This is a genomic window from Amycolatopsis sp. NPDC047767 (assembly GCF_040704195.1).
Lineage (GTDB): Bacteria > Actinomycetota > Actinomycetes > Mycobacteriales > Pseudonocardiaceae > Amycolatopsis.
This window is the reverse complement of record NZ_JBEYSJ010000005.1, coordinates 218879-276244: the sequence shown is the minus strand read 5'-3', so window position 1 is coordinate 276244 and position 57366 is coordinate 218879. Positions and strand designations below refer to the sequence as shown.

49 protein-coding genes (2 of these 49 only partly in view) are annotated in these 57366 nt (G+C 70.8%); 20 read left to right on the top strand and 29 right to left on the bottom strand.

Translation table 11 applies throughout. The features are described from left to right. Both AB0878_RS12310 and AB0878_RS12305 read left to right on the top strand, forming a co-directional pair. Nucleotides 1-256: the 3' portion of a DUF485 domain-containing protein gene (locus AB0878_RS12310; RefSeq protein ID WP_366579166.1), read on the top strand. It extends 104 nt beyond the left edge of the window; the window shows 256 of its 360 coding nt (coding positions 105-360); the start codon falls outside the window, past its left edge; the stop codon is at nucleotides 254-256. Next, nucleotides 253-1884: a cation acetate symporter gene (locus tag AB0878_RS12305; protein ID WP_366579164.1), complete on the top strand. Its 1632-nt coding sequence runs from the start codon at nucleotides 253-255 to the stop codon at nucleotides 1882-1884. The genes AB0878_RS12310 and AB0878_RS12305 overlap by 4 nt, the downstream gene beginning before the upstream one ends. 334 nt (nucleotides 1885-2218) lie before the next feature. Here AB0878_RS12305 and AB0878_RS12300 read toward each other — a convergent pair whose 3' ends face one another. Both AB0878_RS12300 and AB0878_RS12295 read right to left on the bottom strand, forming a co-directional pair. After that, nucleotides 2219-2956 carry an isocitrate lyase/phosphoenolpyruvate mutase family protein gene (locus tag AB0878_RS12300; protein WP_366579162.1) on the bottom strand — a complete coding sequence of 246 codons (738 nt, stop codon included), beginning with the start codon at nucleotides 2954-2956 and terminating at the stop codon, nucleotides 2219-2221. 349 nt (nucleotides 2957-3305) lie between these two features. Next, nucleotides 3306-4022: a peptidylprolyl isomerase gene (locus AB0878_RS12295; RefSeq protein ID WP_366579160.1), complete on the bottom strand. Its 717-nt coding sequence runs from the start codon at nucleotides 4020-4022 to the stop codon at nucleotides 3306-3308. A gap of 127 nt (nucleotides 4023-4149) precedes the next feature. On the opposite strand from AB0878_RS12295, the gene AB0878_RS12290 reads away from it, so the two are divergent. Continuing rightward, nucleotides 4150-5154: a hypothetical protein gene (locus AB0878_RS12290; protein WP_366579158.1), complete on the top strand. Its 1005-nt coding sequence runs from the start codon at nucleotides 4150-4152 to the stop codon at nucleotides 5152-5154. 19 nt (nucleotides 5155-5173) lie between these two features. Here AB0878_RS12290 and AB0878_RS12285 read toward each other — a convergent pair whose 3' ends face one another. Then, nucleotides 5174-7117, bottom strand: coding sequence for a UvrD-helicase domain-containing protein (locus AB0878_RS12285; RefSeq protein ID WP_366579156.1), 1944 nt, complete (start codon nucleotides 7115-7117; stop codon nucleotides 5174-5176). Nucleotides 7118-7309: 192 nt separating this feature from the next. Continuing rightward, nucleotides 7310-8500, bottom strand: a complete 1191-nt coding sequence (locus AB0878_RS12280; RefSeq protein ID WP_366579154.1) for an acetyl-CoA C-acetyltransferase — start codon at nucleotides 8498-8500, stop codon at nucleotides 7310-7312. Nucleotides 8501-8654: 154 nt separating this feature from the next. Here AB0878_RS12280 and mce point away from each other — a divergent pair, with 154 nt between their 5' ends. Next, nucleotides 8655-9113 (top strand): methylmalonyl-CoA epimerase, encoded by a 459-nt coding sequence (gene mce / locus AB0878_RS12275; protein WP_366579152.1) that lies wholly within the window; start codon nucleotides 8655-8657, stop codon nucleotides 9111-9113. A 186-nt stretch (nucleotides 9114-9299) separates the two neighbouring features. Here the strand turns inward: mce and AB0878_RS12270 are convergent, their stop codons facing one another. Together AB0878_RS12270 and AB0878_RS12265 are read right to left on the bottom strand one after the other, a co-directional pair. Beyond that, nucleotides 9300-9872, bottom strand: coding sequence for a TetR/AcrR family transcriptional regulator (locus AB0878_RS12270; RefSeq protein ID WP_366579150.1), 573 nt, complete (start codon nucleotides 9870-9872; stop codon nucleotides 9300-9302). 10 nt (nucleotides 9873-9882) lie between these two features. Next, nucleotides 9883-10251 (bottom strand): SPW repeat protein, encoded by a 369-nt coding sequence (locus AB0878_RS12265; protein ID WP_366579148.1) that lies wholly within the window; start codon nucleotides 10249-10251, stop codon nucleotides 9883-9885. A gap of 251 nt (nucleotides 10252-10502) precedes the next feature. On the opposite strand from AB0878_RS12265, the gene AB0878_RS12260 reads away from it, so the two are divergent. The 3 genes from AB0878_RS12260 (at nucleotide 10503) to AB0878_RS12250 (ending at nucleotide 14357) form a co-directional block, all read left to right on the top strand. Next, nucleotides 10503-11711 carry a chromosome segregation protein gene (locus AB0878_RS12260; RefSeq protein WP_366579361.1) on the top strand — a complete coding sequence of 403 codons (1209 nt, stop codon included), beginning with the start codon at nucleotides 10503-10505 and terminating at the stop codon, nucleotides 11709-11711. Between the two features lie 1089 nt (nucleotides 11712-12800). After that, on the top strand, nucleotides 12801-13250 hold the full coding sequence (locus AB0878_RS12255; protein ID WP_364055653.1) for a universal stress protein: 450 nt from the start codon (nucleotides 12801-12803) through the stop codon (nucleotides 13248-13250). Nucleotides 13251-13253: 3 nt separating this feature from the next. After that, the gene (locus AB0878_RS12250) at nucleotides 13254-14357 is read left to right on the top strand and encodes an adenylate/guanylate cyclase domain-containing protein (RefSeq protein WP_366579146.1); all 1104 of its coding nucleotides are present in this window, start codon (nucleotides 13254-13256) and stop codon (nucleotides 14355-14357) included. On the opposite strand, the gene paaE is transcribed toward AB0878_RS12250, so the two are convergent. The 6 genes from paaE to paaZ are packed head-to-tail and all read right to left on the bottom strand — an operon-like array spanning nucleotide 14358 to nucleotide 20140. Then, the gene (gene paaE / locus AB0878_RS12245; protein ID WP_366579144.1) at nucleotides 14358-15434 is read right to left on the bottom strand and encodes a 1,2-phenylacetyl-CoA epoxidase subunit PaaE; all 1077 of its coding nucleotides are present in this window, start codon (nucleotides 15432-15434) and stop codon (nucleotides 14358-14360) included. Nucleotide 15435: 1 nt separating this feature from the next. Continuing rightward, nucleotides 15436-15927 carry a 1,2-phenylacetyl-CoA epoxidase subunit PaaD gene (gene paaD, locus AB0878_RS12240; RefSeq protein WP_366579142.1) on the bottom strand — a complete coding sequence of 164 codons (492 nt, stop codon included), beginning with the start codon at nucleotides 15925-15927 and terminating at the stop codon, nucleotides 15436-15438. Continuing rightward, entirely contained in the window at nucleotides 15921-16817 is an 897-nt protein-coding gene (gene paaC, locus AB0878_RS12235) for a 1,2-phenylacetyl-CoA epoxidase subunit PaaC (RefSeq protein ID WP_366579140.1), read from the bottom strand. Before paaC ends, paaD begins: the two co-directional genes overlap by 7 nt. A 7-nt stretch (nucleotides 16818-16824) precedes the next feature. Next, entirely contained in the window at nucleotides 16825-17109 is a 285-nt protein-coding gene (paaB, locus tag AB0878_RS12230) for a 1,2-phenylacetyl-CoA epoxidase subunit PaaB (protein ID WP_366579138.1), read from the bottom strand. After that, nucleotides 17106-18116, bottom strand: coding sequence for a 1,2-phenylacetyl-CoA epoxidase subunit PaaA (gene paaA, locus AB0878_RS12225; protein ID WP_366579137.1), 1011 nt, complete (start codon nucleotides 18114-18116; stop codon nucleotides 17106-17108). The genes paaB and paaA overlap by 4 nt, the downstream gene beginning before the upstream one ends. Further along, on the bottom strand, nucleotides 18113-20140 hold the full coding sequence (gene paaZ / locus AB0878_RS12220) for a phenylacetic acid degradation bifunctional protein PaaZ (protein ID WP_366579135.1): 2028 nt from the start codon (nucleotides 20138-20140) through the stop codon (nucleotides 18113-18115). The genes paaA and paaZ overlap by 4 nt, the downstream gene beginning before the upstream one ends. Before the next feature lie 228 nt (nucleotides 20141-20368). On the opposite strand from paaZ, the gene paaI reads away from it, so the two are divergent. The 3 genes from paaI to AB0878_RS12205 are packed head-to-tail and all read left to right on the top strand — an operon-like array spanning nucleotide 20369 to nucleotide 22634. Further along, nucleotides 20369-20764, top strand: a complete 396-nt coding sequence (paaI, locus tag AB0878_RS12215) for a hydroxyphenylacetyl-CoA thioesterase PaaI (RefSeq protein WP_366579359.1) — start codon at nucleotides 20369-20371, stop codon at nucleotides 20762-20764. Further along, the gene (gene paaK, locus AB0878_RS12210) at nucleotides 20761-22044 is read left to right on the top strand and encodes a phenylacetate--CoA ligase PaaK (protein ID WP_366579133.1); all 1284 of its coding nucleotides are present in this window, start codon (nucleotides 20761-20763) and stop codon (nucleotides 22042-22044) included. The genes paaI and paaK overlap by 4 nt, the downstream gene beginning before the upstream one ends. Next, nucleotides 22041-22634: a TetR/AcrR family transcriptional regulator gene (locus tag AB0878_RS12205; RefSeq protein WP_366579131.1), complete on the top strand. Its 594-nt coding sequence runs from the start codon at nucleotides 22041-22043 to the stop codon at nucleotides 22632-22634. The genes paaK and AB0878_RS12205 overlap by 4 nt, the downstream gene beginning before the upstream one ends. Nucleotides 22635-22690: 56 nt before the next feature. Here AB0878_RS12205 and AB0878_RS12200 read toward each other — a convergent pair whose 3' ends face one another. After that, nucleotides 22691-22996 (bottom strand): hypothetical protein, encoded by a 306-nt coding sequence (locus AB0878_RS12200; protein WP_366579130.1) that lies wholly within the window; start codon nucleotides 22994-22996, stop codon nucleotides 22691-22693. Between the two features lie 197 nt (nucleotides 22997-23193). Between AB0878_RS12200 and AB0878_RS12195 the strand changes: the two genes are divergently transcribed. After that, complete coding sequence (locus AB0878_RS12195; RefSeq protein WP_366579128.1) at nucleotides 23194-23859, top strand: helix-turn-helix domain-containing protein; 666 nt, start codon at nucleotides 23194-23196, stop codon at nucleotides 23857-23859. Here AB0878_RS12195 and AB0878_RS12190 read toward each other — a convergent pair. Beyond that, entirely contained in the window at nucleotides 23786-24835 is a 1050-nt protein-coding gene (locus AB0878_RS12190) for an AraC family transcriptional regulator (RefSeq protein WP_366579126.1), read from the bottom strand. The genes AB0878_RS12195 and AB0878_RS12190 overlap by 74 nt on opposite strands. Nucleotides 24836-24916: 81 nt before the next feature. Between AB0878_RS12190 and AB0878_RS12185 the strand changes: the two genes are divergently transcribed. The 3 genes from AB0878_RS12185 to AB0878_RS12175 all read left to right on the top strand — a co-directional run bounded on the left by AB0878_RS12185 (nucleotide 24917) and on the right by AB0878_RS12175 (nucleotide 29258). After that, complete coding sequence (locus AB0878_RS12185; protein WP_366579124.1) at nucleotides 24917-26005, top strand: winged helix DNA-binding domain-containing protein; 1089 nt, start codon at nucleotides 24917-24919, stop codon at nucleotides 26003-26005. An 80-nt stretch (nucleotides 26006-26085) separates the two neighbouring features. Then, nucleotides 26086-27549, top strand: a complete 1464-nt coding sequence (locus AB0878_RS12180) for an NAD(P)/FAD-dependent oxidoreductase (protein WP_366579123.1) — start codon at nucleotides 26086-26088, stop codon at nucleotides 27547-27549. Next, entirely contained in the window at nucleotides 27546-29258 is a 1713-nt protein-coding gene (locus tag AB0878_RS12175) for a GMC family oxidoreductase (protein WP_366579121.1), read from the top strand. The genes AB0878_RS12180 and AB0878_RS12175 overlap by 4 nt, the downstream gene beginning before the upstream one ends. 229 nt (nucleotides 29259-29487) lie before the next feature. On the opposite strand, the gene AB0878_RS12170 is transcribed toward AB0878_RS12175, so the two are convergent. Further along, nucleotides 29488-30921: a glycosyl hydrolase family 18 protein gene (locus AB0878_RS12170; protein WP_366579120.1), complete on the bottom strand. Its 1434-nt coding sequence runs from the start codon at nucleotides 30919-30921 to the stop codon at nucleotides 29488-29490. Nucleotides 30922-31165: 244 nt separating this feature from the next. Between AB0878_RS12170 and AB0878_RS12165 the strand changes: the two genes are divergently transcribed. Beyond that, nucleotides 31166-33565, top strand: a complete 2400-nt coding sequence (locus AB0878_RS12165; RefSeq protein WP_366579118.1) for a Tex family protein — start codon at nucleotides 31166-31168, stop codon at nucleotides 33563-33565. Nucleotides 33566-33567: 2 nt separating this feature from the next. Here AB0878_RS12165 and AB0878_RS12160 read toward each other — a convergent pair whose 3' ends face one another. Both AB0878_RS12160 and AB0878_RS12155 read right to left on the bottom strand, forming a co-directional pair. Next, nucleotides 33568-34074, bottom strand: coding sequence for a GNAT family N-acetyltransferase (locus AB0878_RS12160; RefSeq protein WP_366579116.1), 507 nt, complete (start codon nucleotides 34072-34074; stop codon nucleotides 33568-33570). Nucleotides 34075-34164: 90 nt separating this feature from the next. Then, nucleotides 34165-35370, bottom strand: coding sequence for a helix-turn-helix domain-containing protein (locus AB0878_RS12155; RefSeq protein ID WP_366579114.1), 1206 nt, complete (start codon nucleotides 35368-35370; stop codon nucleotides 34165-34167). A 107-nt stretch (nucleotides 35371-35477) separates the two neighbouring features. Here AB0878_RS12155 and AB0878_RS12150 point away from each other — a divergent pair, with 107 nt between their 5' ends. Further along, complete coding sequence (locus AB0878_RS12150) at nucleotides 35478-35891, top strand: hypothetical protein (RefSeq protein WP_366579113.1); 414 nt, start codon at nucleotides 35478-35480, stop codon at nucleotides 35889-35891. 44 nt (nucleotides 35892-35935) lie between these two features. Here the strand turns inward: AB0878_RS12150 and AB0878_RS12145 are convergent, their stop codons facing one another. Beyond that, complete coding sequence (locus AB0878_RS12145; protein WP_366579111.1) at nucleotides 35936-36652, bottom strand: alpha/beta hydrolase; 717 nt, start codon at nucleotides 36650-36652, stop codon at nucleotides 35936-35938. 127 nt (nucleotides 36653-36779) lie between these two features. Then, nucleotides 36780-38492, bottom strand: coding sequence for an acyl-CoA dehydrogenase (locus tag AB0878_RS12140; protein ID WP_366579110.1), 1713 nt, complete (start codon nucleotides 38490-38492; stop codon nucleotides 36780-36782). A 244-nt stretch (nucleotides 38493-38736) separates the two neighbouring features. On the opposite strand from AB0878_RS12140, the gene AB0878_RS12135 reads away from it, so the two are divergent. Then, complete coding sequence (locus AB0878_RS12135; protein WP_366579108.1) at nucleotides 38737-40563, top strand: DEAD/DEAH box helicase; 1827 nt, start codon at nucleotides 38737-38739, stop codon at nucleotides 40561-40563. 324 nt (nucleotides 40564-40887) lie between these two features. Here AB0878_RS12135 and AB0878_RS12130 read toward each other — a convergent pair whose 3' ends face one another. The 7 genes from AB0878_RS12130 to AB0878_RS12100 all read right to left on the bottom strand — a co-directional run bounded on the left by AB0878_RS12130 (nucleotide 40888) and on the right by AB0878_RS12100 (nucleotide 47954). Further along, nucleotides 40888-41886 carry a YdcF family protein gene (locus AB0878_RS12130; protein ID WP_366579107.1) on the bottom strand — a complete coding sequence of 333 codons (999 nt, stop codon included), beginning with the start codon at nucleotides 41884-41886 and terminating at the stop codon, nucleotides 40888-40890. A gap of 48 nt (nucleotides 41887-41934) precedes the next feature. Beyond that, entirely contained in the window at nucleotides 41935-42816 is an 882-nt protein-coding gene (locus AB0878_RS12125) for an ABC transporter permease (protein ID WP_366579105.1), read from the bottom strand. Continuing rightward, nucleotides 42803-43594, bottom strand: coding sequence for an ABC transporter ATP-binding protein (locus AB0878_RS12120; protein WP_366579103.1), 792 nt, complete (start codon nucleotides 43592-43594; stop codon nucleotides 42803-42805). The genes AB0878_RS12125 and AB0878_RS12120 overlap by 14 nt, the downstream gene beginning before the upstream one ends. Before the next feature lie 48 nt (nucleotides 43595-43642). Beyond that, nucleotides 43643-44701: an ABC transporter substrate-binding protein gene (locus AB0878_RS12115; protein WP_366579357.1), complete on the bottom strand. Its 1059-nt coding sequence runs from the start codon at nucleotides 44699-44701 to the stop codon at nucleotides 43643-43645. Between the two features lie 115 nt (nucleotides 44702-44816). Next, a complete protein-coding gene (locus AB0878_RS12110) occupies nucleotides 44817-45830 on the bottom strand; it encodes an S-adenosylmethionine:tRNA ribosyltransferase-isomerase (RefSeq protein WP_366579101.1) in 1014 nt (337 codons plus the stop codon). Continuing rightward, nucleotides 45827-46507: an SDR family NAD(P)-dependent oxidoreductase gene (locus AB0878_RS12105; protein ID WP_366579099.1), complete on the bottom strand. Its 681-nt coding sequence runs from the start codon at nucleotides 46505-46507 to the stop codon at nucleotides 45827-45829. The genes AB0878_RS12110 and AB0878_RS12105 overlap by 4 nt, the downstream gene beginning before the upstream one ends. A 43-nt stretch (nucleotides 46508-46550) precedes the next feature. Then, on the bottom strand, nucleotides 46551-47954 hold the full coding sequence (locus AB0878_RS12100) for a cytosine permease (protein ID WP_366579098.1): 1404 nt from the start codon (nucleotides 47952-47954) through the stop codon (nucleotides 46551-46553). A 315-nt stretch (nucleotides 47955-48269) separates the two neighbouring features. Between AB0878_RS12100 and AB0878_RS12095 the strand changes: the two genes are divergently transcribed. Further along, the gene (locus tag AB0878_RS12095) at nucleotides 48270-49484 is read left to right on the top strand and encodes an MFS transporter (RefSeq protein ID WP_366579096.1); all 1215 of its coding nucleotides are present in this window, start codon (nucleotides 48270-48272) and stop codon (nucleotides 49482-49484) included. A gap of 84 nt (nucleotides 49485-49568) precedes the next feature. Here AB0878_RS12095 and AB0878_RS12090 read toward each other — a convergent pair whose 3' ends face one another. The 3 genes from AB0878_RS12090 to AB0878_RS12080 all read right to left on the bottom strand — a co-directional run bounded on the left by AB0878_RS12090 (nucleotide 49569) and on the right by AB0878_RS12080 (nucleotide 54065). Beyond that, nucleotides 49569-51548 (bottom strand): S53 family peptidase, encoded by a 1980-nt coding sequence (locus tag AB0878_RS12090; RefSeq protein ID WP_366579094.1) that lies wholly within the window; start codon nucleotides 51546-51548, stop codon nucleotides 49569-49571. A gap of 278 nt (nucleotides 51549-51826) precedes the next feature. Further along, nucleotides 51827-53380, bottom strand: coding sequence for an alkaline phosphatase D family protein (locus AB0878_RS12085; protein WP_366579092.1), 1554 nt, complete (start codon nucleotides 53378-53380; stop codon nucleotides 51827-51829). Between the two features lie 31 nt (nucleotides 53381-53411). After that, complete coding sequence (locus AB0878_RS12080) at nucleotides 53412-54065, bottom strand: hypothetical protein (protein WP_366579091.1); 654 nt, start codon at nucleotides 54063-54065, stop codon at nucleotides 53412-53414. Between the two features lie 102 nt (nucleotides 54066-54167). Between AB0878_RS12080 and AB0878_RS12075 the strand changes: the two genes are divergently transcribed. Together AB0878_RS12075 and AB0878_RS12070 are read left to right on the top strand one after the other, a co-directional pair. Further along, nucleotides 54168-57179 carry a BTAD domain-containing putative transcriptional regulator gene (locus AB0878_RS12075; RefSeq protein WP_366579090.1) on the top strand — a complete coding sequence of 1004 codons (3012 nt, stop codon included), beginning with the start codon at nucleotides 54168-54170 and terminating at the stop codon, nucleotides 57177-57179. A 118-nt stretch (nucleotides 57180-57297) separates the two neighbouring features. After that, nucleotides 57298-57366, top strand: partial view of a hypothetical protein gene (locus AB0878_RS12070; protein WP_366579089.1) — the beginning only. It continues 1101 nt past the right edge of the window; only the first 69 of its 1170 coding nucleotides appear in the window; the start codon lies at nucleotides 57298-57300; its stop codon lies beyond the right edge, outside the window.

Genomic DNA, 57366 nt, shown 5'->3' with positions numbered 1-57366 from the left:
CTTCGTCTTCCCGATGACCGCGCTGTTCCTCGTCTGGTACCTGCTCTACGTGCTGCTGGCCGACTACGCCCACGGCTTCATGAGCACGAAGATCGCCGGCAACTTCACCGTGGGCCTGCTGTTCGGCCTGCTGCAGTTCGTGTCGACGTTCCTCATCACGTGGCTGTACGTGCGCTACGCCAACCGCAAGCTCGACCCGTTGTCCGAGCGGATCCGCGACGACATCGAGAGCCCGGCCGCGAAGGAGTCCGAATGAAAACCCTCGCGGCAGGCGTCGAGGGCAGCAACCCGACGCTGAACATCATCATCTTCGGTGTGTTCGTGCTGATCACGCTCGTGATCGTGTTCCGCGCGAGCCGCAACACGAAGACGGCCTCCGACTACTACGCAGCCGGGCGCGCGTTCACCGGCCCGCAGAACGGCATCGCGATCAGCGGTGACTACCTGTCGGCCGCGTCGTTCCTCGGCATCGCGGGCGCCATCGCGGTGTACGGCTACGACGGCTTCCTGTACTCGATCGGTTTCCTCGTGGCCTGGCTGGTCGCGCTGCTGCTCGTGGCCGAGCTGCTGCGCAACACCGGCAAGTTCACGATGGGCGACGTGCTGGCGTTCCGCATGCGGCAGCGTCCGGTGCGGGCCGCGGCGGCGATCTCGACGCTGATCGTGTCGTTCTTCTACCTGCTGGCCCAGATGACCGGCGCCGGCGGCCTGGTGGCGCTGCTGCTGGGCATCGAAGGCAAGGCCGCGCAGTCGGTGGTCATCGCCGTGGTGGGCGTGATCATGATCGCCTACGTGCTCATCGGTGGCATGAAGGGCACCACGTGGGTGCAGATCATCAAGGCCGTACTGCTCATCGTCGGCGCGCTCGCGATGACGCTGTGGGTGCTCGGCAAGTACGGCTTCAACTTCTCGGCGCTGCTGCAGGGCGCCGTCGACAAGGCGGGCAAGGCCGGTGAGACGCTGCTCGGGCCGGGCAAGCAGTACGGCGCCACGGGAACGTCCAAACTGGACTTCTTCTCGCTCGGCATCGCGCTGGTCCTCGGCACCGCGGGCCTGCCCCACGTGCTGATGCGCTTCTACACTGTGCCGACCGCCCGCGACGCCCGCCGCTCGGTGGTCTGGGCGATCGTACTGATCGGCGTGTTCTACCTGTTCACGCTGGTCCTCGGCTACGGCGCCGGCGCACTGGTCGGCCCCGACGAGATCAAGGCCGCCCCGGGCGGCGTGAACTCGGCGGCGCCGCTGCTCGCGCTCAACCTCGGCGGGCCCGTGCTGCTGGGCCTGATCTCGGCGATCGCGTTCGCCACGATCCTCGCCGTGGTGGCCGGCCTGACGATCACCGCGTCGGCCTCGTTCGCGCACGACGTGTACGCGAACGTGATCAAGCGAGGCAAGACGAAGCCGGGTTCGGAGGTGCGCGTCGCCCGGATCACCGCCGTGGTCATCGGCGCGGTCGCGATCATCGGCGGCATCCTGGCCAACGGGCAGAACGTCGCCTTCCTCGTGGCGCTCGCCTTCGCGGTCGCGGCGTCGGCCAACCTGCCGACGATCCTGTACTCGCTGTTCTGGAAGCGGTTCAACACCCAGGGCGCGCTGTGGAGCATCTACGGCGGGCTCATCGTTTCGCTGGTGCTGATTGTCTTCTCACCTGCGGTCTCGGGCAAGCCGATCGACGCGAAGACGGGCAAGAGCGCGTCGATGCTGCAGGGCGTGGACTTCCACTGGTTCCCGCTCGACAACCCGGGCCTGGTGTCCATCCCGGTCGCCTTCTTCCTCGGCTGGCTCGGCACGATGCTGTCGAAGGAGCGCAACGCGAAGAAGTACGCGGAGATGGAGGTGCGCGCCCTGACGGGTGCGCATGCGGAGAAAGCTGTGCAGCACTGAGGTTTGTCTGCTTCGAGCGGGCCGGGACTCTCGAGTCCCGGCCCGCTTTTTTTGTTCAGTACGGCACTTTCCCCGCAGCCAGGTCGTCCAGAACGCCTCCGAGCAGGCCGGCCCGCTGCAGCTTCAGTACCGCAGTTTCCCGTCGGCCAAGTCCGCCGAGGATGCGTCGGGCACGCCGCGTTGTGCCGCCGAAGGGCGGCACTCCGAGGCACCGAGGCGAGGCCGGAGCACAGCCGATGGGGCCAGACCCGGCGCACGCGCCGAAGATGGCGCAGCAGTGGTCACTGCGCGGCCGGTCGGAACCGGATTTCGAGTCCCGGCCCGCTTTGTTGGTTCAGTACGGCACTTTCCCCGCAGCCAGGTCGTCCAGAACGCCTCCGAGCAGGCCGCGCATGTGACGCCACAGGCCCGCGCCCAGGGAGATACGGGCGACGCCGAGGGAGGCGAGGGCGGGGAGGCCCGGGCCGCCGTGGGGCAGGGACGCGTTGACGGCGCCGGTTTCGCGGACGAACTCGGCGAGGAGGTCCGGGTCGGTCAGTGTGATCGGGTAGACGCAGTCGGCGCCGGCCGCGAGGTAGGCCTGGCCACGGGTGACGGCGTCGGCGAAGACGGCGTGGGGGTCGGGGGCGCCGATGAACGCGTCGATGCGGGCGCTGATCACCAGGTCCTGGCCGGCGGCTTGGCGCAGGGCGGCCAGGCGATCGGCTTGGTCGGTGACGGGCCGCAGCTCGCTTCGTGAGTGGTCGGTGTCCTCGAGGTTGAAGCCGGCCGCGCCAAGGTCCAGCAGGCGGTCGACCAGCTCGGCCGGGATGAGGCCGTAACCGCTTTCCGCGTCGACGGTCACGGGCACCGACACCGCCCGGACGATGCGCGCGGCCGCGAGCAGCATTTCGCCGGCGGGGGCGGCTTCGCCGTCGGCGTGGCCGAGCGCGGCGGCGACGGCCGCGGAACTCGTGGCCACGACCGGGAACCCGGCCGCTTCCACCAGCCGGGCCGAATCGGCGTCCCACGCGTTGGGCAGGACCAGCGGCCGGCCGGGCACGTGCAGCGCCCGGAGTTCGGCGGCGCTCACGCTTCGCGGTCCGGGAGCTGGGCCATGGCCGGGTAGGTCTCGGGCACACCGCGCCCGAGGCAGATGCGGTTCGACATGCCGTTCACGCTAGCGGCAACCGGGCCCACCCGTGTGGTCCAGTCCCGGGCCGGAAGTGTGGACGAGTTCAGGCCTCGACGTGCACCTCGGCTGGTGGCCCTCCCGCGGACGAGCGGGCCTGGCCGGCTCGATCCGGGCGGCCGCCGGCGACGGTGGGGCCCCGCCGTGCCCTCGACGGTCCGTCCACAAGGGAACCCGGCGGGGCCGCACCTGCTGGATTCTGAAGCCGGGGCACGCGTTGACCGGTGCAGGCGCTGCGGGAGATATCGAGCTACAACCCGAGCGGCAGCACCAGCTCCAGGTCGGTCTTGCGCGCCGGGGCACCGTCGGTGGGTTCGCCGCCCGGTTCGGGCACGATGCCGCCCGCGGCGACGCGGTCGAGGGTGTTCAGGCCGAGCGGCCCGACGGTGCCGAACACGGTGTAGTCGGGGCGCAGGGTGGAGTCGCCGTAGACGAGGAAGAACTGGCTGCCGTTGGTGTCGGGGCCGGCGTTGGCCATGGCGACCAGGCCGCGGGAGTAGATGCGGGCCGCCGGGTTGGAGGCCGGCGGCAGGTCGGTGGGCAGTTCGTCGCGGAAGCTATATCCCGGGCCGCCTTCGCCGGTGGCCGTCGGGTCGCCGCACTGCAGGACCTTCAGGGTCGGGTAGTCGGTGAGCCGGTGGCAGGTCGTCTGGTTGAAGAAGCCGTGGCGGGCGAGGTGCAGGAAGCTCTGCACCGTGCACGGCGCTTCGGCGCGGTCGAGCGTCAGCGGAAGCAGCCCCTGGTTGGTGATCACGGGGACGGCGACCTTGCCGCGGTCGGGGGTGCGCTGCGGGTCGGGCGGCAGGGGCACGGGACGGGCGGCGGGCTCGTCGGGCGTTTCCGTGTACTGGCAGGCGCCGTGGGTGGTGGTGGGCTCGCTGTTCGCCACTGTCGCGGCGCCCGCTGCCGGCGCGAACGCGGCGAGCAGGGAACCGACGGCCAACGTGGTGACGAGGAGCTTTTTCATGCGTTTCCTCCCAGTGAACGAATCACGGAAGCATAAGCAGGGTTCGAACCAATCGGCATCCGGCGAAAGTGGGAGGCTCACGAAACGCTGACGGGCTCCTGACAACCGTTCCCTAACGTCGCGGGTCATGATCACTCGCCTCTTCCTCAGCGCGGTGGCGGCCGCCGCGGTGGCCTGCGCGCTGCCCGCCGTCGCGTCCGCCGCGACCGGACCGGTCGTGCAGCCCCTGGCCGTGTCCGCGGCCGAACAGCAGGCCGTGCTCGACTACTGGACTCCCGAACGGATGAATGCGCTCACGCAGCCGTCGTCGGACAACCCGCCGACGGGCGGCCCCGACGGGGCGCCCTGGACCACCGCCAACGCCGTGGCCAAAACCGTCGGCCGGCTCTTCTTCACCGACCACGGCGAGGACGCCAGCTGCACGGCCACCGTGTTGGACAGCGCGAACCGCAGCACCGTCGTCACGGCCGGGCACTGCGTGAACAACACCGACCTACTCGGCGAGGACAACCAGTGGAACGCCCACTCGATGTTCATCCCGGGCTACCACGACGGGCAGGCGCCGTACGGGAAGTTCGTCGGCCGCTTCGGCGTCGCGGACAGCACGTGGCTCGCGAACGACCAGATCGACGCGCAGAAGTTCGACACCTTCGACCAGGCGTTCGTGGTCCTCAACCGCGGCGCGCACGGCGTTTCCGTGCAGGACAAGGTGGGCGCCGCGCAGAAGATCGGCTTCGACCGGCCGGGCAGCGCCGACGTGGTCCAGTTCGGCTACCCCCGCGCCTCGGCCGACCCCGCGCGCGAAGGCCTGCCCGAGTACACAGGCGCGCGCCTGGCGTTCTGCACGGGCCCGACGCGCGAATGGCCGGGCACCCCGGACTTCCCCGACTCGCCGAACCAGTGGGGCACGGCGTGCGTCATGGGCGGTGGCTCCAGCGGCGGCCCGCGCCTGCGCGACTTCAACCCGAAGACCGGCCTCGGCACGGTCGTCGGCGACAACACGGAGGCCGGCTTCTTCGACGCCGCGGGCCAGCCGTGCGACCGCGACGCCGGGTGCACGCGCTACCTGGTGGGCCCGCAGTTCAGCACGGCGGTGACGAAGCCGTTGTTCGAAGCGGCGCAGCACGCCTGACGGGCGGTGGAGGACCGGTTCACGCCGCGTCCTCCACCACACCCCACCACAGGAAATCCCGCGCCCGGGTCGCCGCGACGAGCCGCTGCCGGTCTCGCAGCTCGTCGGCTTCGCGGCGAGCGGCAGCGCTGTTCGCGGAGTCCCGAAGCGGGAACTGGACGGCCAGCACCGCCTGGAAGTCCAGTCCCTTCGCGCGGTGGACGGTGCCGACCTTCACGCGGTCATCCGGCTCCCCGGTGTGCTGTTCGAGGCTCTGCGTCGCCACTCCGGCGCTCTCCAACAGCCGGCGGCACTCGTCGGCGTCGTGTTTGGTGAACGTGATCAGCGCGGTGTGCGCCGGCTCCACGTTCCGCAGCACCGCAGTGAGCGCGCGGGGAAGGTCCGCCTTGCTGCCCGTCCACGTCTGCGTGCGTCCGCCGTCGTTGACCACCTCGGCGTCGCGCAGCACGACGCCCGCGGCACCGTCGAGGTCGTCGACGCTGTTGCCCGCGTCGATGCGGCGCGCGAAGTCGAGGATGCCCGACCGGTTGCGGTAGTTGACTTTCAGCACCTCGCCCCGGCCCTGCACGGGGATGCCGGCGTCGGACAGGCGCCACCCACCGGGATAAACCTGCTGCTGGCCGTCGCCGACGAGCAGCAGCCGGTTCGGCCCGTCGCCCGCGACCTCGCGGAGCAATCGCAGGCCGACGAGCGTGATGTCCTGGACCTCGTCGACGACGACCAGCGCATACGGGTTGTCGAGCGGCCGTTCGACCAGCGAAGCGTGCGCCGCGGTGAGCACGTCGTTGTAGTCGTGCACCCCGCGCTCGACGAGATTGTCGCGATACGCCTCGTACAGCGCCCAGACCCGTTCACGGTGCGCGTCACCGAGCGCCAGCCGGCGGCCTCGGCGCGGGACCTTCTTGTACTCCTCGAGAGTCCGCAACCCTCGGCCCTTGATCACGCGGTCGACCTCGGTGCGCCAGTACTCGAAATCCGGTTCGATCTCCTCCAGTGCGGCGTGATGGCGCGCCCGTGCCCGGTTGAACGCGGTGTCGATGCCGCCGCGCTGCACGTTCAGCTCCACCCCGCGACCCGCGAGCAGCCCGCGAACCCACGCGTGCAGGTTCACGAACTCCGCGCGCCCCTCCAGCTCGGGTGCCAGCCGGCGGAACGCCGCCGCGTGCACCGTCGGCAGAGTCCGGACGAACGTGGTGAACAGCAGCGGGCCCACGCTCCGCCGGCCCACGTGACGCATGCGGTGCAACGCGACCACCGTCTTGCCCGTGCCGGCCGGCCCGCTGATCCGGGCGGGGCCGCCGTACTCGCGCGCGACGATGGCGTGCTGCTGCGGGTGCAGGAACGTCATCCAGCTCTCGAACGGCCTCTTCAACGCCGCCGTCAGCTGGCCTTCGGCGACGTCCTGCGCGGCCAGCAGCCCGGCTGCTTCAGGCTCGCGCTCGGGTGGCTTGACCGACAGGGCCGAGTACTCGGGCAACCGCTGGACCACGGCCGACGCCAATTCGGCCACCTGGCGACGGGTCAGTCCGGCACCGCCCCGGCGGAACACCTTGTCCAGGTCCACCACCGGAAGGGCCCAGTACGGCCCGGCTCCGCGCGGCGACCGGGTGGCACCGCCGATCACCACGAGCGTGATGGCGGTCGGCGCAAGCAGGCGGCCTTGCGAACCGCGGATCGACGCGAACCGCTCTTCGGCGTGCCTCAGCACGGCCTGACCCGACTCGGGCGGCCGGTCCGCGACGACCACGGCGAACACCCCGGCCGGCCCCAGCAGGAACGCGTCGGCGGTTTCCGCCGGCGCGGGCAGATCCGACCGGAGCAGAACGTGCCAGCCTTCCGCCGTGTGCGCCACCAACTCGCCGAACACGTTGCGCCGCAACGAGTCCAAATCCGGAAAGCGCTTCGCCAGCAGCTCCGCCGCCTGACGTTGGACCTGCCTCTTCGCGTGCGCGCTCAGCACCATTCGCTCCCCCTCCTGGTCACTGTCCGCGTTCGGATTGTTGCCAGGAGGAACGAGGGGCGGGTGATCTTCGACGGCAATCACCCGGATGCAGCAGTCGCCGCGGAAGATCGAAATCAGCACGTCTGACGCGTCCGCCGACGACAAAGGCCGGGCAGCCGCAACGGGCTGCCCGGCCTTCAGCCGAACCGAAAACTACTTGGCCGCGGGAACCCGCAGCAGCAGCGCGTCACCCTGGCCGCCACCGCCGCAGAGCGCAGCGGCGCCCAGGCCGCCGCCGCGGCGGCGCAGTTCGTGGATCAGGTGCACCGCAAGGCGGGCGCCCGAGGCGCCGATCGGGTGGCCCAGGGCGATGGCGCCGCCGTTGACGTTGACCTTCGACGGGTCCAGGCCGAGCTTCTCGCTGGCGACCACACCGACCGCGGCGAACGCCTCGTTGATCTCCACCAGGTCGAGGTCGCCGACGTCGAGCTTGGCCTTCGCCAGAGCCTTGCGGATGGCGTTGGACGGCTGCTCGTGCAGCGACGCGTCGGGGCCGGCGACGACGCCGTGGGCGCCGATCTCGGCCAGCGGGGTGAGGCCCAGCTGGGCGGCCTTTTCGGGGCTGGCGACGATCACGGCCGCGGCACCGTCGGAGATCTGCGACGACGAGCCGGCGGTGATGGTGCCGTCGGAGGCGAAGGCGGGGCGCAGCTTGGCGAGGCCGTCGACGGTGGTGTCGGCGCGGACGCCCTCGTCGGTGGAGAAGACGATCGGGTCGCCCTTGCGCTGCGGGATGGTGACCGGCGCGATCTCCTCGCGGAAGAAGCCGGCCTCGATGGCGGCGGCGGCGCGCTGGTGGGAGCGCGCGGAGAACTCGTCCTGCTGCTCGCGCGTGATGCCGTAACGCGCGTTGTGCTTCTCCGTCGAGGCGCCCATGGCGACCTGGTCGAACGCGCAGAAGAGGCCGTCGTAGGCCATGTGGTCGAGCATGGTCACGTCGCCGTACTTGAAGCCGCCGCGGGACTTCGGCAGCAGGTGCGGCGCCTGCGTCATCGACTCTTGGCCGCCCGCCACGACGAGGTCGAACTCGCCGGCGCGGATGAGCTGGTCGGCGAGCGCGATGGCGTCGAGGCCCGAGAGGCACACCTTGTTGATCGTGAGCGCCGGGACGTCCATCGAGATGCCCGCGGCGACGGCGGCCTGGCGCGCCGGGATCTGGCCCGCGCCCGCGGTGAGGACCTGGCCCATGATCGTGTACTCGACCTCGGACGGCGAAACCCCGGCCTGCTCCAGCGCGGCCTTGATGGCGATGCCACCGAGCTGCGCACCGGTGAAGTCCTTCAGCGAGCCGAGCAGCCGCCCGATGGGGGTACGGGCCGCACCCAGGATCACGGAACCGGACACGTCGTCCTCCCAAGAATTAGGAACACCTACAGTCTCACGACTGTACCCGGGCCTACGGCTTCTTGATGGAGCCAGTGTGAGGGGGCGCACGTCTTGGATGGACTCTGTGGATTTCAGGGGGCTTCACCAGGGTGGTGGCCTTTATCCTGCCCCCATGAACACTGAGTCCATCCAAGCCGTGCTCACCCCGTTCGTGACCGCGATCGACCACGTCGGGATCGCGGTTCCCGACCTCGACGAAGCGATCGCGTTCCACAAGGAGCACTTCGGCCTGGAGGTCGCGCACGAGGAGGTGAACGAGGAGCAGGGCGTCCGCGAAGCGATGCTGCGCGCCCCCGGCACCGCGGGCACCGAGACGATGATCCAGCTCCTCGCGCCCCTGCGCGACGACTCGACCATCGCGAAGTTCCTCGGGCGCAACGGTCCCGGCCTGCAGCAGCTCGCCTTCCGGGTGTCCGATGTGGACGCCGCCGCGGCTGCGTTGAGGGAGCAAGGGCTGAGGCTGCTGTACGACGAGGCCAAGCGTGGGACGTCGAACAGCCGGGTGAACTTCGTGCACCCGAAGGACGCTGGTGGGGTGCTGGTGGAGTTGGTGGAGCCGGCGGCGCACTAGGACTCGCGGTTTTCACCGCGCGACTGATCTCGCGCGGTGAAGTCGAGGAAGCCGGGTTCGAACGCCGGCTCGCCTCCGGCGATCCCGGATCGCCGGAGGTCACCGATTCCGAAACCGGCGTCCCCGCGGGATCGGATGCCGGCGACTCGACGGATACGTCCAGGCACGGCCTCGTCCGCGATGACGCTAGGACTCTTTCGCCTTCGCCGACAACGCGTTGGCCAGGAAGACGAGCTCGCCGTCGAACTCGGCCGGGAGGTCGTCGCCGGAGTGGCGGGCCGTGGCGTGGCGGTGGCTGACGGCGCGGGCGAGCAGGCCGGAGGCGCTGTCGAGGTCGGCGACGGCGAGGCGCCCGCCCGTGGCGGCCACGATCACCGAGCGGACCAGGCGCACGAGGTGCTGGAAGCGTTCTCCGAGGGCGTCGCGCACGACGTAGTGGGTGTCGGCCTCGCGCCAGAGGACGTGGGAGAGGCCGAGTGAGCCGGTGAAGCGGCGGTCGAGCTCCGAGACGAGCCGGCGCAGCGACCCGGCGAGGTCACCGGGCACCACGACGGCGGCGGGCTCGATGTTCTCGTCGGGCAGCCGCGCGACCAGGGCCGCCAGCAGGTCGGACTTGCGGCGGAAGTAGTAGTGGACCAGACCCTTCGGCACCCCGGCGCGCTCCGCGATGCGGGACGTCGGGGTGGCGTCGAAGCCGGACTCGGCGAAGAGCGCTTCAGCCGCGCAGAGGATCCGCTCCTTCGCCGAGTCATCCGTCATGTCAGCTCCTTCAGTGCGGCATCGCCGTCCGGTGGGCGGCGGTGGCCATCGGCATCGCGGCGGCGCCGGCGATGATCGTGAGCGCACCGGCGACCCAGGACGTCCAGGACGCCCCGTTGAGTTCGGTGTACCCCATCACCCACGGCGCGATGAACAGCAACACCCCGAGGACGACCTGGATGCCCTCGCCGTAGACGACACCTGGCGCCGCGAGCGATACCAGGCCGTCGATGGCGATCAGCGCACCGAGGATCACCATCGTCCACATCGTCATCGTGTCCGTGCTCAGCCAAAGGGGTGAAAGAGCGGCGACAATACCGATGACGACCTCGGCCCAGTCGTGGGGCCGGGTCCAGGCGCGCGTCGAGACTTCACTCATTCGTGCTCACCTCCGCAGAGAACCTGCTGTTCAGGAAGTTTCCCTACTTCGATCATGCGCCTTGGTTGGCCGGCCGGTCAAGATCTGTGGGTCACAGTTGCGCACAACCGGTTCCGGCGTGGTTTTCGGCCATCGGGCTACTGTGTTCGGCCGCTCGGCGCAGGCTGGTCCGGACACCGTGGGTGCTCACCCGTCCGTGACCCCGTAGCGGCTACGGTAGGGCCATGAGCCTTGGCGAGGAACGGGAGCTTGTGCCGCTGGGAGCCGGCTTCGACGTGGCGAAGCGCGGGTACAGCCGAGCGCAGGTCGACGAACATCTGGAACGGCTCGATGCCGACCTGAAGATGCTCACCGGCGACCGCGACGCCGCCATCGCCCAGGCGGGTGATCTGGCCCGGCAGCTGGAGATCGCGCGCGGTGAGATCGCCGACCTGCGCGGGCAGGTCGACCGGCTGGCGCAGCCGCCGACGAGCGTCGAGGGGTTGTCCGAGCGCCTGCAGCGGATGCTGCGCCTGGCGCAGGACGAGTCCGCCGACACGCGGGCGCGCGCCGAGGCCGAGGCCGGCCACATCCGCGCCAAGGCGGAGACCGACGCCAGCGCCATGCGCGCGCGGTACGAGCAGCTGCTCACCGAGCTCGACCTGCGCCGCAAGGAGATGGAAGCCGAGCACCGCAAGGTCCTCGAGGACGCCCGCGCCGAGGCGAAGTCGATCACCGACAAGGCCGAGGCCGAGCGCAACAAGCTCGACGCGGAGTCCGAGGCCCGCCGCACGCAGGTCGAAGAGGACTTCGAGATCGCCATGGCCGCCCGCCGCACCGAGGCGATGCGCGTGCTGGCCGAGCAGGAGGCCGCGTCGAAGGCCGAAGCCGAGCGCCGCGTGCGCGAAGCCGCCGAGGACGCCGCCGCCATCCGCGCCAAGGTGCTGGAAGAGGAAACAGCCGCCCGCGCCGACATCGAGCGCCGCCAGCGCGAGTCCGTCGCCGACGCGAACAAGCGCAAGCAGGACTCGATCACCGAGGCCAACGCCCGCCTCGCCGAAGCCGCCGACGAGGCCCGCCGCCGCGTCCGCACAGCCACCGACGAGTCCAACCGCCGCATCACGCAGGCCAACGAACGCGTCGAGGCGCTGCGCAACGTCCGCACCAGCCTCGCCGAACAGGTCCGCCAGGCGCGCACCGTGCTCGCCGAGGCCCACCACGTCCTCGGCGAGACGGACACACTGGTGCCGGCGGACATCAAGGCCTCCATCGAGCCGAAGACCCCGGTCGCGGCCGCTGCCCCCGCTGCTTCGACCGGCTCGGGTTTGGGTTCGAGCGCGGGTTCGAGCTCCAGCTCGGCTTCGGCTTCGGCGGAAGGCGACGTCGAGAAAACGGTCCGCCTCCGCACCAGCGACGTCCCCAAGCCCAAGCCCCAGCCCCAACCCGCCTCCGGCCACCCCGGCAAACCCACCGGCGACTGACCTCCGGGCCAAGGCAAGCACCCTCCAGACCCGGCCGAGCCGGGGCCGCGGCGAGCACCGCGACCCCGGCTCGATCGCTCTCGCGGTTGGGCGCTCACACTGACCGCTGCCGACGGCGAAGTCACGAAGTTCTCCCCTTGAACAGCTCAAACACGCTGCGGGCCAACCCCACACTTGACCGCCGATAACGCGCGGTCTCGACCACCAGCCGCCGGCCCACTCAGCCTGGAGCAAGGCCACCGCCGGCAACCCACCCGCGCGGTACCAGCCGCCGACACCCCCAACCCACCTCGGCCGCCACCATTGCCTCTTCGGCTTCACCGGGTGCAGCCACCCCCGCCCTCGGCTGACGCGCCCGCGGCCACCGGGCGCTGAAGGCGGCCAATAACGCAAGATCGCACCCACCTCGCCTCGGACCCTCCGGCCACCTCCCCGACGCAGCGACACATCCAGCCTCAACAGACAAAGCCCCGAACGACCAGGCCTTCAGGCGACCACCCCGCGAGATCGCCCCCAACTCGCCTCGGACCCTTCGGCCGCCGTCTCGGGGTGCGAACTCAGCCGCCCTCAGCTGACGAAGCCCGCGAACGACCAGGCCCTGAAAACGATCACAACACGAGACCGCACCCAACCCGCCTCAGACCCTCCGGCCACCTCCCCGAGGCAGCGGCATATCCGGACTCAGCAGACAAAGCCCCCGAATCACCACGCCCTCCAGTCGACCACCACGCGAGATCGCCCCCCACTCACCTCAGACATTTCGGCCGCCGTCTCGGGGTGCGGACTCAACCACCCTCAGCAGACGAAGCCCCCGAACGACCAGGCCCGGAAGGCGACCACAACGCGAGATCGCGCCGGTGTTGGGATCGGGCGGTGCGATCGGCCGCCAGGCCGATCAGACCGCTCGATCCCGGCACCGGCTCAAAGGCGATCTCGCCGCCCCGGCGGAGCCGGGGCAAAAAACACCAGCGAGCCCGCCGTTCGCCCCGGCGGAGCCGAGGCGAACGGCGGGCGAGCCAACTGGCGAGTAACCTTCCCCCGACAAGAGGGGCGGAGCTGCCCCGATTCGGGATCGCCGGGAGGTTTCGGATGGCTGTCTATCGGACCGTGGTGGTGGGGACGGACGGGTCGGACTCGTCGTTCGCCGCGGTGGATCGGGCGGCGGGGGTGGCCGCGGATGCCGAGGCGAAGCTGGTCGTGGTGTGTGCGTACTACCCCGCCAGCAAGCACGACGTGGAGCAGGCGCAGGACGAGCTGGGCGACGAGGCCTACCAGGTCGTCGGGTCGGCGCCGGCGGAGGACACGTTGCAGAGTGCGCGCGATCGGGCCGCGAAGGCGGGGGCGAAGGACATCCAGACCATCGCCGTGAACGGGGAGCCGGTGCACGCGTTGCGGAAGGTCGTGCACGAGACGTCGGCCGATCTGCTCGTGGTGGGCAACCGCGGTCTCAACACGCTCGCCGGGCGGATCCTCGGCTCGGTGCCGGCGGAGGTGGCGCGCAAGTCGGGTGTCGACGTGCTGATCGTGCACACGACCTGAGCCGTGGCCGAAACCCCTGAGGTGCAGCACCAGCTGGAGAAGCTCCTCCTCGGCGGGCCGCGCAAGTACACCCGGCTCGAAGTGGCCCGAAAGGCCGGGGTGCCCGAGGAACGTTCGCGCCGGCTGTGGCGCGCGCTCGGGTTCGCGGCGGCCGAGGACGACGAGGTGGTGTTCACCGACGCCGACGTCGAGGCCATGCGCACCGCCGACCAGCTCATCGCGTCCGGGCTCGTGGCGCGCAACCTCGAGGTCGCCGTGACGCGCGCGCTCGGCCAGCACCTGTCGCGCCTGGCCGAGTGGCAGGTGCACATGCTGTGGTCGCTCATCGCCGGAAACCCGGGCCTCGACGACAGCCAGGTCACCAAGCTCGTCGCGCGGCTGCTGCCCGAGCTGGAGCAGGTGCAGAACTTCGTGTGGCGCCGTCACCTCGTGGCGTACGCCGGGCGCGCCTTCGCGACCGACGAGGACCTGGAGGCGCGGCCGCAGGTCGTCGGCTTCGTCGACATGGTGGGCTACACCAAGATGACCCGCGAGGTCGACGAGGACGAGCTCAGCCACGTGCTCGACGCGTTCGAGTCACTGGCCGCGGGTGTGGTCGCCGACCACCGCGGCCGGATCGTGAAGATGATCGGCGACGAGGTCTTCTTCGTCACCGACTCCCCCGGCTCGGGCGCCGAGATCGCCCTCACGCTCACCGAACGCGCGTCGGCGTCGGACGACCTGCCCGCGGTCCGCGCGGGGCTGGCTTCGGGGCGGGTGCTGTCCCGCTTCGGCGACGTCTACGGCTCCGTCGTGAACCTCGCAGCGCGGCTCACGTCCGTCGCGCGCCCCGGCACGGTGCTGGTCGACCGCGAGCTGGCGGCCGAGCTGGAGCACCTGCCGGAGTACGACCTGCGGTCCCGCCGGCCCGTCGCCGTGCGCGGGTACAACCGGCTGCGGACGTCGGTGCTGCGGCGGGCCCAGGACGGGCCGTCCGGGAAGTTCGCGGAGGCCCAGGAACGCGCGGCCGAGGCCATGGGCCTGCCCGACACCACCCGCCCCGCCACCGAACCGGACAGTCCCGAAGACCTCACGCTGGGGTCCCGGCGCCGGCGCCGCAGGCGCTGATCAAGCGTCGTAGTCCACCGTCACGCGCTCGCTCGCCGGGTGCGACTGGCACGTCAGCACGAACCCCGCGTCCACCTCGGCCTTCTCCAGCGCGAAGTTCCGCCGCATGTCCACCGCACCGTCGGTGACGCGCGCCCGGCACGTTCCGCACACGCCGCCCTTGCAGGCGAACGGCAGGTCCGGCCGGAACTTCTGCGCACCGTCCAGAATGGACGATTCCTGCGGCAGGCTCATCGTCGTCGAACGGCCGTCGAGGATGAGCGTGACCTCCGACGCGGCGCCGGCCACGGCCGGGTCGATGTGCTTGACCGGCTCCGGCGGCACGTCGTCCACGTAGAACAGCTCCTGGTGGACACTCGACTCCGGCACGCCCAGGGCCGTCAGCACCTCCTGCGCGCCGGTGACCATCCCGAACGGCCCGCACAGCCAGAAGTGGGCCACCGACTCCACCGGCACCAGCGAGCCGAACAACACGCGCAGCTTGTCGGCGTCGAGGCGGCCGGTGAACAGCTCGGCCTCGCGCGGTTCCCGCGACAGCACGTGGATGAGCTCCAGCCGCGCCGGGTAGCGGTCCTTCAGGTCGGCCAGCTCGTCGGCGAACATCACCGTGTCCGTGCGGCGGTTGCCGTACAGCACGGTGACGGTGGCGTCCGGCGTCGCGAGCAGCGACGCGACGATCGACAGCACCGGCGTGATGCCCGAGCCGGCCGCGATCAGCACGTGGTGACCGCCCGTGGTCAGATCCGGCGTGAAGGTCCCCGTCGGTGCGGAGACCTCGACGACGTCACCAGGGCGCACGTCCTGCACGAGCCACGACGAGAACACGCCCTCGGGAACCAGGCGCACGCCCACGCGTGGCCGCCGGCCGGCCGGAGCGCAGATCGAGTACGACCGGCGCTCGTCCCGGCCGTCGACGGTGCGGCGCAAGGTCAGCGACTGGCCGGGCGCGAAGGCGAACGTCTCGGCCAGCTCCTCCGGCACGTCGAAGGTCACGGCGACCGCGTCGTCGCACAGCCGCTCGACGTCGGCCACCCGCAGGGAGTGGAAGCCGGTGCGCCGGGAAATCGTGCTGGTCAACTCAGATCTCCTTGACGTGTTCGAACGGTTCCAGGCACGCGCGGCAGCGGCGCAGCGCCCGGCACGCGGTGGCGCTGAACCGCGACTGCTCCACCGTGTCGAGCGACCCGCAGTGCGGGCACGCGATGCGCGACACGGGCGGTGACAACGTGAGCGGCACCGGTCCACTCGCCCGCCGCGGGGCGGCACCCGGCGGCGCGATGCCGGCCTCGGCGAGCTTGCGCCGCCCGTCGGCCGAGATCCAGTCGGAGGTCCACGCCGGTTCGAGCACCGTGCGGATCTCGACGTCGGCGTAGCCGGCGCCCAGCAGCGCGTGCTCCAGGTCGTCGCGCATGGTGTCCATGGCCGGGCAGCCGGTGTAGGTGGGGGTGATGGCCACCGTCACGCGACCGTCCTCTTCGGACACCGACCGCAGCACGCCGAGGTCGGCGAGCGTGAGCATCGGCAGCTCCGGGTCGGTCACCGTGGCGGCCACGGCCAGCGCGGTCACCATGTCGCGTCCGGCATCGCCCGCGCCACGCTCTGCAGCTGCGCCAGCAGGAACCCCATCTGCTCCGTGTGGACGCCGTCGCGCCCGGTCCGGCCGGACACGCCGGCCACGGCACCGGAAGTCGGCCGCTCCAGCGTCGCCGCGGCCAGCACCTGGTCGAGCACGACGTCGAACTCCGGGCGCAAAGTAGCCGCGTCCACCAGCTCCAGCGGGTGCGTCTTGAACAGCTCGTCGACGTACGGCCACACCGCGTCGAGGCCCTCCTGCATCCGCTCGTGCGACAGTTCGGTGCCGTCGCCGAGGCGGACGACCCACTGCGCCGCGTAGTCGCGGTGGTAGGCCAGCTCCTTCACGCCCTTGGCCGCGATCGCCGAGAGCACTGGGTCCACACTGGACTCCGCCGACGTACTCCCTCCTGCGGAGGCGGCATCGGACTCGAGCTGCTGCAGCAACGCCAGCCGCCAGGTCGAGAACACGAGCAGCCGCGCCATCAGGTGGCCGAAGTGGCCCCCACCGAGCTCGGCGAGCCGGACATTGCGGAACTCGTGCTCGGCCCGCAGGAACGCGAGCGTGTCCTCCGAGCGGTCGGTGCCGTCGGCCTTGCCGGCGCGCGCCAACAGCAGGCGGGCCTGGCCGAGCAGGTCGAGGCCGATGTTGGCGATCGCCACCTCGTCTTCGAGCTCCGGCGCGTTCGTGACCCACTCCTGGAGGCGGTGGGAGAACACCAGCGCGTCGTCACCCAGCATCAGGCAGTACGCGGCCAACGCCGAAGCATCCAGCGAAGGCGGAACGGAAGTGTCCACACCGGACAGCGGGTCGGCGAAGCCGGTGCCGAAGGCCCACCGGGCGTCGTTGTCCTCGGTGATGGCCTCGTAGACGTTGTCGAAGGACATCAAGGCCTCACATGTGCGGAACGTTGTCGGGAATGTCGTAGAACGTCGGGTGCCGGTACACCTTGTCGCCGCTGGGCGCGAAGAACGGGTCCTTCTCGTCCGGCGAGGACGCGGTGATGTCCGAAGCGCGCACGACCCAGATCGACACGCCCTCGTTGCGCCGCGTGTAGAGGTCACGGGCGTTGTGCAGCGCCATCTGGTCGTCCGCGGCGTGCAGCGAGCCCACGTGCACGTGGTTCAGGCCGCGCTTGCCCCGCACGAACACCTCGTACAACGGCCAATCGTGCTTCATCGCGAACCTTCCTCTGTTTCCTGGGGCCGAGCCCCAGACCCCGGCCGGGGGGCGAGCCCCCCTGGACCCCCCAACTGCGATTTGGCAGCGTGTGCCACAGCGGCCTCACGCACCCAGGCACCGTCGTCGTGGGCCTGCTTCCGATGCGCAACGCGCTGCTTGTTGCACGGGCCGTTGCCCTGCAACACGTTCTTGAACTCGTCCCAGTCGACGGCACCGAAGTCGTAGTGCTCGCGATCGGCGTTCCAGCGCAGGTCGGGGTCCGGGAATGTGACGCCCAGCGCCTCCGCCTGCGGCACCGACATGTCGACAAAACGCTGCCGCAGCTCGTCGTTGGTGTGCCGCTTGACCTTCCACGCCATGGACTGCGCGGTGTTCGGCGACTCCGCGTCGGGCGGCCCGAACATCATCAGCGACGGCCACCACCAGCGGTTCACGGCCTCCTGCACCATATCGCGCTGCTGCTGCGTGCCGCGCATCATCGTCATCAGCAGCTCGTACCCCTGCCGCTGGTGGAACGACTCTTCCTTGCAGATCCGGATCATCGCCCGCGCGTACGGCCCGTACGACGACCGGCACAGCGGCACCTGGTTGCAGATCGCCGCGCCGTCGACCAGCCAGCCGATCACGCCGACGTCGGCGAAGGTCAGCGTCGGGTAGTTGAAGATCGACGAGTACTTCTGCCGGCCGCTGATCAGCTTGTCGGTGAGGTCCGCGCGGTCCGCGCCCAGCGTGGCCGCCGCCGAGTACAGATAGAGCCCGTGGCCGGCCTCGTCCTGCACCTTCGCGAGCAGGATCGCCTTGCGCCGCAAGGAAGGCGCGCGCGTGATCCAGTTGCCCTCGGGTTGCATGCCGATGATCTCCGAGTGCGCGTGCTGCGCGATCTGGCGGATCATCGTCTTGCGGTAGCCCTCGGGCACCCAGTCGCGCGGCTCGATGCGCTGGTCGCGCTCGATGGTGTGCTCGAAATGGCCGAGCAGGTCTTCTTCGGAAGCGACAGCGGTCACGGCTGCTCCTTCGAAACGAGCGTCAGCACGTCGTACTTCGCCACGGAATCGCCGGTCTGGTTCACGACGTCGGCGTCCCAGCGGACCTCGCCGTACTCCTGGTCGATGCGCGGGGTGATCTGCTTGGCGGTCAGCGTCACGGTGAGCGCGTCGCCTTCCTTGACCGGCGTGAGGAACCGCAGGTTCTCCAGGCCGTAGTTGGCGAGCACCGGGCCCGGCTCCGGCGAGACGAACAGGCCGGCGGCGAACGACACGACCAGGTAGCCGTGGGCGACGATGCCGCCGAACAGCGGGTTCGCCGCCGCGGCGGCCTCGTCGGTGTGGGCGTAGAACGTGTCGCCGGTGAACTCGGCGAAGTGGTCGATGTCGGCGCGGGACACCGTGCGCGGGCCCGCCACCACGGAGTCGCCGACGCGCAGCTCGGCCAGCGACTTGCGGAACGGGTGGTCACCTTCCACGCGCGGCGCGCCCTCGATCCAGCGGCCGGTGACGGTGCTGAGCACCTTCGGGCTGGCCTGCACGGCCGTGCGCTGCATGTGGTGCAGCACGCCGCGGATGCCGCCCATCTCCTCGCCACCGCCGGCGCGACCGGGACCCCCGTGCACGAGCTGCGGCATCGGCGAGCCGTGGCCCGTCGACTCCTTCGCGTCGTCGGCGTCGAGCACCAGCAGCCGGCCGTGGTACGGCGCGACGCCCAGCACGATCGTCCGCGCGAACTCCGGGTCGCCGGTGACGATCGACCCGGCGAGGCTGCCGCCGCCGCGCGCGGCGAACTCGATGACCTGCTCGATCGAGGTGTAGGGCATCAGCGTGGACACCGGCCCGAACGCCTCGACCTCGTGCGGCTCCGAACGCTGCGGGTCGGCCTTCAGCAGCACCGGCGACACGAACGCGCCGGTCGACTCGTCGGCGCCGACCACGTCGACGTGCTCCAGGTCGCCGTAGACGACGCTGCCGGCGTCGAGCAGGGCCTTGAGCGAGCGGCGGACCTCTTCGCGCTGCTCCAGGCTGGCCAGCGCACCCATGCGCACGCCCTCGGCGGTCGGGTTGCCGACCACGACCTTCGCCAGGCGCGCGCTCGCGGCCTCGGCGACGTCGTCGAGCATCTCTTCCGGCACGAACGCGCGGCGGATCGCGGTGCACTTCTGGCCGGCCTTCACGGTCATCTCCGTGACCAGCTGCTTCACGAACAGATCGAACTCCGGCGTGCTCGGCCGCGCGTCGGGCGCGAGGATCGAGCAGTTCAGCGAGTCGGCCTCCGCGTTGAAGCGCACGGAGTTGCGCACGACCGCCGGGTGCGCGCGCAGCTTCTGCGCGGTGGACGCGGAACCGGTGAACGACACCAGGTCCTGCGCGGTCACGTGGTCGAGCAGGTCGCCGACGCTGCCGGCGATGAACTGCAGCGAGCCCTCGGGCAGGATGCCGGAGTCGATGATCAGCTCGACGAGCTTCGCGGTGAGGTACGCCGTCTGGCTCGCGGGCTTGATCAGGCTCGGCACCCCGGCGAGGAACGCGGGCGCGAACTTCTCCAGCGGCCCCCACACCGGGAAGTTGAACGCGTTGATCTGGATCGCGACGCCGTGCAGCGGCACGGCGACGTGCTGCGCGACGAAGGTGCCGCCCTTGCTCAGCGGCTCCACCGCACCGTCGATGTACACGGTGTCGTTGGGCAGCTCACGCTTGCCCTTCGAGGCGTAGCTGAACAGCACACCGATGCCGCCGTCGACGTCGAACTTCGAGTCGCCCAGCGTGGCGCCGGTGCGCGCCGACACCGCGTAGAGCTCCTCGCGGTGCTCGCGCAGGTGCGACGCGAGGGCCTTGAGCAGGGCCGCACGCTGGTGGAACGTGAGCTCACGCAGGGCGGGACCGCCCACGCGGCGGCCGTAGTCGAGCGCGCCGGCGAAATCGACGCCGGTCGACGAGACGCGCGCGACCTCCTCGCCGGTCGCCGCGTCGTGCAGCGGCGTCCCCTCGTCCGTCGCCGTGTGCCAGCCGCCGGAGACGTAGCTGCGGAGCAAAACCATGGGGCCCGACCCTCTCGCCGTGTCGCGCGGTGTGGCACCCGCGCGGAATTACCAACCGGACGTTCAGTAATTCCATCGTAGCCGCTCCTGGCTCTGATCGGAAGTCCTGCTGCTTGACAGCGAACCTGCCGCACATCTTTACTAACCGCAGGTCTTCATTACCGGCCATTCGGTCAGTTACTCACGGGGAGGTCGCCCGACGTGACGGCGCGCAACGCGGCCCACGCCATGTTCGACACCGACGAGGCGTCGAAGGGCCTGGGCATCGAGCTCGTGGAGGCCGCCGACGGGCGCGCGACCGCCACGATGAAGGTGACGGAGTCGATGGTCAACGGCCACGACATCGCCCACGGCGGCTACCTGTTCCTGCTCGCCGACACCGCGTTCGCCCTCGCGTGCAACACCCACGGACCGGTCACCGTCGCCGCCGGCGCGGAGATCTCCTTCGTCGCGGCCGGCCGCCTCGGCGACCACCTCACCGCCACGGCCACCGAGCGCACCCGCTACGGCCGCAACGGCATCTACGACGTCACCGTGCACCGGGACACCCCCGAAGGGCCCGAAGTCGTCGCCGAGTTCCGCGGCCGCAGCCGCGTCATCGAGAAGAGCCGGGAAACCCGATGAAAGACACCGCCGAAAAGCTCTCCGCGGACGAGCTCGCCGCCCTCCAGCTCGAGCGTCTCCAGTGGACACTGCGGCACGCCTACGCCAACGTGCCCTTCTACACCAAGAAGTTCGACGAGACGGGCGTGCACCCGGACGACTGCAAGGAACTCGCCGACCTCGCGAAGTTCCCGTTCACCACCAAGGCGGACCTGCGCGACAACTACCCGTTCGGCATGTTCGCCGTGCCGCAGCACGAGATCCGGCGCATCCACGCGTCCAGCGGCACCACCGGCAAGCCCACGGTGGTCGGTTACACCGAGCAGGACATCGACACCTGGGCGACCGTGATGGCGCGCTCGATCCGCGCGGCCGGCGGGCGCCCGGGGCACAAGGTGCACGTGGCCTACGGCTACGGCCTGTTCACCGGCGGGCTCGGCGCGCACTACGGCGCGGAAAAGCTCGGCTGCACGGTGATCCCGGCGTCGGGTGGCATGACCGCGCGCCAGGTGCAGCTGATCACCGACTTCCAGCCCGAGATCATCATGGTGACGCCGTCGTACATGCTCACGCTGCTCGACGAGTTCGAGCGCCAGGGCGTGGACCCGCGGGCCAGCTCGCTCAAGGTCGGAATCTTCGGCGCCGAGCCGTGGACCGAGCAGATGCGCGCGGAGATCGAGGAACGCTTCGCGCTCGACGCCGTGGACATCTACGGCCTGTCCGAGGTGATGGGGCCGGGTGTCGCGCAGGAGTGCGTGGAGACCAAGGACGGCCTGCACATCTGGGAGGACCACTTCTTCCCCGAGGTGATCGACCCGTTCAGCGAAGAGGTGCTGCCGTCGGGCGCGCAGGGCGAGCTGCTGTTCACGTCGCTGACGAAGCAGGCACTGCCGATCATCCGCTACCGCACGCGCGACCTCACGCGGCTGATGCCCGGCACGGCGCGGCCCGCGTTCCGGCGCATGGAGAAGGTGACCGGGCGCAGCGACGACCTCATCATCCTGCGCGGCGTCAACGTGTTCCCGACGCAGATCGAGGAGATCGTGCTGCGGACCGACGCCTTGAGCCCGCACTTCCAGCTGGTGCGCTCGACGCGCGGCCGGCTGGACCACCTGACCGTGCGGGTGGAGGCGCGGCACGACGCGTCGGCGGACGCGCGGACGGCCGCGGTGGCGGCGTTGATCGCGGGTGTGAAGGACGGCGTCGGTGTGACAGTGGCCGTCGACATCGTGGAGCCGGACACCCTGGAGCGTTCGGTTGGCAAGATGCGTCGCGTGATCGACGAACGAGACAAGACGTGACCACCTCTCCGGCCCGGCGGGGGCGGCCCGGATACGACCTGGAGTCCTTGCTGCAGGTCGCGGTGAAGCTGTTCAACGAACGCGGCTACGACGGCACCAGCATGGAAGACCTGTCGCGCAAGCTGGGCATCACGAAGTCCGCCATCTACCACCACGTGCGCAGCAAAGAAGAGCTGCTGCGACTGTCGGTGGACCGGGCGCTCGACGGGCTGTTCGAGGTCGCGGCGTCCACGGAGCAGCTCAACGGGCGCGCGATCGACCGGCTGGAGCACCTCGTGCGCGGCAGTGTGCTGGTGCTCGCCGACCGGCTGCCGTTCGTGACGCTGCTGCTTCGCGTGCGCGGCAACACGAAGGTGGAGCGTTCGGCGCTGGCTCGCCGGCGCGAGTTCGACCGGCTGGTGACGGATCTGGTCAAGCAGGCCGAAGCCGAGGGCGACGTGCGGCCCGATATCGACCCCGCCGTGGCCGCGCGGCTGCTGTTCGGCACGGTGAACTCGCTGATCGAGTGGTACCGGCCGCGCCGGGGTTCCTCGGGCGCGGAGCTGGCGGACGCGGTGTGCAAGATGGCGTTCGACGGTCTGCGCGCCTGAGCCGCGGCGCCGGCCGAGGTGACACCTGTCGCCGGAAAGTCCCACCCGGCGGCGATTCACTCCCCCGTCGTGGTCCTCGGCGGCCGGCGCGCCTGCCAGAGCATGGCGGCACGCAGCTGCTCGATCAGGACCTCGTCGTCCTCTTCGCTCGGTTCGGCGCCCAACGGGATCCAGCGTTCGCTGACGAGGGCACCCTGGTCGTAATTGCTGATGACGATGCCGTCGTAGGACAGGTCCGCCGAGCACTCGCCCGGGCACTCGCCGGCGCAGCAGGATTCGTCCACGCGCACCTGGCGGTGCTGCAAGCGCACGCTGACCCAGCGCCCCGAGGGCTGAGCCGTGCCACCCTCCGCATCGCTCATCTGCTCCTACCCCACCGCGCCCGGCCCCCGTTCGATCCGTCGTCCCAGCGGGCGGCGAAGTTACCGGCCGGTTGTTCCGGTTCAATAACGGCCCAGGTGGACCGTACAAATACCGTCACGCGCAATAGCGGGACACCGTCTTTACGTGCAGTAAACAACTTGTTGACAGCAAGACGGACGACGACAAGGCTGGCACGATGAGCACCGGAACCCGGCCCACGCGGCGCCGGCTGGAACCGGCCGAGCGCAGGGCCGAGATCCTCGCGGTGGCGCGGCGCCTGTTCGGGGCCGGCAGCTACGCGTCAGTGTCCACTTCGGACATCGCGGCGGCCGCGGGGGTGGCGAGGCCCCTGATCAACCACTACTTCGGCGGCAAGCGCGAGCTGTACCTCGAGGTCGTGCGGCAGATGATGATCGTGCCCGCGCCCGTGGTCGAGTCGCTGCCCGAAGGCCCCGTGCGACGCCGGCTGGAGGTCGGCATCGAGCGCTGGATCGACGTGGTCGACCGCAACCGCGACGCGTGGCTCACCGCGATCGGCCCGGAGTCCGCGGGCCGTGACCCCGAGATCGAGCGGATCATGCTGGAGGCGGACGACGTCGCGGCCGACCGCGTGCTGGCCGGCGCCCTGATGACCGACGTCACCGAGGGCCGTGAAGAGCTGCGCGCGATGATCCGGTCGTACGGCGGGATGTTGCGCGCGGCGTCTCGCGAATGGCTGATCCGCGGCACGCTCAACCGCGCCGAGCTGCGGACGTTCCTCGTGGAATCGATCATGGGCCTGCTCGAGGTCACCTACCCGGCCGTGCTCGCGGAGCGGAACGGCGCGCGTAAGCCGCCGGAGTCGTCCCCGTCCACCGCTTGAACGCGTAGATGAAGCTCGACGCCTCGGCGTAACCCAGGCGCAGCGCGACATCCTCGACGGACAACGCACCGGTGTCGAGCATTTCCTCGGCGAGCGTCTGGCGGACCTCGTCCACGAGCTGGCGGTAGCCCGTGCCGGCGTCGGTGAGGCGGCGGCGCAGCGTGCGTGGGCTGACGGCGAGCTGGCGCGCGATCTCGTCCATGCCGGCGTCGACTCCGCCGAGGCGCACCAGGCGTTCGCGCACGAGCTGGGAGATGCCGGACCGTTCGCGGCGGCGGGCCACGAGCGCGTCGCACTGCGCGGCGCACAAGGCCACGGTCTGCTCGTTGGCTTGGGGCAACGGCATCGTGAGGAACGCGGGGTCGAAGCTCGCGCGGTGGCGTTCGGCGCCGAACTCCGGCTCGACGCCGAAGGTGTCCACATAGGACTTCGTGGACGGCGGCGCCGGATGACGGAACTCCAGGCTCCGTGGGGAAATCCCCGGCAGCAGGTCGCGCATCACGGTGTGGATCGCGGCGAGGTCCCTGAGCACGAGGAAACGCGAGACGTCGGCGGGTACGCGTGAATCGTCGAGCACGAGGCTGATCCCGTCCGCGTCGAGCTCCACGTGGGGGATGCAGAAGGTGAAGCTCAAGTCCAGGTAGCGCAACGCGAACAGCATCGCGTCGCGCATCGTCGGGCTGCTGATGCAGGCGAAGCCGAAGATGCCGAACGTCGTCACGCGGTAGCGGCGGCCGAGCTCGAGCGCGAGGTCGTCACCACCGCCGGCGTGCGTGGCGACGGCGCGCACCACGGCCAGCTCCTGCCGCGCGTCGACCTGGCGGTCCGGGCCGGTCAGCGCTTCCCGCGGGGTGCCGGGCAGCAGGTTCGCGGCGGGCACGCCGTGGTCCTCGGCGAAGGCGAGCATGAGCAGCACGCTGGCGGTGCCGCGGGGGAAATCCCAGTCGCGGACCGCGGGGGCTGCCAGCTCTGCCATGGCCGGAATTATGGATCAGGCTCCTCCGGCCGTGCTCGTTGAGGACGCGTTCTGTCCGCAATGCCCATTACGCTCAGGCCCATGAAGCTGAGCCTGCGAGCCCTCAACCGCGCGACGCTGGAGCGGCAGCTGCTGCTGCGCCGGGCGTCGATGCCGGCGCTGGCGGCCGTCGAGCACCTCGCGGGATTGCAGGCGCAGGCGCCGTTCCCGCCGTACTACGCGCTGTGGGCGCGGCTGCACGGCTTCAAGCCGCACGACCTGGCGAAGCTGCTCCTGAACCGCAGCGTGGCGCGGATCGTGCTCATGCGCGGCACCGTGCACCTCGTGACAGCGGCCGACGCGCTGGCGTGGCGCCCGCTCGTGCAGCCGATCATGGACCGCGACCTCCGCACGAACACGCTGCACGCGGCGCGCGTGGCCGGCCTCGACCACGGCGACGTGGCGGCCGTGACGCGCGAACTGCTCGCCGACCGTCCGCACACGAGTGCGCAGCTGGGCGCCGCCCTCGCTGAGAAGTGGCCGGCCCGCGACAGCGACGCGTTGATGCACCTGGCGCGATGCCTGCTGCCGCTGGTGCAGATCCCGCCGCGCGGCGTGTGGGGCCAGGCCGGGCAGCCGACGTACCAGCTCGCGGACCGCTGGCTGGCCGGCACCGAAGCCGTGTCCTCGGCCGAACAGCTCGTGCGGCGCTACCTCGCGGCGTTCGGCCCGGCGACGGTGGCCGACGTGCAGGCGTGGTCGGGCCTGACGAAGCTCGGTGAGGTGGTCGGCGGGATGGACCTGCGCACCTACGTCGACTACGCCGGCCGCAAGCTCTACGACCTGCCCGACGCCACGCTGCCCGGCGAGGACGTGCCCGCGCCGCCGCGGTTGCTGGCGCCGTTCGACCAGCCGCTGCTCGCCTACGCCGATCGCACCCGGGTGATCCGCGACGAGCACCGCAAGCGCGTGATCAGCCAGAACGGTCTGGTCAAGGGCACGCTGCTCGTCGGCGGGTTCGTGAAGGGCGCCTGGGACCTCAAGACCACCCGCGACACGGCCACGCTGGTGCTCACGCCGTACGAACGGCTGCCGAAGCGCGACGCGGCCGCGTTGGAGAGCTCCGGCAAGCGGCTGCTGACCTGGGCCGAACCCGGGCTGCGCCACGACGTGCGGCTCCTGTCGGCGTAATTCCGCACTGGCCGGAATTCTCGATTTTCTGACCGTTCGTGTCCTTCCACCTCGGCGGACGCGTCGGTAACTTGCTCAGGATGGGTGACACGGCAAGGACGCCGTCGGTGCTGATCGTGGGCACCGGGTTCGGCGGGGTCGGCACGGCGATCGAGCTGAAGCGCGCCGGCTTCCACGACTTCACGATCCTCGAGCGCGCGAGCGAGCCCGGCGGGGTGTGGCGCGAGAACACCTACCCCGGCGCGGCGTGCGACATCCCGTCGCCGCTGTACTCGTTCTCGTACGCCCCCAACCCCCACTGGCCCAAGCGGTTCTCGATGCAGCCCGACATCCACGCCTACCTCAAGCGCGTGGTGGCCGACTACGACCTCGGCCCGCACATCCGTTACGGCCAGGAGGTCACGGCCGCGACGTTCGACGAGGGCCGCTGGCGCGTCGAGACGGCGGGCGGCGAGACGTTCGAGGCCGACGTGTTCGTGCCGGCCGTCGGGCAGCTGTCGCGGCCGGTGCTGCCCGATATCGCGGGGCGCGACAGCTTCGAGGGTGTCGCGTTCCACTCCGCACAGTGGAACCACGAGGCGGACCTGGACGGCAAGCGCGTCGCCGTGATCGGCACCGGGGCGAGCGCGATCCAGTTCGTGCCCGAGCTGCAGAAACGCGCCGGCAAGCTCACGATCTTCCAGCGCACGGCGCCCTACATCATGGCCAAGAACGACACGCGGTACGCGCGCTGGCAGAAGCGCCTGTTCGAACGTCTCCCGGCGACGCAGCTGCTCGGCCGCCTGCGGATCTTCCTGCTCGCCGAGTACGCGACGTACGCGATGACGCGCCACCCCGTGCTGGCGAAGGCGTTCGAGCTGCGGACGGCACAGCTGCGGCACAAGTACATCAAGGATCGCGCGCTGCGCCGGAAGCTGACGCCGAAGTACCCGTTGGGCTGCAAGCGGATCCTGTTCACCAACGACTACCTGCCCGCGCTCGCGCAGCCGAACGTGGAGGTCGAGACCGGCCGGATCCGCGAGATCACGCCGCGGGGCGTGCGCACCGAAGACGGCGTGGAGCACGAAGCCGACGTGATCGTGTACGGCACCGGCTTCAACGCCACCGACTTCCTCGGCTCGATGAAGGTGCTGGGCCTCGACGGGCGCAGCCTCGACGACGCGTGGCGCGGCGGCGCGCGCGCGTACCTGGGCATGACGGTGCCCGGCTTCCCCAACCTGTTCTGCGTCTACGGCCCCAACACCAACCTCGGCGCGGGCTCCATCATCTACATGATCGAGCGGCAGGCGCGCTACATCCGCCAGGCCGTGGAACAGCTCGCGCGGCCCGGGGTGTCCTATGTGGACGTGCGGCCCGAGGTGGAGGAACGCTACGACCGCGAGGTGCAGCAGCGGCTGGGCCACAGCGTGTGGAGCGCGTGCACCAGCTGGTACCGCCAGGCCGACGGGCGCGTGAGCACCAACTGGCCCGGCCTCGTGACAGAGTACGACCGCAGGACCCGGGTGCTCGACCCGGCCGACTTCAGGGTGGTGGCCTCGTCTTGAACAACCCGGTCTTGAACACCGACTACGACGTGCTCGTGATCGGCTCGGGTTTCGGCGGCAGCGTCACGGCGTTGCGCCTCACGGAGAAGGGCTACCGCGTCGGCGTGCTGGAAGCCGGGCGCCGCTTCGCCGACGACGAGTTCGCCAAGACGTCGTGGCGGCTGCGGAAGTACCTGTGGGCCCCGAAACTCGGCCTGTACGGCATCCAGCGGCTCACGTTGCTGAAGAACACCTTCGTGATGAGCGGCACCGGCGTCGGCGGTGGCTCGCTCGTCTACGCGAACACGCTGTACGAGCCGCCGGACGCGTTCTACCAGGACAAGCAGTGGGCGCACATCACGGACTGGAAGGACGAGCTGGCGCCCTACTACGACCAGGCCAAGCGGATGCTGGGCGTGGTCGAGAACCCGCTCACGACGCCGGCCGACGAGGTGCTGCGCGAGGTCGCGGACGACATGGGCATCGGCCACACCTACCGCCGCACGCCCGTCGGCGTGTACTTCGGCTCGGCCCCGGGTGAGGAGTCACCCGACCCGTTCTTCGGCGGCGCCGGCCCCGCGCGGCGCGCCTGCACGCACTGCGGCGAGTGCATGACCGGCTGCCGCGTCGGCGCGAAGAACACGACCGTGAAGAACTACCTCTACCTCGCCGAACAGGCCGGCGCCGAGGTGCACCCGTTGACGACGGTGGTCTCCGTGCGCCCGGTCGACGGCGGCTACGCGATGGACACCGAACGCACCGGCCGCTGGGTCCGGCGCGGCTGGCGCACCTTCACCGCGCGCGAGGTCGTCTTCTCCGCCGCGGCTCTGGGCACGCAACGGCTTCTGCACCAGCTGCGCGACAACGGCACGCTCCCGGGCCTGTCCCCACGGCTCGGCTTGTTGGCGCGCACCAACTCCGAGGCGGTGCTCGCCGCGCGTTCGCTGCGCAAGGACACCGACTACACGCGCGGCGTCGCCATCACGTCGTCGATCCACCCGGACGCGGTCACCCACGTCGAGCCCGTGCGCTACGGCAAGGGCAGCAACGTCATGGGCCTCATGGCCACCGTCCTCGTGGACGCCGAACCCGGCAAACGCCGGTGGGCGCTGGGCCTTCGCGAACTGGCGCGGCGCTGGCGGCAGCTGCCGCGCCTGCACAACCCGCGGCACTGGTCGGAACGCATGATCGGCCTGCTCGTGATGCAGACGCTCGACAACTCCGTGACCACGTACACGAAACGGGGCCTGCTCGGCCGCCGCATGACCACCCGGCAAGGCACCGGCGAACCCAGCCCCGACTGGATCCCCGCCGGCCACGAGGTGACTCGCCGCGTCGCCGCGAAGATCGGCGGCCTCCCGCAGGGCGCCTGGACCGACCTCGCCAACACCCCGATCACCGGCCACTTCATCGGCGGCTGCGCCATCGGCGACTCCCCCGACACCGGCGTCGTCGACCCCTACCAGCGCGTCTACGGCCACCCCGGCCTCCACATCGTCGACGGCTCGACGATCTCGGCCAACCTGGGCGTGAACCCGTCCCTGACGATCACCGCCCAGGCCGAACGCGCCCTGGCACTGTGGCCGAACAAGGGCGAAGCGGATCCGCGCCCGGCTCTCGGCGAGCCATACCGCCGGATCGCGCCGGTGGCGCCCCACAAGCCGACGGTGCCCTCGACCGCGCCGGGCGCTTTGCACCTCCCGATCGTCGACGTCCGGATCGGCCGCTGACCACTCCCCAGCCACCACACAAACCGCCGTCGATCACCAAACACCACTTGACCAGCGGATTCAACAATCCCTCAACACATCCACCAACCACCACCAGGCACGCTTGCGACGTCGCACGCGCTCACCCCCCTCTGGGCACGTGCACTGGGGGTGTCTTGAAAGGAGCTCCCGCGACGACGCCCTCCCTGCCGTCGCGGGAGTCCTTCCAAGGTCTTGTCCGACAGCGCCCCTAAGGCAGATTCGTGAGCGCGGCTCCCACGGTGTTCGCGAACGCGTACCCGGCGGACGCGTCCCAGTTGATCGACCAGGTCATGGCACCGCGGATCGCCGGGTACGTGGCCGAGGGTTTGAAGCCGGCGCAGCTCGTGCCGCGGGCGAGGCAGTTGAGGGCCGCCACCACGTTCGACGGAGCCTGGTAGCCGCCGCCCGCCGAGCCGGAAGCCGGCAGGCCGAGCGCCACCTGGTCGGCTCGCAGACCACCCTGGAGCTGGATGCACGCCAGCGCCGTCAGGAAGTCGACCGTGGCCTGCGCGTAAACCTGGCCATTGCAGCCGAGCATGGTGCCCGAGTTGTAGTACTGCATGTTGACGACCGTGAGGATGTCCTTGATCCCCAGCGCGAGCTGGAAGTAGCCGCCCTGCGTGGACTGCATGTCGATCGTCTGCGGCGCCATCGTGATGATCGAGCCGCCGCCGTTGTGGATGCTGCGCAGCGCCTGGCCCATGTAGGTGGCGTTGATGCCGTTCTCGAGGTCGATGTCCACGCCGTCGAAGCCGTAGCTCGAGATCAGCGACTTCACGGAGTTGGCGAAGTTGTTCGCCGACGAGGAGTCGCTGACGTTGATCGTGCCGTTCTGGCCGCCGACGGAGATGATCACCTTCTGGCCGCGCGCCTGCACGGTCTTGATGTCGGCGCGGAACTGCGCGTCGGTGTAGCCGCCGAGCTGCGACGACAGGCCGGGGTCGAGCGTGAAGTTCACGGCGCCCGGCGTGCCCGTGGCGTCGGCGAAGGCCACGGCGATGATGTTGTAGCGCGTGGGCACGTCGGCCAGCCGCAGCGCCTTGGCGCCGTTGTAGAAGTTCTGCCGGTAGCCCGTGAGCACGTGCTTGGCCAGGTCACCGGTGGTGGGCGGCTGCGACGTGGTGGGCGTGGTCGGGGTCGTCGACGGCGTGGTGGGCGTCGTCGGCGTGGTCGGGGTCGTGGGCGGCGGGGTGCCGGGACCGTCGAGGTTGACGTCGTCGGCCAGGTAGGCCGGCTGCCCGTACCAGCCGTGCAGGTACACGGTGATGCTCGTGGACGCGCCGGTGGTGAAGTTCACCGAGAGCTGGCTCCAGCCGCTCGTGCCGGGCGTCCAGGTGCTGGTGTCGGCGCCGCCGGTGCCGGAGACGCCCAGGTAGACGTAGCTGCCCTGTACCCAGGCGGACAGCTGGTAGGCGGTGTTCGCCTTCACCGTCACCTGCTGCGAGCACTGGGCGGTGTCGGACGACGAAGGCGCGGCGCTCAGCGCCTTGGTGCCGCCGTGGGCGCCACTGGACACCACGGAGGCGGAACCACTGCAGGTCCAGCCGGAGAGGCTGCCGCTTTCGAAGCCGGGATTGGCGAGGATGTTGGCCGCCGAGGCGCTTCCACTCAGGGCAACGGTGACACCGAGGCACGTGGCCACGGTGGCGATCAGGGCGCCGATCGCGAGTTTGGGTCTGCGGGACGGACGTGGGGATGGGGACCGTTTGGAGAACACAGCGAGACCTCCACGAAAGAGTGAGGCAGGTCACCACAAAGTGGACTAGACCAATCTCGGTGTCAAGGAACCGTTCGGGCGTCGCTTCGACGGGGCCATACGAAAGTCGCAGCGCGCCGGGCGGCAGAATGCTCGGCACGGGACACCGAGACGGAGCAGGAGCCTGGTTGTGAGCGTGCAGTCGGTCGAGGAACGGATCGCCGAAGAGCTGGGGGTGCGCGAAGGGCAGGTCAAGGCGGCCGTCGATCTCCTCGACGGCGGGTCGACCGTGCCGTTCATCGCCCGGTACCGCAAGGAAGTCACCGGGATGCTCGACGACGCGCAGCTGCGCACGCTCGAGGAACGGCTGCGCTACCTGCGGGAACTCGACGAGCGGCGCGTCGCCGTGCTGGAGTCGATCCGCACGCAGGGCAAGCTCGACGAGGCGCTCGAGGCCCAGATTTTGGCCGCGGACACGAAGTCGCGCCTGGAAGACATCTACCTGCCCTACAAGCCGAAGCGACGGACGAAGGCGCAGATCGCCCGTGAGGCCGGTCTGGAACCGCTGGCCGACGGCCTCATGAACGACCCGAACACCGACCCGCAGGCCGCGGCCGCGGTGTTCGTCGACGCCGACAAGGGCGTGGCCGACGCACAGGCCGCGCTCGACGGCGCCCGCTCGATCCTCGTGGAGCGCTTCGCGGAAGACGCCGACCTGATCGGCGAGCTGCGCGAGAAGATGTGGACCGAGGGCCACATCGCGTCGAAGGTCCGCGCGGGCAAGGAGGAGGAAGGCGCGAAGTTCGCCGACTACTTCCAGTTCTCCGAGCCGTACACGAAGCTCCCCTCGCACCGCATCCTCGCGATGCTGCGCGGCGAGAAGGAGGAAATCCTCGACCTGTCGATGGAGCCCGAGGAGCCGGCCGCGGAGGACGCCGAGCCGCGCGTGGGCCCGACGCAGTACGAGCAGCGCATCGCGCAGAAGTTCGGCATCACACAGGAGGGCCGGCCCGCCGACAAGTGGCTCGGCGACACCGTGCGCTGGGCCTGGCGCACCAAGATCCTCCTGCACCTGGGCATCGACCTGCGGATGCGGCTGCGTCAGTCGGCCGAGGACGACGCCGTGCGCGTGTTCGCGGCGAACCTGCGCGACCTGCTGCTGGCCGCCCCGGCCGGCACGCGCGCGACGATGGGCCTCGACCCGGGCTTCCGCACCGGTGTGAAGGTGGCCGTGGTCGACGCGACCGGCAAGGTCGTGGACACGCACGTGATCTACCCGCACCAGCCGGCGAACAAGTGGGACCAGTCCATCGCCGAGCTGGCCGCGTTGTCGGCGAAGCACCACGTGGACCTGATCTCGATCGGCAACGGCACCGCGTCGCGCGAGACGGACAAGCTGGCGCAGGAGCTGATCAAGAAGCACCCCGAGCTGAAGCTCACGAAGGCCGTGGTCAGCGAGGCGGGCGCGTCGGTGTACTCCGCGTCGGCGTTCGCGTCGCAGGAGCTACCCGGGATGGACGTGTCGCTGCGTGGCGCGGTCTCGATCGCGCGCCGGCTGCAGGACCCGCTGGCCGAGCTGGTGAAGATCGACCCGAAGTCGATCGGCGTCGGGCAGTACCAGCACGACCTGTCCGAGGTGTCGCTGTCGCGCTCGCTCGACGCCGTGGTGGAGGACTGCGTGAACGCGGTCGGCGTGGACGTGAACACCGCGTCCGCTCCCCTGCTCACCCGCGTTTCGGGCATCACCACCGGGCTCGCGGAGAACATCGTGGCCCACCGCGACACCAACGGTCCGTTCAAGTCGCGCACGGCGTTGAAGGAGGTCGCGCGGCTCGGGCCGAAGGCGTTCGAGCAGTGCGCGGGCTTCCTGCGCATCCCGGACGGCGACGACCCGCTCGACGCGTCCTCGGTGCACCCCGAGGCCTACCCGGTCGTGCGGCGAATCCTCGACCGCACCGGCTCCGGCATCCGCGAGCTGATCGGCAACGCGCGCACGCTGCAGGCGCTCAAGCCGGCCGAGTTCGTGGACGAGACCTTCGGGCTCCCGACCGTCACGGACATCCTGACCGAGCTGGAAAAGCCCGGCCGCGACCCGCGTCCGGCGTTCAAGACGGCCACCTTCGCCGAGGGCGTGGACAAGATCGGTGACCTCAAGCCGGGCATGCGGCTGGAGGGCGTGGTCACGAACGTGGCGGCGTTCGGTGCCTTCATCGACGTCGGCGTGCACCAGGACGGCCTGGCCCACGTTTCGGCGCTGTCGAAGAACTTCGTGAAGGACCCGCGCGACGTCGTGAAGCCCGGCGACATCGTGAAGGTGAAGGTGCTCGACGTCGACGTGCCGCGCAAGCGGATCTCGCTGACGCTGCGCCTGGACGACGAGCCGGGTGCTTCGTCGCAGGACCGTCGTGGTGGCGGGGGCGGCGGCCGTGACCGTGGTCAGGGCGGCGGCCAGGGCGGCGGCGGTCAGCGGCGGGGCCAGCAGGGCAACCGCGGCGGTGGCGGTGGCGGTGGCGGTCGTGACCGCGGGGGCAACTCCGGCGGGAGCGGCGCCATGGCCGACGCGCTGCGGCGCGCCGGATTCGGCAAGTAGCGTCAGCGGGTCCGCGACCAGCGGTTTTCGCCGTCGTGCCACTCGTCGGTGGGCGTGAGCCCGGCGGCGGTGGCCACAGCGGCGGAAGCCCGGTGCCCAGGGTGGATGTGGGCGAAGACGGCGGCCACGGGCTGCCGGGCGAGCCAGGCGACCAGCCCCTGGGCGGCTTCGGTGGCGATGCCCTGGCCTTGCCACGGCGTCCCCACCACCCAGGCGATCTCGGCTCCGGCGGAATTCACGGTCGCCTGGACCGTGCCCGTCAGGCAGCCGTCGCCGCGAAGCCGGATCACCCAGTTCAGCCAGGTCACGGCCGGGTCGGGAGAACCGGCGGTCAGGCGCTGGTAGCGCGAGCGCAGGGCTTCCGGGGTGTCCGGGGTGCCGCCGATGAAGGTGTGCAGCGCCGGATCGGCCAGGACCCGCGCCATCTCGTCGGCGTGTTCCACGAGCAGTGGCAACAGGTCGAGCCGCGCGGTGGTGATGGCCTCGGCTTCGAGACAGGGTGTGGTCACGGCGCGCCGGCGTAGCCGCGCCGGGTTCGCGGACCGGTCAACACGTGAGGTCCGCCGGCTCGTCCCGGCGATCAGCGCGCGCAGGTTGCGTCACTCCGCCATTCCCAGCAACGCGGCCTCGAGCGCCAGCAGGATTTCCGCGGTGGCCTTCGGGTCGCTGAGGGAGCGACCGGTGGCCGACTCGATCCGCCGCAGCCGGTGGCGGACCGTGTTGGGGTGGCAGAACAAAACCGCCGCGGCGCCCGACGCCGATCCCCCGTTGTCCCGCCACGCGGCCAGGGTTTCGAGGAGGACCTTGCTGTGCTCGACGGGCAGGTCGAGGATCGGCCCGAGCACGGCCTGCCGGACTCGCTGCATCGCGTCGGGCGCGCTGACCGCCGCGACGGCGAGGGGAAAGTCGTCGAACATCGTGACGCGTGGGGTGCCGGCGACCGTGCTCGCCAGGGCGATGCGCGCGAACCGCAGCGCGGCCGCCGTCTCCGTCAGCGTCAGGTACGGCGGGCTGACGCCGATCCGGCTGCGGGCCGAGTCCGTCAGGGTCGACGCGAGCGGGCGCAGGTCGGCGTCGTTCTCGAAACGGACGATGCCGATCTGCGCGTCGGGCGTCAGCCGCCAGGCCGACCCGATGCGTCGCGCCCGCAGGCGGTTTTCGATGCCGGGCAACGCTTCCTGGGCCAGTTGCACCGATTCGGCCGCGACCACGACGAACGGCCCGCGCTTGGGCAGGCGAAGCACGTCCGCGACTTCCCAGACGGACGTCTCGTGCAGCGGCCGTCCCTCCAGGAGGGCCCCGACGAGGGCCGACCGCTCGCCTTCGTTCCGCAGCACCAGCGCCATCGTCGCCTCGCGGTGCGCGGCGGCCATCTCCTCGGCGAAGGTGTCGTGGGCGGACCACAGGTCGGAGGCCGCGTCCACCAGCGCCTGGTCGGAGACCTGTTCCTGCGCGCGGGCGTGCAGCACGAGGCTGTGCCAGATCTGGCTGAACAGAACGCGGAACGCCGCCATGACCACCGACAGCGGCACCCCCTGCTCGGCTCGGAGGGCGCCAGTGGTCCGGGCCGCCGCGACGTCGGCGAACCGGTCCTCGTGCAGGGACCGCAGGACGTACTCGAGGTTGCCCTGCACGGATCGCCTCAGGTCGTCGGCCGAGACGACAGTGTGCGTGGAGTAGAACTCGACGCGGGCTTCGATCGCGGACGCGATCTCGTCCGCGAACTCCTCGATGGTGCCCAGCAGCCGTCCGGCGAGTGCCACGAGCTCCGGGTCGGGCCCGCTCGTGGCCTCGCGTCGCGTCACCTGGTCAGCTTAGAGCTAGTGCCTCGTCGGGAAACGTTGATTACTCGGTGGCAGGTTCGGACGCGAACGCCGCCCGCGTTGCGCCATGGGGCGCTAGATTCGGGCGGGTGCGCAGGCTGATCGTCGCGGTGGTGTTGCTCGGGCTGCTGTCGGCGGCGTGCTCCCGGTCAGTGGTGCCCGACCAGGGACCGACGGTGGCCCCGGCCGGGTACTCGCTGCCCAAGGGGGCCGAACACGTGGTCAGTCCGGGGATGGATCCGGACCTCACGGTCGAGCTGCCCGTGGGCGGGTTGGTCAAGCTGGACGACGACACTGCCCAGCGCGCCCTGGACGCTCGGATCTGGTCGGTGCTCCGGCTGGCCCAGGTGTACGGCAAGACCTCGATCTACCAGGCGGTCGCGCCGGGCAAAGTGGGCTTGGTGATCGCCGCGCACGGTTACCCGTGCCCGCCGCGCGCGGTGGACTGCGCCGTGGACACCAAGGGGCCGTTGAAGCTGCTGGTGGTCGTCACCCCGACCTAGTGCCTCGTCGAGCACCGTTGATCAGGTGAGGCACCAGCTCTGCTTCAGGCCCCGGCAGCGGCGACGATCAAGTCGATCGTCTCGGCCGGTTTGCTGATCATCGCGACGTGCGAACTGGCGACCTCCACCGTCTGCGCTCCGGCGCGCTTCGCCATGACCCGCTCGGCCTCCGGCGGGATCGTGGCGTCGTCGGCGGCCACGAGGTACCAGCTCGGGATGGTCCGCCAGCCGGGCACGCCGGACGGGGTGGACAGGCAGGACAGCGCGAACCCGCGCTGAGCGACCGCCATGAACGCGGCAAGATCGGCGTCCACGTCGGCGCAGAACAGCCGGTGGAAGGACTCCAGGTCGATGTACCCGTCGGCGTCGCCCTCGGGCGCGCCCGGGTACGGGCGCCGGACCAGGCGTTCCCCGAGCTCGGACGTCCCGCCGCCGAGCGCGAAGGAGTCGAGCAACGTCTCCCCCTCGTCCGGCGCGAACGCGGCGATGTAGACCAGCGCCCGCACGTTCGGGTTGCCCGTGCTCGCGTTGGTGATCACGCAGCCGCCGTAAGAGTGGCCGACCAGCACGACGTCGCCGCCGATCGTCGACACGAAGTCCCGGAGGTAGTCGGCGTCGGCGGCGACTCCGCGCAGGGGGTTGGCCGGCGCGAAGACCGGATACCCGCGTTCGCGCAGGCCGGCGGCCACGGCCTGCCAGCCTGACGCGTCCGCGAAGGCGCCGTGGACCAGGACGACGGTGGGTAGTGCGGGAGCGCTCATGAGGAGCCTCGTTCCTGTGGTCGAGTGAAAGGGGTTGCCTGCTCACCGTGCAGCAGGGCCGGCGCGGAGGCGATGTTCCCGGCCAACCGGAACGAGGCTTTTTGTTGTCCGTGCGGACAACGGGTCCCTAGGCGTTCATCTCGTACGTCCCGGAGAGGTCGCGCACCACTGTCCACACGCGAGCGAAGCGGTCGGCGTCCACGACGGGCTTGCGCAGGGCCGCCAGCGCCAGCTCCTGCTGCTTGTCCGTGGAGCTCGCCTTGCCGTTGAGGTCCACGGCGGCCGCGCTGAAGTCCTGCACCAGCACGGCGAAGAGCTGGTCCACGACGTCGTCGGGCTCGCCCGTGAGCTCGGCCTGCTCCAGGATCAGCTGGCCGTAGACGACGAGGGTGAACAGCTCCGTCAGCGCCAGCCCGAAGTCCAGGTCGGCCTGCTGCGCCTCGTCCGGCGCGGCTTCGGTGAGCAGGCGCACGAGGTGCTCGGCCTGCTCGCGGAACAGCGCGACGTTCGGGAGGTGCGACGCCTTGGCGTAGGCCGTTTTCCAGTCGTGGAAGCGCACCTTCGACAGGCCGCGCGCCGGGCCCTGGCGGAAGAGGAACTCGTCGTCCGCGGCGTCGTCGCGGGTCGGCACCGGGGCGTAGTCCTGGGGCGCGAAGAGGTACGCGGGCATGAACTTCGCGATCAGCGCGAGGTTCACCGCCACCGTGCCCTCCAGCTTGGGCAGGCCGTCGATGTCGTTCTTGGCCATGGCGAGGTAGGTGTCGGCTTCGAAGCCCTTGGCCGCCACGACGTCGGCGACCAGGCCGATCACCTTCTGCGCCTGCGTGGTCACCTTCATCTTGGTGATGGGGTTGAACAGCAGGTAGCGGCGGTCGTCCGGGCCGGCGGAGCGGAAGTAGTCGACAGCGCGGTCGGAGAACAGCTTCATGCCCACCAGCCGCGCGTAGGCCTCCACGAACTCGCGCCGCACGTGCGGGAAGTCGGTGACGGGCTTGCCGTAGAGGACGCGGTTGTGGACGTGGGTGATGGCCTCGTACAGCGAGTGCGTGGCCATGCCGATGCCGCCGAAGCACAGGTTGAACTTGCCGATGTTCACGGTGTTGAGCGCGGCGCTGAAGGCCTCCGCGCCGACGTGGAGGAGGTCCTCGGCGTGGACCGGGTAGTCCTCGAGCCGGAACTCCGCGACGAACATCTGCGAGGGCACGATGTTCTTCACCACGTGGTAGTTCGGGTGCGTCGAGTCGGCGTAGAAGAACACGTACTGGTCCGGGCTCTCGACGCCGTCGATGCGGCCGAAGACCGACACCGTGCGGGCGACGTTGCCGTTGCCGATGTAGTACTTCGAGCCGTTGGCGCGGTAGCCGCCCTCGCCGTCGGGCGTGAGCACGAGGTCGGAGGAGTAGATGTCGGCGCCGTGGTCCTTTTCGGACAGTCCGAACGCGCCGACGCCGCCCGCGTCCAGCGCGTCGGCCGCCCGCTTGCGCGCGACCTCGTTGCCGCTCTGCCACACCGGGCCGAGCCCGAGGATGGTGACCTGCCACGGGTACCAGTAGTTGAGGCCGTAGAAGCCGAGGATTTCCGACAGCGCGGCCACGCGGCTGGTGTCCCAGCGCTTGTCCGGCGCGCCGTCGGCGGCCGCGGCTGGGGTGAGGAAGGTGGCGAAGAGGCCTTCCTTGCCGGCGAACTCGAGGAAGTCCGCGTAGAAGGTGCGGTTGTGGTAGTCCTCGGTGAGCTTGCGCTTGCCGCGTGACTCGAACCACTCGATCGTGGCCAGCAGCAGGCGCCGGGTCTCCGGGTCGAACGACTGCGGGTCGTAGGCCCGCGGGTTGAGCAGCGGCATGGCTCTCCTCCGTGATTACCGACGGGTAACTTAGCAAGGGGCCGGGGTGCGGGCAAACTCACTCGGCCCTTTGTGCACGTTGAGCTATACTGATCTTGCGGTCCGCTCAGTTCTGCCTCGGATCGTGTTGTCGACTACCCGTTTGTCTAAGACACAGCGCCGCGGCCCCCCGAGGTCTGCGCCGGGCAGGACAACCCTTCTCACGTATGGAGAACCGGGGCGTTTCGAGCGCCCGTACGCACTTATGACCACATTCACTGAACTCGGCCTGCCCAAGTCCCTGGTGGACGCGCTGGCGGCCCAGGGCGTCACCGCGCCGTTCCCGATCCAGGAAGCCACGCTGCCGCACACGCTCGCGGGCCGCGACGTGCTCGGCCGCGGCCGCACGGGCTCCGGCAAGACCTACGGCTTCGCGCTGCCCGTGCTGGCCCGCCTCGCCGCCGGCCCCACGCGCCGGCGCCCCGGCCGCCCGCGCGCGCTGATCCTCGCGCCGACGCGTGAGCTCGCCACCCAGATCGAGGCCACCATCGCGCCGCTGGGCAAGGTGCTGGGCCTGAAGACGACCACGATCTTCGGCGGCGTGAGCGCGTCTCCGCAGATCACGCGCCTGCGCGACGGTGTGGACATCGTCGTCGCCTGCCCCGGCCGCCTGGCCGACCACATGCGCTCCGGCGAGGTGAAGCTCGACCAGATCGAGATCACCGTGCTCGACGAGGCCGACCACATGGCCGACCTGGGCTTCCTGCCCGAGGTGCGGCGCATCATGGACCAGACGCCCGAGCGCGGCCAGCGGCTGCTGTTCTCCGCGACCCTCGACGGCGGCGTCGACGTGCTGGTCAAGCGCTTCATGCACGACCCGGTCACGCACAGTGTCGACTCGGCCCAGTCGCCGGTGTCGACCATGACGCACCACGTGCTGCACCTCGAGGAGACCCACCGCCTGCCGGTGCTCGTCGACCTCACGGCCGCCCCCGGCCGCACGCTGGTGTTCACGCGGACCAAGCACCGTGCGAAGTCGTTGACGCGCAAGCTGGTGGCCAGCGGCGTGCCCGCCGTCGAGCTGCACGGCAACCTCGGCCAGAACGCCCGCACGCGCAACCTCGAGGCCTTCTCGACCGGCGCCGCACGCACCCTGGTCGCCACCGACATCGCCGCCCGCGGCATCCACGTGGACGACGTCACCCTCGTCATCCACGCCGACCCGCCGGTCGAGCACAAGGCCTACCTGCACCGCTCCGGCCGCACCGCCCGCGCCGGCGCGTCGGGCACCGTGGTCACGCTGATGACCGACGACCAGATCGCCGACGTCCGCGACCTCACCCGCAAGGCCGGCATCAAGCCCACGACCACGCAGATCGGCCCCGGCCACCCGCTGCTGGCCGAGCTCGCCCCCGGCGAGCGCACCTTCGACGCCTCGCCGCGCCGCCCCATCGTCGACAACCGCCCCAAGAAGGTCACCGCCTCCGGCGGCGACGCCTCCGTCCGCAACGGCCGTCGCGGTGGACCGGCCCCGGAGAACCGTGGCGGGCAGGGCGCTCGCGCTGCCGCCTCGCGCCGGGGCGAGTCGGCCGGCCGCGGCGGTTCGAGCCGCGGCAGCCGCGGTGGCGCCGGCCGGGACTCGTTCGGTGAGGGCCGCGGCCGTGGTGGCGCCGGCGCTCGCGAACCGTTCGGCGAAGGTCGTGGCCGCGGTGGCGCTGCCGCTCGCGAATCATTCGGCGAAGGTCATGGCCGCGGTGCGGCTGCTCGCGAATCGTTCGGCGAGGGCGGCGGCCGTGGTCGCGGCGGCCGCGAAACGGTTGCCGAGGGTGCCGGGCGCGGGCGCGGTGACGCCGGTCGTTCCGCCGGGTCCCGCAGCGGCGCCGGCCGCGGTGGCTCCGCAGCGGGCCGCACCGGCGGCGGTCGGGGTGCAGCCACCGCCCGCACCCAGGGCGAACCGCGCCGCGGCGGCTCCGGCCAGCCGGGCGCCCGCTCCCAGCAGCCCAGCCGCGCCGGCTCGGCCTCCGGCTCCAGCCGCGGCGCCGCGTCGTTCTCGGCCGGCACCCGCGCGGGCTCTCGCCGCACCGGGCGCTGACCGTCCACTTCAGACCGGCCCGCAGGCTCCCCGCCCGCGGGCCGGTCTTCGTTTCCGCACCACCCGCCCCCGCTCGCCCCACCCCAATGCGGCGTTGGGTGCGTCCCCACCGCACCCGATGCGGCGTTCGGTGCGTTCAATGCGCCCCAATGCGGCGTTCGGTGCGTCCAATGCACCCCAATGCGGCATTCGGTACGTCCCCAGCGCACCCAACGCGGCGTTCGGTGCACCCAGCGCACCCAATGTGGCGTTCGGTGCACCCAGCGCATCGAACGCCACATTGGGGCGTTTCGAGGGCCGAGCGGAGCACGCCGGAGGCAGCCGTCAGAGTTGGCTGAGCAGGGCGAACGCCGGGGGGAACCCGACGAGCACCACGAACGCGGCGACGTTCGTCTTCTTGTACTGCAGCAGCAAAGCCACGAACTCGCGCAGAAAAGCACTCGGCACGAAGTACGAAGCGGTCCGCGCCCCGATCACGTCCAGGCGCAGCCGGAGGCGGCGAGCCAGAATGGCCGTGCGGAAGACGTGGTAGTTGTTCGTCACCGCGAGGATCCGGCCGGAGATCCCCCGCGCGCGGAGCAGTTCAACGCTGAAGCGGAGGTTCTCGTCGGTCGTGGTGGCCTTGTCTTCGAGCACCACCGAGGAGCGAGGCACCCCGGCCTTCTCCAGGTACGCCGCCATGGCTGCGGCTTCCGAGGTGAGCTCGTCGGCCCCCTGGCCGCCGGACACGACCACGACGGCCTCGGGCGAGCGCTGGTAGCACTGGACCCCGCGGTCGAGCCGGCTGGCCAGCAGCGGCGGCACGCGGTCGCCCAGCAAGCCGGACCCCAGCACGATGATCGCGGCGGCGTGGGCGCGGCGGTTCAGCCGGCTGTAGAGCACGGAGTACATGAGCAGCGCCGTGAACACGAACGCCAGGTACGCCGAGAACAGCACCGCCGACAACGCGACCACGATCAGCCACGGCGCCGTGCGGGTGAACGCCACCGCGGCGACCGTGAAGACGTACACCGCCAGGATCGCCAGGCCCGCGAGCAGCGACAGCATGTTCGCCGGCCGGTGTCCCTCGCGGCGCCACATCACGGCGCCGTTGGCGATCAAGGCCCACGGCAGCACCAGCGCGGCCACCACCGCCACCACCGCGACGACGATCAGCACCACGGTCTGCAGCCACACCAGCCCGGCCGTGAGGCTGAAGAGCCACAACCCCGTCAACACCAGAGCGATCGCGAACCACACGGCGTTGCCGAGCCGCCGAGGCTCGCGCAGGAACCGCACGACGAAGATCAGATCGGCGAGCAGCGCCAAGATCGCGGGGGCCATGATCGGACATTGTGGTGGGTGCCGCGAGGACGCGTCGGATCAGCCCCGTCAGAGCGAGGACGTGAGCCCCCGCGCCCGCAGCACGGCGCGCTCCAGCGGCCGGAACACCAGCAGCTCGATGCCGATCCCGACGAGCAGGATCAGGAAGATCGCCGCGATCACCTTCTCGATCGCGTTGAGCGACGAACCCTGGTTCAGGTACGCGCCCAGGCCGACGCCCAGCTGCGGCGACAGCGCGATCAGCTCGGCCGCCATCAGCGAGCGCCACGAGAACGCCCAGCCCTGCTTCAGCCCGGCGAGGAAGCCGGGCAACGCGGCGGGCAGCAGGATGTGCCGGGCCGCGGCCAGGCGGCGCGCGCCCATGACCTGGCCCACGCGCGGCAGGATCGGCGGGATCTGGTCGATACCGGACACGAGGCCGTTGGCGATCGACGGCACCGAACCGAGCAACACGACGAAGTAGATCGCCGCGTCGTTGATGCCGAACCACAGGATCGCGGCCGGCACCCAGGCCACCGACGGCAGGCTCTGCAGCCCCGTGAGCAGCGGTCCGATCGCGGCACGCACCACGCGGACCTTGGCGACGAGCAGACCCAGCGGCGTCCCGATCACCACACCGGCGGCGAAGCCGAGCGCGGCGCGGTGCAGCGACGTCCAGATGAAGCCGAACACCTCGCCGTCGGTGAGGCGGTCCCAGAACTCGTTCCACACGGCCAGCGGCGCGGGCAGCTGCGCCTCCGGCCAGAACGCGGCGGCCCACAGGACCTGCCACACCACCACGAGCAGCACGAGCGCGACCACCGGCGGCAGGAAACCCCACGCGAACCGCCGCCAGAACGACGGGCGGCGCTCGCCCACCGGGGCGTCGAGCGCGTCGAGGCCGGAACCGACGGCATCCAGCTCGTCGACGGGTCCGTCAGGCTGCGGCATGGGTGCTGATCACCTTTCGCAGGTGGCCGGTGATTTCCTCGGTCAGCTCCTCGGTGTCGGCCAGCGGCACGTCGGTCCACTCGCGCACCACGCGGCCGGGCCGCGACGACAGCAGCACCACGCGCTGGCCCAGCCGCACGGCCTCGCGCACGTCGTGGGTCACGAACAGCACCGACGTGCCCGTGCTCCCCCACACCCGCAGCAGCTCGCCCTGCAGCACGTCGCGGGTGATGGCGTCGAGCGCGGCGAACGGCTCGTCCATCAGCAGTAGCGCCTGCTCAGGATCGCCGCCGACGCGGTGGGTGGCGGCGAGCGCGCGGGCCAGCGCGACCCGCTGGCGCATGCCACCGGACAGCTCGTGCGGCCGCTTCCCGCCCACGCCGTTCAGGCGCACCAGATCCAGCAGCTCGGCGGCCTTGCGACGGCGCTCGGCGCGGCCGAAGCCGGCCAGGCGCAGCGGCAGCTCGACGTTGCGCGCGGCCGTGAGCCACGGCATCAGCGCGGCTTCCTGGAACATGACCGCCGGGCGCGAGGTGTTGAGCGTGATCTCCCCCGCCGACGGCGCGTCGAGGCCGGCCACGAGGTTCAGCAGCGTGCTCTTGCCGCAGCCCGAAGCCCCGAGCAGGCACACGAACTCGCCCGGCGCCACCGTCAGGTCCACGCCGTCGAGCGCCACCACGGCACGTCCGGCCGGGCCGAACGCCTTGCCGACGCCGGACAGGCGCACGGCGGCCGTGCCGGTGAACTCGGTCCGTCCACTGGGGAGGGTGATCGTCATCGCGCGCTGCCTCTTTCCTGAATTACCGCCTGAGTTGCCGAGCCGGAATCACTTGGCCAGGGCGGGAGCTTCGACGGCGGGCTGCTTGGCTTCCTGCAGAACTTCGTTGAGCGGGCCGAAGTCGGCGAACCCCTTCAGCGCCACGGCGGACTTCGCGACACCCGCGGTGACGGAGTCCTGCGCCAGCTGCGGGAACTGCTCGGGGATCGGGTCCGTGGTCAGCTCGATGCCGGAGAACGCGCGGTCCAGCACGGCCGGGCTCAGCGAGCTGCCGGCGAGCTTCTTGAGCGCCCCGTTGACGACGGTCTTGGCGTCGGCGGGGTTGGCCTTGGCCCAGTCGATGGCGGCCAGCTCGCCCTTCAGCACCGCGCGCACGGTGTCGGGGTGCTGCTGCAGGAACTCGCTGCGCACGATCACGACGGTGGTCGGGAACCGGCCGTCGGGCCACAGCGACTTCTCGTCGACGAGCACCTTCGCGCCGGCGTCGAGCACGAGCCGCGAGGACCACGGCTCGGGCAGCCAGCCGCCGTCGACGTCGCCCTTGCGGAAGGCGTCGAGCGTCTTCGGGTTGTCCATCGTGGTCACGGTGACCTCGCCGGTGAGCTTCTTCCCGGCCAGGAACTTCTTGAGCGCGACGTCCTGGGTGTTGCCCAGCTGCGGCGTGGTGATCGTCTTGCCCTTGAGCCCCTCGACGCTGGTGATATCCGGCTTGACCACGAGCTGCGCGCCGCCCGAGACCGCGCCGGAGACCAGCTGGATCGCGCCTTCGGACTTGCTGAACGCCGTGATGGCCGGGCCCGACCCGATGAACGCCATGTCGAGCGAGTTGCCGAGCAGCGCGTTGACCTCGTCGGGGCCGGCGTTGAACGTCTGCGTGGTGAGCTTCGTCTTGCCCAGCTGCTGGGTGAAGAAGCCCTTGTCGACGCCGATCAGCGCCGGCGCGTGGGTGACGTTCGGGAAGTAGCCGAGGCGGACCTCGGTCGCGGCGCCTTCGTTCGCGGCCGCCGTCTGGGGACGATCCGCGCGCGAACAGCCCGCGAGTGCACCCACCGCGGTCAGCGCGACGAGCGCGGAGGCGAGCAGACGGGTTCTCGGGAGCTTGCGCACGGGTGGGCCCTTCCAGCGGCGACGGGTCCCGGCGAGGTTCGCACGGTCACTCACCCGGGCGCATCGACATCCGCATGGCGGGAATTCTGCTGAGATCCCCTTGACAGGTCTGCCGTTACTTGCTCAGCAGCAGCGACACGTCGCCGAACTCGTGCCAGAGGTACCTCCGTTCGACGGCCGCGTCGTAGGCGCGTTGCACCAGGTCGGGGCCGACGACAGCCTCGAGCAGCAGCAGGTGCGAAGCCTCGGGCGTGTGCAGGCCGGTGACGAGCCCGTCGACGACCTGCGCCGGGTGCTCCGGGCCCAGCACCAGCGACGTCCAGCCCGACGCGGCGGTGACAGCACCGTCGGTGACGGCCGACTCCAGCGCGCGGACCGCGGTGGTCCCCACGGCGACGACCCGCCCACCCTGCGTGCGCACCCAGTTGACCAGCGCGGCCGTGGTGGCGGGCACGCGGAACCGCTCGGCGTAGGGCGGCTCGCCCGCTTCGGGCGACGAGACGCCGGTGTGCAGGAGGATCGGCGCGAAGAGCACGCCGCGGGAGACGAGCCGAGTCACCAGTTCCGCGGTGAACGGACGGGCGGCGCTGGGCATTTCCGCCGAGCCGGGGTCGAGGGCGAACACGGTCTGGTAGTCGGTGAGCGGCCAGGTGCGCGGGACGTAGCCGTAGCGGATGGGGCGGCCGACGAGCGCCAGGTACTTCCCGACGCCGCCTTCGACGTCGACGCGAGCCCGCCACAGCCGTCGCTGTCCGGCGACGTGCGGGGCGAGCAGGGTGAGGCCGGCCCCTGCGGGCAGGGCGAGGTGCTCGCCTTCGTGGCCGTCGAGCAACGGACCGCCGGGGGCGCGGAGCTCGACGACCCAGGTGCCGTCGTCGAGTTCGGTGGAGAAGTGGACGCCGACGACGTGGTCGCCGCGCACGGCGTCGACGGCCGCGGGGAGTGTGGCCGAGGTGTTGACGACGAGCAGGTCACCGGGCCGCAGGTGGTCGCCGATCTCGCGGAAGGTGGCATGCTCGACGCCGTCCGGACCTGCCGTGAGCAGGCGGACCTCGTCGCGGGCCAGGCCTCGCGCTTCGGGTGGTGCGGTGGCGAGCGAGCCGTCCGGCAGGGAGAACCGTGTGGTCACCGGTGCACCGCCGGGGCGAAGTCGGCGGCGCGGTAGCGGCCGCTGGGCGGGCGTTCGTCGAGCAGCCGAAGGAACGCGGGCACGGCCGTCTCGGGCAGCGGCCGGTCGGAGATGTCCTCACCGGGGAAGGCGAGCTGGTGCATGGCCGTGCGCAGGTCACCGGGGTCGACGGCGTAGACGGCGAGCTCCGGGTTCTCGACGCCGAGGACGGCGGTGGCGTGGTCGAGCGCGGCTTTGGCGGAGCCGTAGGCACCCCAGCCCTCGTAGGGTTCGACGGCGGCGTCGGAGCTGATGTCCACGACGACGCCGTTCGCGGCGTTCAGCGCGGGCAGCAACGTCCGGATGAGGGCCAGGGGCGCGAAAACGTTGGTGCGGTAGACGGATTCCAGGGCTTCGAGCGGGTAGTCGGCCAGCGGCGGCAGCGGGCTGACGCCGAGGCTGCTGGCATTGTTCACGAGCAGGTCGAGCCGCGGCCCGGCGGCCTCGGCCAGGGCGGCGCGGTGCGCGGGGTCCGTGACGTCGCCGGGCACGGCCGTGAAGCCGAGCTCGTCGGCCGTGGCGCGCAACGCTTCTTCACCCCGCGCGGTGCCCAGCACTGTCCACTCGCGACGGACGAGGGCCCCGGCGAGGGCCCGCCCCAGACCGGCTGACGCGCCGGTGATGACGGCGACTGGCATGGTTCCTCCTGGAGTAGGTACCAACCAGCGTGCGACCTCTACCTTACTGGAGGTCAACCTTCTTCCCGCCGCGCAGGAGCAAGTACGCCACCAGCGAAACGACGAACCCCGCGTAGTACGCCAGGTCCGCACCGTGCAGCGCGGCGGCGACCGGTCCGGTGTAGACGGTGGTGTTCATGAACGGCACCGCCGCGGCGAACCCGATCAGGAACGCGACGAGTGCGGCCCAGGACCGGGTGGGTTTGCGCAGCTCGGCAAGGATGTCGATCTGCCGGCCTTTCGTTCGGCGCAGCCAGTCGGGCACTACGACGCCCAGGAACGGCGGGATCCAGTAGCTCACGAACAGCAGCACGTTCTCGAACTTCGCCGACAGGTCGCCGCTGTGCATCCAGAGGATGAGCGCGAACGCCAGCACGGTCACCACGACCGCGGACACGGGCCGGCGCAGGCGCACGCCCACGGTCTGGAGGGCGAGCGAGCCGCTGTAGTCGTTCATGGCGTTGGACGACACGGCGGCCAGCGCGATCACCAGCAGCGCCAGCCCGCCGACCACGCCGCCACCGACCAGCTGCGAGACGCCGGCGGCGGTCTGGTCGCCCAGCGCCGAGCCGAGCGCGAGGCCGATGCCCTCGCCCAGCGCGTACGACGCGACGAGCCCGAGCAGCGTGAACCAGAAGACCCCCGCCGGCTTCGTGTCGGCGGGCAGGTAGCGGCTGAAGTCGGCGGCGTAGGGCGCCCACGAGATGGCGAGGCTGAGCGTGATCGTGGAGAACAGCACGACGGCGCCGGCGTAGTCGCCGCCGGTCGCCGAGTCGGTGAAGGTGATCGGGTGGTCGAGCACGACCTTGACCGCGAGCGCCACGAACGCGACCACGAGCACCGCGCTCATCACGGCCTGCACCCGGTGGATCACGGCGTAACCGAACACGCCGAGCAGACATTGGAGCGCCAGGACCACGACCACGGCGAGCCAGAACGGCAAGCCGGTGAGCTCCGCCAGCGCTTCGCCGCCGAACAGCCCGACCAGCGCGTCCCAGGCGATGCTGCCGAGCCACTGCACCAGCCCGGGCAGCACCACGGTCTTGCCGAACGGCAGCCGCGCGAGCGGTAGCTGGCCCGTGCCGGTCTTCGGGCCCCACGTGGACAGGTAGGCGGGCGGCAGCGAGCCCAGGACCGTGCCGACGAGCGCGACGATGAACCCGGTCGTGAAGCCCAGCCCCATCGTCGACCCGAGCGTGCCCGTGAAGACGGCGGTCATGGTCAGGTTGGGCGCGAACCACACACTCGCGAGCCGCCACGGCCGGCCGAACCGGTTCGCCTCGGGCACGGGCGTGATGCCGTGCGTCTCGATGGCGAAGTCCCCCGCACCGGACGGCATGCGTCCCCCGAAGACCTCCGCGTCGATCCCGCTCATGTACTGGCCCTTCTCCCGTTTTGCCGGGCTCATGATTCCCCGCGCCCGGGCCGGGGGGAAGCTTCCGCGACGAACGTCTCCCCGGCCGGGAGAAGTTCGGGTCGAGGAGATCGGAAGAGACCGAGTTTCCCAGGTTGCTGGTTACCACGACCGCCGTTCCGGAAACCGCGATCCGCTCGAACGGGTTCGACCGCACCGACGCCACCACCCAGCGGAGGTTTCCCGCGGAGTCGAGCCTCGCGTAGAAGCCGTCCGCGCCGTAGGTAGTCGGCGCGGTCGCCCTCGGGTGGTCGCTGAAACCGCTTTATCGGTTATGCGCTGCCGCACTCCGCTGGCACGATGATCGAAATGGGGGTTCTGGCGTCGCGGCGGTTTGCCGTGTTCTTCGGGGCGCGGTCGGTGTCGTTGGTGGGCAGTGCGATGACGCCGGTGGCGCTCGCGTTCGCGGTGCTCGACGCGAGCCCGGAGTCGGGTGACCTGGGTATCGTGCTGGCGGCCAACATGGTGCCGATGCTCACGTTGCTGCTGGTCGGCGGGTCGGTGGCCGACCGGTTCCCGCGGGATCTGGTGCTGCGCCTCGCCAACCTGGGCAGCGGCGCGACCCAGCTGGTGGCGGCAGGGGTGCTGCTGACGGGGAACTACTCGCTGCCGTTCCTGGTCTGCACGGAGTTCGCCAACGGGGTGCTCACGGCGTTCACGACGCCGGCGTTGCGCGGGATCGTGCCGCAGCTGGTCGAGCGGGGGTTGTTGCGTCAGGCGAACTCGCTGTTGTCGTCGGCGCGCAACCTCTCGAAGGTGGCGGGGCCGTCGGTCGCCGGGATCCTGGTGGCCACCGTCGGCGGCGGGTGGGCCATCGCGGCGGACGGGGTGTCGTTCGTGGTGGCCGGGCTGGCGTTCAGCTTCCTGCGTCTGCCGCCCGTTGCCGGCTCGTCGCGGGCAGCGATCCTCCACGGCATCCGCGAGGGCTGGCAGGCGTTCCGGCGGATCACGTGGCTGTGGCAGATCGTGGCGGCGTTCACGGTCGTCAACATCGCGCAGACGGGCGTCTGGCAGGTCCTCGGGCCGACCATCGCGCGCGCCACCATCGGTGAGGTGTCGTGGGGTGTGGTGCTGAGCGTGCGGGCCGCGGGCGTGCTGATCACGGGCGTGGTGATGTACCGCGTGGCGGCGCGCCGGCTGCTGACGTTGGGGCAGGTGTGTGCGGCGTTGGCGGCCACGCCGTTGATCGTGCTGGGGACATCGCCGGGGTTCGTGGCGCTGGCCGCGGCGGCTTTGGTCGCGGGCCTTGGCAGCGGGGTCGCGAACGTCGCCTGGGACACGACGGTGCAGGAGAACGTCCCCGAACATCTGCTGTCGCGGATGGCCGCGTACGACGACTTCGGGTCCTATGTGGGGATCCCGATCGGGCAGCTGTCGGCGGGTCCGTTGGCTTCGTCGTTCGGCACCGGGCCGGTGGCGACGGCCGGCGGGGTGGTGCTGGCGGTGGCGGCGGTGGTGCCGTTGTTGTCGCCGGCGGTGCGGAAGATGCGGCACACCCCGGCGGGGGCCGGGTCGAGCGCCTGAGGCCACCCCTGACCCGAAGCAGGCCCCCACCCTGCCGCAACCATCGCGGCAAAGCAGGGGCCTGCATCGACCCTCAGTGGCGGATCACACGAGCAACAAGAAGGCCAAGCCGTTCGGCGAGCCGAGGCCCGTGACGTCGTCGTAGCCCTTGGTGGTGTGGATCCTGAGGTTGGGGTAGTCGAACGTGCGGGCGGAGGTGAGCAGGCCGTCCGACGCGTCGACGCTGTTGGCGAAGTCCACGCGTTCCACGGCGCCGTCCACGTGCTTCACGTCGTAGATCGCACCGGTGCGCGACGTGAGCTGGTAGAGCGCCGGGTTGATGAAGCCGTGGTGGAAGTGGTCCAGGCTGTCGGCCACGGCCATCACGCCCGCGAAGACCGGGGACGCCAGGCTGGTTCCGCCGATGCGGTACTGGTCGTAGTACACGCCGTCAGGGAAGGTCTGGGTCTGGCCCACGAGCATGCCGGTGTTGGGGTCGGCCACCGCGGAGATGTCCGGGACGACGCGGCCCTTGGCCTTGCCCTTCTGGTTCTTCGTGGACAGCGCGTCCGGCACGATGCCCTTCTGGTACGCCGGCTGCGCGAAGACGCGGCTGGTGCCGCCGCCCGCGCCGCCGTTGAAGGCGCCCGGGAACGCCGGGGTGTAGGCGCCCGCGGTGAGCGTGGACTTGCCGGTTTCCCAGCCGGTCTCGAAGGTCCGCTTGCCGGACTTGTCGACCGCCAGCGAGGTGCCGCCGACGGCGGTGACCCACGGCGACGAAGCCGCGAAGTCGGGCGAAGGCGTGCCGAGGCGCGCGACCTCGTCACCGTTGTCGCCGGAGGAGAAGTACACGCCGATGCCCTCGAGCGCGGCCTGCACGGCGATCTGGTTGAACGCCTTGATCTCGTCCGCCGGCAGGTCCTCGCCGGTGTCGCCGTAGGAGTTCGACACGATGTCGGCCTTGTGTCCGGCGATCACGTAGTTCAGCGCGGTGTCGAGCGAGAGGTCCTCACAGTCGGACCCACCGACGTAGAGGATGTTCGCACCCGGCGCGAGGCCGTGGGCGGCTTCGACGTCGAGCGTCTCCTCGCCGTACCAGCCCGAGGCGTCGCACTGGTCCGGGCCCTCGTCGGCCGGGTTGACCGGGAAGACGTGCTGGCTGAACTGGGCCTTCGTCAGCGGGTGCGCCGGGTCGTTGCGCTTCGCATACTCGGACGCGTCGGCGTAGATGGTCGGCGACGCGAAGGCGTCCACGATCGCGATCGTGGTGCCGCGGCCGTCGGCCCCCACCTTGGCGGCCTGGTCGAGGCCGTACGCCGAACGCAGCTGCGCCGGCTTGTAGCCACACGGCGCGTACGGCAGCTGCTCGCCGTTGTACGCCGGGTCGACCGTGTCGATCTTCTGGCCGTAGTAGTCGCTGCACGGGCCCGAGTTGCGGAACCCGGCGCCGGGAGGCGCGGTGGCCGGCCCGGAGGACTTGGCGGAAGCGGTGTCGGCACCCGAGGTGTGGTCCGGCTTCAGCAGGCTCGTCGCCTGGTCGACGCCGACGACACCCAGCACGGACGAAGCAAGCGAAGCCGGCACGGACAGGTTCTTGTCCGCCGCCCGCAGCGTCTGGCCCTTCACGGCGTACTTGCCGAGCGTGACGTCGAACGCCTTCTGCACCTGGTCCGCCGTACCGACAGCCTCCACGTAGGCGCGGTTCGACGGCACGTCGCCGATCTGGAACCCGGCACCGGACAGCCAGGTCTTCACCGCGGACACCGTCTGGTCCGAAGCGGTGAAGCGGTCGCGCACCTGCTGCGACGACAGGTACTGCCGGTAGCTCTTGGAGTGCGGGTCGGACACGCCCGCCGCCACGGCTTCGGCACCGGCCTCGTCACGCAGGTTCAGGTACACGCGGAAGTCCAGCTTGGACGCCGGTGCGGTGTTCGCGACCTTGGCCCCGGGGTTCGCCCAGAGCGGGTGCGACGCGGGGATGTCGGCCCGGCCCGGGGCCGATGCCGCAGACGCCAGCCCCGGCGTGGCGGCCGCGAGGCCACCCGCCATCGCCAGCGAAAGGAACACGGTGAGACTTCTTCGCACAGGCAACTCCCTCGTGAATCGCGGCGCCCAGGCCGCAAGCGTCCGGCCCGAGACTAGGTCCGCACCGGCCGCCGGGGAAGCGTCCGGCCCGCCGGTGCGGAACCGTTATCTCGAAGTCGCACTCGATCTTCCTTGGTGTACAAGGAAGAAGTCCGGTTCGTCCGCACTGTCCCGAGTGGAATGTCGCCTAAAGGAACAAAAGTCCGATTCGAAAGTTCCGCATCGCGGTATCGCGGAGCACGCCGGACCGGGAAACACCACCTACTTCCGTCGGGTGCTCACACCGCCTGCAGGCCCTTCGAGCCCGCGCCGACCACGAAGCTCTTGTCCGTCTTGATCACCAGCTTCGCCGGGTCGTTCACGCTCGTGTCCGACACCACCACGAAGTCGGCCAGCATCTGCGCCGGCGTGGCGGTGACCCGCACGTAACCGCGTTCTCCCTTGCAGTACTTGATGTGCGGGTTGTTCGCGAGCCACGCGGCCGACGGCGGCGCGGCGTCGTCGCTGTTGGACGTGACCGAGGTGGTCACCAGCTCCGAGCCGACGATCGGATCGCTGTGGTCGAAGTAGTCCTTGCGCAGGTCGGCGGCCCAGTGCCGGTGGACGTCGCCGGTGAGCACCACCGGGTTGGGTACCTTGCGGTCGATCCAGCCTTGCGTGATGCGATCGCGCGAAGCTTGATAGCCGTCCCACGAGTCGGGGTTCTCGCACGTCGCCGAGTTGCCGTCGCCGTCGCGCTGGGCGAAGAACACCTGCTGGCCCAGGAAGTCCCACGTCGCCGGGTGCGTCTCGAACGCCTTGAGCAGCCACTGTTCCTGCGCCGTGCCGGTGATCGTGTGCGAGGTGTCGCGGTACGGGCCGCACGCGGTGCCGGTGACCTGCGCGCTGCGGAACTGGCGCGTGTCCATCATGTGGAAGCGCGCGAGGTTGCCCCACAGGAACTGGCGGTACAGCTGGATCGACGAGCCGCTGGGCTTGGCCGTGGACCGGATTGGCATGTGCTCGTAGAACGCCTGGAACCCGTAACCCTTGCGGGCTGCCGAGGCCGGGCTCGTGGTGGAGTTCCAGTTGTTCATCACCTCGTGGTCGTCGAACACGACCAGCCACGGCGCCAGTGCGTGCGCGGCCTGAAGGTCCACATCGGTCTTGTGCTGGCCGTGCCGAGCACGGTACAGAGCCAAAGTCGTGGTGTCCGACGGCACCGCGAGCCGCCGCGGGTTGAGCTCCGCCTTCTTGCGCCCGGACGGCTTTTCGTAGATGTAGTCGCCGAGGAACAGCACGAGGTCCGGATCGTCGCGCACCACACCCTTGTACGAGTGGTACCAGCCTTCCTCCCAGTGCTGGCACGACGTGAAGCAATACTTCAGCTGGTTCACGGCCGCCCCGGCCGCGGGCGCGGTGCGCGTGCGCCCGACCGGCGAGATGTAGCCGGCGGACTTGAAGCGGTAGAAGTACTCGCGCGCCGGCTCGAGGCCCGTCGGCTCGATGTGCACGCTGTGCGCCGACGCGCGCACCGCGTTCACCGAACCGCTTTGCACGATCGAGGAGAACGCCTCGTCGTTCGCGATTTCCCAGTCCACCGCGTACGTGGCGTCGGGCATGCCGCCGAACCCGTCGGCGTTGAGCGGCGCGGGCGCGAGCCGCGTCCACAGCACCACGCTGTCCGGCAACGGGTCGCCCGAGGCGATGCCGAGCTGGAACGGGTCGTGGATCGCCGGGGCGGCGACGGCGGTGCGCGCGTTGGCCCACGAAGGCAGAGCGGTCGTCGCCGCGGCCGCGCTCACGGCAGCGAGTCCGCCCAGCAGCACCGAGCGCCGGTTCACCTGGCCCATGTCAGGGGATCCTTTCGGGGAGTAGGGGTGGTCAGGCCGCGAAGTCGGTGAGGCCGGCACTGCAGCCGGCGAACGTCGGCGGCGAGGTGTTGTGGCCCGTGCAGACCTTGTAGAAGACCCATTTGCCCTTCGCGACGGGCGCGGCCTTGTCCACCGACGTGCCGTTGCCGCCGGAAGCCCAGACGTAGTACGGGCCCGAGCCGTCGGAGAGCCAGTACTGCACGACGCCGGAACTGCCGTCGGCGTTGGTGTCGTAGGCGACGAAGTGCGCGTCGGACGAGCGGAACACGCCCTCGGCGGCGCAGGACGCGGCGCACTGGGCGCTGCCGGTACCGGTGCCGCAGTCGGGTGCGACACGGCCGTCGGAGCCGGTTTGCACGTAGCCGTCGGACACGTAGCCGCCGAGCGCGGGCACGTAGTCCCAGATCGTGGTGGTGCCGAGCGGGCCGGCGACCGAGCTTCCGGTGGTCTGGCACTCGATGTTGACGGTCGCGCCGTTGGCCACCGTCTTCACGGCAGTGGCGGCGGCGTTGGGCGCGCGGCGGACGTTGAGCGGATCGCCCGCGGTCTGGACCTTGCCCGGCACCGTGGCCGACGCGGGCACTGCCGCGGTGAGCGCGAACCCGCCGATCGCGGCCAGGACAACCCCGAATCCGGCGAACTGCCGGAGCTTCGAACGCTTCATGGCCATAGCGTGTCGAAGCGTTGTACACGACCCGTACAAATCGCGATTTAGGGGACGCGAGCCGCCGAACGGATCTAGCTAACCTGCGCGAACGCTCCTAGCATGCCCGGTCATGGGGACCTTGCCGCTCAGGCGGGTAAATTGTTGACTTCACTGGCGTTCCGAATTCTCGGACCGTTGGAGGTCATTGCTGAAGGCCGGACCGTCCCACTGGGCGGGCCGAAGCCGAGGTTGCTGCTGGCCGCGCTGGCCCTGCAGCCGAATGTCGTGGTGTCCACCGAAGTGCTGGTCGAAATCCTCTGGCCGGGTACCGCACCTCGCTCCGCGGCAGCCAACATCCGCACCTACGTCCACTCCCTCCGCAGGCGGCTCGCGGAAACGGCACCCGAGCTGGGTGACCGCATCAGCAGCCGCGCGTCGGGATATCTGCTCTCGGCCGCAGACGAAGAACTCGATCACGTCCTGTTCGCCAACCACGCTGCCGAAGCGCGGAAAGCGTTCGAACGCGGAGACGCGGAAGCGGCGCTCGCGTTGCTCGACAAAGCCGACGCCCTTTGGCGCGGCGAAGTGCTCGAAGGCCTGCCGCACGACCACGGCTGGGGCGCGGCCATCGCGCGGCTGGCCGAACTGCGCCTGTCCGTGCAGGAACAGCGGCTGCGGGCCCGCCTCGCGCTGGGGCGCCACGGCGAGGCCATCGCCGAACTCCGTGGCCTCGTCACCGAACACCCGTTGCGCGAAGAGCTGTGGCAGCAGCTCGTGACCGCGCTGCGCGACGGCGGCCGGGTCGCCGAGGCGGTGGAGGCCTACGAGCTGGCCGAGCACACCCTGGAAGCGGAGCTCGGGACGAAACCCGGGCCTCGGCTGCGGGAGCTGCGGGCCACGCTCGTGCCACCCGCCGCGGTGCCCGAGCTGCCCGCGGTGCCGGCCGAACTCGCGGTGCCACGACCGCGAACGCAGCCGGAGCTGCCGATCTGCCAGCTCCCGCTCGACCTGCCGGACTTCACGGGCCGCGACGACGTGGTCGACCAGCTGGTCACGCGCCTGCGTGAACACGGCGAGACGGGCCGGCCGACGGTGGTGGTGCTCTCGGGCGCGCCCGGCGTCGGCAAGTCCGCCATCGCGGTCCGGGTGGCCCACGCGGTGCGCGACGCGTTCGGAGACGGGCAGCTCCACGTGGACCTCGCCGGTACGTCGTCGTCGCCGCGGGCGCCGATGGGTGTGCTCGCGGAGTTGTTGCGGGCGCTCGGCATTCCCGATGCGGGCCTGCCACGCGATCTGCCGGAACGTTCGGCGCTGCTGCGCTCGCGCCTGGCCGGCAAACGCATGTGCGTGGTCCTCGACGACGCGGGCAGCGCCGCTCAGGTGCGGCCGCTGCTGCCGGGCACGGGCGCGTGCGCGGTCCTCGTGACGAGCCGGGTGCGGCTGCCCGACCTCGACGGCGCGGTGCCGGTCGACGTCGACCTCCTGCCCGAACCGGAGGCCGCGCGGCTGCTGGAGGGCATCGTCGGCGCCGAGCGCGTGGCGGCGGAGCCCGACAACGCCGCCGCGATCCTGCGCCAGTGCGGGCACCTGCCGCTCGCGATCCGCGTGGCCGGGGCAAAGCTCACCAACCGACCCAGCTGGTCACTGCGGATCCTCGCCGACCGACTGCACGACGAGCGGCGCCGGCTCGACGAGCTGCGCGTCGGCGACCTCGCCGTGCGCGCCAGCGTGACGCTGAGCTACGACCTGCTGCCGATGTCGGCGGCCGCGGCGTTCCGCTGGCTGGGTGCGCTGGGGCCGATCCAGTTCCCGGCCTGGGTGGTCGCGGCCGCGCTGGGCCGTCCGTCGGCCGACGACGTGCTCGACGTGCTCGTCGATGCCCACCTGGTGGAGCTCGTCGCGTCCGACGCGACGGGCCAGCCGCGGTACCGGCTGCACGACCTGCTCCGCGTGTACGCGGCGGAGCTGGCCGAGCGGGACGCGCCGGAGAAGACGCGACGCGCGGTGCGGCGGGTGCTCGAAGGTTACCTCGCGCTGGCCGTCGCGGCGGCGGAGCGGATGCCGATCCACTTCTTCGGCCAGTACCGCGACCACGCCGTGCCCTACCCGGAGCTGCCGGACGGGACGGCCGAGCTCCTGGCCGACCCGGCCGCGTGGTTCGCCGCGGAGCGCCACTCCGGCGTCGCCGCGGTGACGCTGGCCGCGCAGCTCGGGTTCGACGACCTGGCGTGGCAGCTCACGGCCGCGTTCACGCCGTACTTCGACCTGCGCGGGCACCAGGACGACTGGCACGCCACCCACGAGGTGGCGCTGGCGGCGGCCCGGCGCGCGGGAGCCGTGCGGGGCGAGGCGATCGTGCAGCGCAACCTGGGGCAGATCCACCTGTACCAGGACAGCTACGCCGAAGCCTTCGTGGCGTTCGACGCGGCGCGGGAGCTGTACGAACGCGTCGGCGACGCGCAGGGCACCGGCATCGCGCTCGCCGGGCTCGGCACGATCCTGCGCATCCAGGGCGACAACGACCTCGCGCTGGAGCGCTGCCACGAAGCGTCGAAGCTGTTCGCCGAAGCCGGCGACCGGCACGGCGAGGCGGTGATCCGCATCGCCGTGGGCGCGGTGTGGATGGCGCAGAGGTGCTACGCGCCGGCCAAGCGGTGGTTCACCGACGCGCTCGAGCTGGCCGCCGCGATCGGCGACCGGCACCGCGAGGCCCACGCGCTGCAGCGGCTCGGGCTGTTGCACCAGCACGAGGGCAACCTCGGGCCCGCGCGCGAGTTCGTGACGCGCGCGATCGCCGTGTTCACCGATCTGGGCGACGACCACTGCGTGGGCTACGCCAACCAGAACCTCGGTGAGCTGTGCCTGCACAGCGGCGATTTCGCCCACGCGCAGCTGTTGCTGGTCAACTCGCTGAGCGTGCACCGCCGCAACGGCGACCGGCGGTCGGAGGCCGAGGTGTCGCAGCTGCTCGGCGAGCTGCATTCGGCGCTCAGCCAGCCGGAACGCTCGCGCACGTACTCCGAGCGGGCGCTGGCGATCTGGCGGGAGCTTTCGGCGCGGCCGCAGCAGTCGGCGCTGGAAACACGGCTGGAGTCGGCTCCGGGCGAGGGGCCGCGGATCGTGTCCGCCTGACCCGTACGCGCGGGCTTGCTTGCGCGGCAAGGGGTCCTGCCGAGACGAGGATGACGTCTCGGCAGGACCCCTTTGTCGTGGAGGAGCGGGAATGGTCCGAAGAGGTCTGGTTCGGCGGGTGACCGTGGTTTTCGCCGCGGTGCTCGCGGTGGTTCCCGTGACACCGGCCGCCGCGGCCGGGTCGTGG

Coding starts and splice junctions, on each gene's coding strand:
- AB0878_RS12305 (WP_366579164.1), top strand. CDS start 253: ATGAAAACCCTCGCGGCAGGCGTCGAGGGCAGCAACCCGACGCTGAAC.
- AB0878_RS12295 (WP_366579160.1), bottom strand. CDS start 4,022: ATGAAAAAGCTCCTCGTCACCACGTTGGCCGTCGGTTCCCTGCTCGCC.
- AB0878_RS12290 (WP_366579158.1), top strand. CDS start 4,150: ATGATCACTCGCCTCTTCCTCAGCGCGGTGGCGGCCGCCGCGGTGGCC.
- AB0878_RS12285 (WP_366579156.1), bottom strand. CDS start 7,117: ATGGTGCTGAGCGCGCACGCGAAGAGGCAGGTCCAACGTCAGGCGGCG.
- mce (WP_366579152.1), top strand. CDS start 8,655: ATGAACACTGAGTCCATCCAAGCCGTGCTCACCCCGTTCGTGACCGCG.
- AB0878_RS12270 (WP_366579150.1), bottom strand. CDS start 9,872: ATGACGGATGACTCGGCGAAGGAGCGGATCCTCTGCGCGGCTGAAGCG.
- AB0878_RS12265 (WP_366579148.1), bottom strand. CDS start 10,251: ATGAGTGAAGTCTCGACGCGCGCCTGGACCCGGCCCCACGACTGGGCC.
- AB0878_RS12255 (WP_364055653.1), top strand. CDS start 12,801: ATGGCTGTCTATCGGACCGTGGTGGTGGGGACGGACGGGTCGGACTCG.
- paaD (WP_366579142.1), bottom strand. CDS start 15,927: ATGGTGACCGCGCTGGCCGTGGCCGCCACGGTGACCGACCCGGAGCTG.
- paaC (WP_366579140.1), bottom strand. CDS start 16,817: ATGTCCTTCGACAACGTCTACGAGGCCATCACCGAGGACAACGACGCC.
- paaB (WP_366579138.1), bottom strand. CDS start 17,109: ATGAAGCACGATTGGCCGTTGTACGAGGTGTTCGTGCGGGGCAAGCGC.
- paaZ (WP_366579135.1), bottom strand. CDS start 20,140: ATGGTTTTGCTCCGCAGCTACGTCTCCGGCGGCTGGCACACGGCGACG.
- paaI (WP_366579359.1), top strand. CDS start 20,369: ATGTTCGACACCGACGAGGCGTCGAAGGGCCTGGGCATCGAGCTCGTG.
- paaK (WP_366579133.1), top strand. CDS start 20,761: ATGAAAGACACCGCCGAAAAGCTCTCCGCGGACGAGCTCGCCGCCCTC.
- AB0878_RS12200 (WP_366579130.1), bottom strand. CDS start 22,996: ATGAGCGATGCGGAGGGTGGCACGGCTCAGCCCTCGGGGCGCTGGGTC.
- AB0878_RS12195 (WP_366579128.1), top strand. CDS start 23,194: ATGAGCACCGGAACCCGGCCCACGCGGCGCCGGCTGGAACCGGCCGAG.
- AB0878_RS12190 (WP_366579126.1), bottom strand. CDS start 24,835: ATGGCAGAGCTGGCAGCCCCCGCGGTCCGCGACTGGGATTTCCCCCGC.
- AB0878_RS12185 (WP_366579124.1), top strand. CDS start 24,917: ATGAAGCTGAGCCTGCGAGCCCTCAACCGCGCGACGCTGGAGCGGCAG.
- AB0878_RS12180 (WP_366579123.1), top strand. CDS start 26,086: ATGGGTGACACGGCAAGGACGCCGTCGGTGCTGATCGTGGGCACCGGG.
- AB0878_RS12145 (WP_366579111.1), bottom strand. CDS start 36,652: ATGAGCGCTCCCGCACTACCCACCGTCGTCCTGGTCCACGGCGCCTTC.
- AB0878_RS12140 (WP_366579110.1), bottom strand. CDS start 38,492: ATGCCGCTGCTCAACCCGCGGGCCTACGACCCGCAGTCGTTCGACCCG.
- AB0878_RS12135 (WP_366579108.1), top strand. CDS start 38,737: ATGACCACATTCACTGAACTCGGCCTGCCCAAGTCCCTGGTGGACGCG.
- AB0878_RS12130 (WP_366579107.1), bottom strand. CDS start 41,886: ATGGCCCCCGCGATCTTGGCGCTGCTCGCCGATCTGATCTTCGTCGTG.
- AB0878_RS12125 (WP_366579105.1), bottom strand. CDS start 42,816: ATGCCGCAGCCTGACGGACCCGTCGACGAGCTGGATGCCGTCGGTTCC.
- AB0878_RS12120 (WP_366579103.1), bottom strand. CDS start 43,594: ATGACGATCACCCTCCCCAGTGGACGGACCGAGTTCACCGGCACGGCC.
- AB0878_RS12105 (WP_366579099.1), bottom strand. CDS start 46,507: ATGCCAGTCGCCGTCATCACCGGCGCGTCAGCCGGTCTGGGGCGGGCC.
- AB0878_RS12100 (WP_366579098.1), bottom strand. CDS start 47,954: ATGAGCCCGGCAAAACGGGAGAAGGGCCAGTACATGAGCGGGATCGAC.
- AB0878_RS12095 (WP_366579096.1), top strand. CDS start 48,270: ATGGGGGTTCTGGCGTCGCGGCGGTTTGCCGTGTTCTTCGGGGCGCGG.
- AB0878_RS12085 (WP_366579092.1), bottom strand. CDS start 53,380: ATGGGCCAGGTGAACCGGCGCTCGGTGCTGCTGGGCGGACTCGCTGCC.
- AB0878_RS12080 (WP_366579091.1), bottom strand. CDS start 54,065: ATGAAGCGTTCGAAGCTCCGGCAGTTCGCCGGATTCGGGGTTGTCCTG.
- AB0878_RS12075 (WP_366579090.1), top strand. CDS start 54,168: ATGCCCGGTCATGGGGACCTTGCCGCTCAGGCGGGTAAATTGTTGACT.